The sequence below is a fragment of the Stenotrophomonas sp. C9D9 genome, from assembly GCF_056491205.1.
This window is the reverse complement of record NZ_JBSZIF010000007.1, coordinates 111,930-168,184: the sequence shown is the minus strand read 5'-3', so window position 1 is coordinate 168,184 and position 56,255 is coordinate 111,930. Positions and strand designations below refer to the sequence as shown.

Here is a 56,255-nt window from a genome sequence, read left to right as displayed (position 1 = left end):
CCCCCAAAGGGGGCCGACACGTTCTAAAATCACAGGCTTGTCCCCCAGCCACAGCCCCATGACCCTGCGCCTGCACAACAACCTGACTCGCCAGCTCGAACCGTTCACCCCGCTCGATCCAGCCTGTCCGACCCTGTATGTGTGCGGCCCGACGGTCTACAACTACGTGCACATCGGCAACGCCCGTGGCCCGGTGGTGTTCGGGGTGCTGGCCGACCTGCTGCGACGCCGTTTCGGCGCGCTGCGCTACGCCCGCAACATCACCGACGTGGACGACAAGATCAACACCGCCGCGCGTGAGCAGGGCGTGCCGATCAGCACCATCACCAACAAGTTCGCCGCCGCCTACCGTGAAGACATGGCCGCGCTGGGCGTGGTGCCACCGGACATCGAGCCGGAAGTGACCGCGCACATTCCGCAGATCATCACCATGATCGAGCAGCTGATCGCCAGCAATCATGCTTACGCCGCCGAGGGCCACGTGCTGTTCGCGGTGGCCAGCTTCGACGGCTACGGCAAGCTCTCGCGCCGCGATCCGGACGAAATGCTGGCCGGTGCCCGCGTCGACGTCGCCCCGTACAAGCGTGACCCGGGTGATTTCGTGCTGTGGAAGCCGTCGAGTGACGACCTGCCCGGCTGGGAATCGCCGTGGGGCCGGGGCCGGCCTGGCTGGCACATCGAGTGCTCGGCGATGGCTGCCGCCCACCTGGGCGAGACCATCGACATCCACGCCGGCGGCGTCGACCTGCAGTTCCCGCACCACGAGAACGAGCTGGCGCAGAGCGAATGCGCCCATGGCGGCAAGATCTTCGCCCGTTTCTGGCTGCACAACGGCATGCTCAATTTCGGCGGCGCCAAGATGAGCAAGTCGCTGGGCAACATCGAGCGCGTGCACGATCTGGTCCGCCAACACCCGCCGGAAGCGCTGCGCCTGGCCCTGCTGTCGGCCCACTACCGGCAGCCGCTGGACTGGTCCGATGGCCTGATCGAACAGTCGGTGCGCACCTTGGACCGCCTGTACGGCACTCTGCGCGAGCTGGCATCGGTCGAGGCCACTGCAGTGATTCCGGCCACGGTCGAAGCGACCCTGGACGACGATCTCAACACCCCGCAGGCGCTGGCTGAAGTGGCCCGCATCGCCGCCGATGCGCGTCGTGCCACCGACCCGGCCGAGCAGGCGCGCCTGAAGGGTGAACTGCTCGGCGCCGGCCTGGCACTGGGCCTGCTGCAGGCCGATCCGGCGCAGTGGTTCGGCACCGCGGCCAGCGAAGACGGCGACGATGCCCGCATCCAGGGCCTGATCGATGAGCGTGCCGCTGCCAAGAAGGCGCGCGACTTCGCCCGTTCCGACGCCATCCGCGACCAGCTGGCCGCCGAAGGCATCGTGCTGGAAGACACCCCGCAGGGCGTGCGCTGGTCGCGCAAGCGCGGCTGACCCGCCCTGCCCCGTGGCCGGCACGCCGGCCACGCCCCCACCGTAGAGACTGTTGTGACCGACTCCCCGTTCCCGCTTGAACCCACCGCCGCCGAGGCCCAGACCGCCATCGCCGAGGAATTCGGCTTCTTCGGCGACTGGTCCGAGCGCTACCAGTACCTGATCGACCTTGGCCGCAAGCTGCCGGCCTTCCCGGAAGAGTGGAAGACCGAAGAGCATCGCCTGCTCGGCTGCCAGTCGATGGTCTGGATCGTGCCCGAAGGCAACGCGCAGTCGCTGCGCTTCCACGCCATCAGTGATTCGGCCATCGTCTCCGGACTGATCTTCCTGGCCCTGCGCGTGTACTCCGGGCGCTCGGCGCAGGAGATCCTGGCCACCGAACCGAGCTACATCCAGGACATCGGCCTGGCCCGCCACCTCTCGCCGACCCGCAGCAACGGCGTGGCGGCCATGCTGGCCTTCATCCGCGAGACCGCGCAGGCGCAGCTGCAGCGCGACCCGTCGTGAGCGAACCTGCCACAGCCGAAGACAGCGCGCTGGGCCTGCTGTCCCGGCCCGGATTCGCCAGGCTGCTGGCGTACCGCATCTTCGCGATGCTGTCCTACCAGGTGGTCGCGGTCACCGTCGGCTGGCACATCTACGAAGTCACCCGCAATCCGTTCTCGCTGGGCCTGATCGGCCTGGCCGAGGTCGTGCCGTTCTTCTGCGTGGCGCCGTTTGCCGGTTACCTGGTGGACCATCTGCCGCGCCGCCGGCTCGGCATGGTCGCCTGTTGCGGACTGGTCGCCACCGCACTGGTATTGACCAGCGTGGCCATGGGCTGGCTGCCGATCGACGGCGTGTGGCCGATCTATGCAGCCATCGCGCTGACCGGCATGGTCCGCGCCTTCCTGTCGCCGATCTACAACGCCCTGTTCGCCCGCGTACTGGCCCGTGACCAGTTCGCGCGGGGCGCCGGCCTGGGCGCGGTGGTATTCCAGGCCGGCATGATCGCCGGCCCGGCACTGGGCGGTGTGCTGGTGGGTTTCGGCGGCAAGGGCCTGTCCTACGCGGTGGCCACCGTCTTCGCACTGGTGGCGATGGCCTGCCTGGCCACGCTGAAGGTGGAAGAACCGGTGCATACCGGCCCGGCCGCCCCGATCTTCAAGAGCATCGCTGAAGGCGCGCGCTTCGTGGTCGGCAACCGGATCATGGTCGGGGCGATGGCGCTGGACATGTTCTCGGTGCTGCTGGGCGGCGTGGTGGCGATGCTGCCGGCGTTCCTGCACGAGATCCTGCACCACGGGCCGGAAGGCCTGGGCATCCTGCGCGCAATGCCGGCGCTGGGCTCGGTCTGCGTGGGCCTGTGGCTGGCCCGCCACCCGCTGCACCGCAATGCCGGCCGCGTGCTGCTGTTCGCGGTGGCCGGGTTCGGCCTGTGCGTGATCAGCTTCGGGCTGTCGCAGCACTTCTGGCTGTCGGCGCTGATCCTGCTGTTCTACGGGGCCTTCGATGGCGTCTCGGTGGTGATCCGCTCGACCATCCTGCAGCTGGCCACGCCTGAGGAAATGCGCGGCCGGGTGTCGTCGATCAACGGCATCTTCATCAGTTCGTCCAACGAACTGGGCGCGTTCTATGCCGGCACGATGGCGAAGCTGCTCGGCCTGGTGCCGGCAGTAGTGCTGGGTGGGTTCGCGGTGCTGAGCGTGGCCGGGATCACCGCGTGGAAGAACCCGACGTTGCGGAAACTGAATCTGCGTGATCTGCAGTGACCCCGCGGAGAGCGCGTTCGGCGGCGCCGGGCGTTTGACTGGCCACGTCACTTTCCCTCGATGAATGGGTTTGTCACTTTCTTTGCGCGCGCAAAGAAAGTAACCAAAGAAACGCGCCGCCATCCGCGAGCCGGCGCTGCGCGCCGGTGCCCTGTGCTCCTCGGTGAATCAGGGGGCGGCGCCGAACTCGCTGCGCTCAAACAGCGGCGCCTCTTCGCCCCTGATTCCCCTGCGGTGCTCGGCTCGCTACAAGGCGGACCCAACAGCCGCGAGCGCACGCATGACCGCCCTTGGTAGAGCCAAGCCATGCTTGGCTGCTTTTGCTTTTGCTCTTCCTTGCCCTCTGGCTTCGGCCTGAGCCGAGCATGGGCTCGGCTTTACAGCAACCGCGCACGCAGGAAACCGTCGAGAGCCTGCGGGTGGGTCCGATACCCGGAAGGCGCCGTTCTACCCAGCCAACCACCTCCCAACAAAAAACCCGGCCGAGGCCGGGTTTTTCGCATGACATCACAACGATCGGGAATCAGTCGCCCTGCTGCTTCTGCAGGTGCTCCCAACGCTCCTGGGCGTCGATGGTGCGCTCAGCGGTCAGGCGCGCTTCCAGGCGCTCCAGGCCGATTTCTTCGCCGGTGTCGACGCAGTAACCGTAGTCGCCGGCTTCCAGGCGCTTCAGGGTGCTGTCGATCTTGCCGATCAGCTTGCGGTAGCGGTCGCGGGTACGCAGTTCCAGCGAATTCTCGGTCTCGCGGGTCGCGCGCTCGGCTTCGTCGCCGATGTCACGCACTTCCTCGCGCAGGTTCTCGATGGTCTGCTTGGACTCTTCCACCAGGTCCGCGCGCCAGTTCTGCAGGCGCTGGCGGAAGTATTCCTGCTGCAGCGGGCTCATGTATTCCTCTTCCGAGGACGGCTTGTAGCCAGCCGGCAGGATCGGGCGGCCAGTGGCCTCGTCGGTCTTGTACTCGACCACCTTGTACTTGCTGCGCGGGGCCGGTGCCGCCGAACGGGCGGCGACGGCCACGGCAACCTTGCCGACAGGGCGCGACACGGTCTTCGGGGCGGAATCGGATTTCACGGCGGTTTTGGCAGGCGATTTCGAAACGGGCACGGGATTCTTGGATTGCGGGGCCTTCGAGGCGGCAGGAGCGGCGGCCGGGGCCGGCTTGGAGGCCGGTTGGGCTGCTGCCACTGCCACGGTCTTGGCCGGGACAGGCTTGGCCGGAGCCGGCTTGGCAGCAGGCTTCGGTGCGGACTTCACTACTGGGGCCGGGGTCGGCTTTACGGCCGGCGCGGCAACATTCTTGGCAACCTTCTTTACAGCGGCAGGCGTGGCGACCGGCTTGGCCGCAGCGACCTTCTTTGCCGCCGGTTTTGCGACCGGCTTGGCTGCAGCCTTCTTCACCACCGCCTTCGGCGCTGGCTTGGCTGCTGCCTTCTTCGCTACCGGCTTGGCGGCGGCCTTTTTCACCGGCGCAGCCTTGCTGGCAGCCTTCTTCACCACCGGCGCCTTCTTGCTGGCGGCGGCTGGCTTGGCCTTGGCGGGCGCAGCGGCCTTCTTCGCTACCGGCTTGGTCGCCTTGACCGGCGTTTTCTTTGCGGTGGCCTTCCTGGCCGCCGGTTGCGAGGACGCTGCCTTGGTCGCCGGCTTGCTGGCCGGCTTCCTGGCAACGGGCTTTGCCGCCAACTTCTTCACAACAGGCTTGGCGGTTTTCTTGGCGGCCGTTGCGGCCTTCTTTGCAGTTTTTTTAGCAGCCACGAAACGCTCTTCCTTGGATTCCCCGGGGCCCGGGAAAGCGGGCCTTTATAGCCTACCCGACCCGCAGCAGCAACCTCGGCACCCTGCTCCATTCAGTCCTGGAGTCAAGGCGCCCAAGGGGCAGTCCGACGAACACGGACCGCCTTGCGCGGTACGGAACCTGGCCAGCACCCGAAGGTGCTGGTACCGGTCGCAGGCCATCGGCGACATGCGACCAACGGCCCATCCTGCACAAATGCGGCCTTCATGCCAACTGGCATAAGATGACTGGGTGATCTCGCGCCTGCTCATCGCCCTGCTGCGCTTCTACAAGCGCTTCATCAGCCCCCTGCTGGGGCCACGCTGCCGTTTCGTGCCGAGCTGTTCTGAATACGCGATGGAGGCCATCTCGCGGCACGGCCCGCTGCGCGGCAGCTGGCTGGCTGCGCGCAGGCTGGGCCGCTGCCACCCGTTCCATCCCGGCGGCTTCGACCCCGTGCCCGAGTCCCCCAACGCCCCCTCTTGCCGTTGCACAGGAAAACACTGACATGTCCTCCACTCTCATCACCAACGCCCGCATGGTCAACGAAGGCCGCACCTTCGACGGCGACCTGCGCATCGAGAACGGCCGCATCGCGCAGATCGGCAGCGGGCTGGCGCCGCGCGACGGCGAGCAGGTGGTGGACGCAGCCGGGCGCTGGCTGCTGCCCGGCATGATCGACGACCAGGTGCACTTCCGCGAGCCGGGCCTGACCCACAAGGGCGACATCGCCAGCGAATCGGCCGCGGCCGTGGCCGGTGGCCTGACCAGCTTCATGGACATGCCCAACACCAACCCGCCGACGCTGGATTCGACCATCCTGGAAGCCAAGTACGAGCTCGCGCGCGGCCGCGCCTGGGCCAACTACGGCTTCTACCACGGCGCCAGCAATGACAACCTGGACGCGATCCGTGCGCTGGACCCGAAGAAGGCGCCCGGCGTGAAGGTGTTCATGGGTGCTTCGACCGGCAACATGCTGGTCGACAACCCGGAAACGCTGGACGCGATCTTCCGCGAATGCCCGACCCCGATCATCACGCACTGCGAAGACACGCCGATGATCGATGCCAACCTGAAGGCCTTCCAGGAGAAGTACGGCGACGCGCTGACCCCGGACATGCACCCGGACATCCGCTCGCGCGAGGCCTGCATCAAGTCGACCCGCCTGGCGATGTCGCTGGCGCGCAAGCACGGCACCCGCCTGCACGTGCTGCACATTTCCACAGCCGACGAACTGGCGCTGTTCGAGAAGGGCCCGCTGATCCGCGCCGACGGCAGCCGCAAGCAGATCACCGCCGAAACCTGCGTGCACTTCCTGCACTTCGCGCGCCCGGACTATGCGACCAAGGGCAACCTGATCAAGTGCAACCCAGCGATCAAGGAAGTGTCCGACCGCGAGGCGATCACCGCCGCGCTGGCCGATGACGTGCTGGACGTGCTGGCCACCGACCACGCACCGCACACCTGGGAAGAGAAACAGAAGCCCTACGCGCAGGCGCCGTCGGGCCTGCCGCTGGTGCAGTACGCGCTGGTGGCCGCGCTGGAGCGCGTGCACGAAGGCAAGCTGACCCGCGAGCAGGTGGTGCAGAAGTTCGCCCACGCCCCGGCGCAGCTGTTCGACGTGGAAGAGCGCGGCTTCCTGCGCGAGGGTTACTTCGCCGATCTGGTCCTGGTCGAGGACGTGCCGTTCACGGTCAAGCGCGAGGATGTGCTGTCCAAGTGCGGCTGGTCGCCGTTCGAAGGCACCACCTTCCGTTCGCGCATCGCCTCCACCTGGGTCAACGGCCAGCAGGTGTGGGACGGCAGCAAGCTGGTGGGCGAACCCGCCGGCCAGCGCATGACCTACGACCGCTGATGCGCTCCGCACTTCTGATCGGGGCGCTGCTGGCCGCGCCCCTGTTTTCCTCATCCCCGGCGCAGGCGCAGGATGGCATCGGCAGCCTGATCGACAGCCGCGTGGTGTTCCCGGCCAGCGCGTCGCAGGGCGCGCTGGTGATCGGCAAGGTACCCGCCGGCAGCCGCGTGCAGTACGCCGGCCGCCAGCTGCGGGTGAGCGGCTACGGCAGCGTGGTGTTCGGCATCGGCCGTGACGAGAAGGGCCCGCTGCGCGTGCAGGTGCAGCGCCCCGATGGTGGCAGCGAGACCGCGACCATTGCGGTGACGCCGCGCGACTGGCCGACCGAGCGGGTCAACGGCGTGCCGCCGAAGACGGTCAATCCGCCGTCGGCGATTGCCGAGCGGATCAAGCGCGAACAGGCGCAGGTGACCGCCGCACGCGCCCGCGATGACGACCGCACCGACTTCACCCAGACCTTCATCTGGCCGGTGCAGGGCCGCATCAGCGGCCGCTTCGGCAATGCGCGCGTGTACAACGGGCAGCCCGGCGCCGGTCATTCCGGCATGGATATCGCGGTGCCGACCGGCACGCCGGTGAAAGCACCGGCTGCCGGCATCGTCACCTTCGCCGGCCCGGACCTGTACCTGACCGGCGGCACGCTGCTGCTCGACCACGGTTTCGGGGTCAGCTCCAACTTCCTGCACCTGTCGCGCATCGACGTAAAGGTCGGCGACCGAGTGGAACAGGGCCAGGTGATCGCCGCGGTCGGCGCCACCGGCCGTGCCACCGGCCCGCACCTGCACTGGGGCATGAACTGGTTCGATACCCGTATCGACCCGCTGCTGGTGCTGGAACGCAAATAACGCGCGTAATGCGCTTTGGTGGGTGCCGACCTTGGTCGGCACAATCCCTCAGAGCGTGCGGACCAAGGTCCGCACCCACCAGAAGCAGTCAGCAGGGCCGATCGATCAACCGCGCGCGGCCCACCATACGCGCAGCAGGGTGCGCACCGGCGTGGCTTCGATCGGCTTGCCTGCGGCCTGCGCTGCAACGCGCGCACGCGCCAGACTGGACCACACGCGGCGCGGGCGCGGGCCGGGCACGCGGGTGCCCCACACCTTCAACAGATGCTGCGCCCAGCGCTGTGCGGCATTGCTGGCGTCTTCGTCCAGCAGGCTGCGCGGCACACCGGCCACGCCCGCATCCTGCAGGCGCTGGGCCAGGGTCTGCAGCTGCACCGCACGGCCGGCGCCGGTACGCGGCTTGTCGGCGAACAAGGCCGCCTCCACCGCGGCCACGGCCTCGGCGTAATTCGCCAGCGCGCGCTCGGCACCGGCCGCATCCAGCGCGACCGTGCGCGCTTCAACCAGGTCCGGAAGTGCTTCAGCCAACTGTGCCCACGGCGCACGCACCGGCTCCAGCAGGCGACCCAGCGGATGGCGCGAACGATGTGCGGCCCAGCTGCGCAGCTCCTCGCCCCACCATGCCAGCTTGGCGTCGGCCGGCAACGGGTCGCCGCTGGTGTTGAGCATGTCGTCGAATTCCTGCAGCAGCGCGAACCACGCCACTGCAAGCTCGCGTTGCGATTCGGCCACGAACGGGGCGGCCACCGACCATTCCGGCCAACGGCTGCGCCACTTGTCGAGGAAACTGTCCAGCGCGGTACTGCTCACTACGTGATTCCTTACGGCTGGGCCGGGGCTGCCGGCCGGGTCGGCCACAGACTGGCCAGTTGCAGAAGTTCGGCGTTCTCGACCAGCACGTCAGCCTGCCAGGCCAGCGGGTCGTCGCTGTGCAGGCGGTAGCCCCACAGCGCCGCCACCGACGGCATCGCCGCGGCGCGCGCAGCAATGATGTCGCGCTCGTCGTCGCCCACGTACACGCAGTCTTCGGCGGCAACGGCAATCGCCTGCGCGGCGTGCAGCAGCGGCAGCGGGTGCGGCTTGCGCTCGGCCAGGCTGTCACCGCCAACCAGTACCGCGCAGCGCTGCTGCCAGCCGTGCTGCGGCAGGATCAAGCGCGCCAGGTACTCAGGCTTGTTGGTGACGATGCCCCACACGGTGCCGGCATCATCCAGCGCGGCAAGCATGCCGGCCACGCCATCGAACAGTACCGCGTGCTGGCCGATCAACGCTTCGTAGCGCTGCAGGAACTCCGGAATCAGCGCATCGCGTGCGGCAACATCCAGTTCCGGGAAGGCGGCGCTCACCATTGCACGCGAACCCTTGGAGACCACCGGCCGCAACATTGCCGGATCGATCGGCGCGCGACCGCGCTCGGCCAGCATCGCGTCGCAGGTGGCGACGAAGTCCGGTGCGCTGTCCAGCAGCGTGCCATCCAGGTCGAACAGCACCGCGCGCGGAAAGCGGGCCGCGGTCATGCCGGCTTGACCGCGTAGGCCAGGTAGTTGATGTCGGTACGGCTGCTCAGGCGGGCATGGTTGCGCCACGGCTCGTAGGCCATGCCGCTGACATCCACCAGCTGCATGTCGGCCTCGCGCAGCCAGCGCGCCAGCTCGGCCGGCTTGATGAATTCCTGGTAGTGATGGGTGCCCTTGGGCAGCAGCCGCGCCACGTACTCGGCGCCGACAATCGCCACCGCGAAGGCGGCAGCGGTGCGGTTGATGGTCGACAGGAACAGGTGGCCGCCCGGCTTCAGCAGGCGCTTGCAGGCCTCGATGATCGCGCCCGGGTCCGGCACGTGTTCGAGCATTTCCATGCAGGTGACCACGTCGAAGCTGCCCGGCTGCTCGGCGGCCAGGTCCTCGGCGGCCTGCACCCGGTAGTCGACCTTGGCACCGCTTTCCAGCGCATGCAGGCGCGCGACCTTGACCAGTTCCGGGGCCAGGTCGATGGCGGTCACGTCGGCACCGGCCTGCGCCAGCGCTTCGCTCAACAGGCCGCCACCGCAGCCGATGTCGAGCACGCGTGCGCCGCGCAGCGGCACGCGGTCGGCCACGTACTGCAGGCGTACCGGGTTCAGCGCATGCAGCGGCTTCTGCGGGCCGTCAGCGTCCCACCAGCGGTTGGCCAGCGCGGCGAACTTGTCCAGCTCGGCCTGATCGAAATTGGAGGAAGCGTGGGGGGCAGTCATGAGGGAGTCCTTGCGGCGCCGGGGTTCAGGCGCGGATATGACGGATGCGCTCGCGCCACTGGCGCGCGTTGGCGATGATGCCCGGCAGGTCCATGCCGACCAGCTCGCGCTGCACCAGCTTCGGCTTGCCGGCGATCCAGACGTCGCTGACCTGCTGGCGGCCGGTGGCGTACACCAGCTGCGACAGTACGTTGTGCAGCGGCTGGGTTTCCAGCGCGGACAGGTCGACGCAGACCAGGTCGGCCTGCTTGCCGACTTCGATCGAGCCGATGCGGTCGCCGAAGCCCAGCGCGCGCGCGCCACCCAGCGTGGACGCACGCAACGTGGTCGCCGCGTCCAGTGCAGTGGCATCGTCGGCCACGGCCTTGGCCAGGATCGCCGCGGTGCGGTTCTCGCTGAACATGTCCAGGTCGTTGTTGCTGGCGCAGCCATCGGTACCGATCGCCAGGTTCACGCCGGCACGCTGCAGGGCGCAGGCCGGGCAGAAACCGGAGGCCAGCTTCAGGTTCGATTCCGGGCAATGCACCACGCTGACGCCACGTTCGGCGCACAGGTGGATTTCCGCATCGGTCAGCTGGGTCATGTGCACCGCGATCAGGCGGTCATTGACCAGGCCGAGCCGGTCCAGCCGCGCCAGCGGGCGCTGGCCGTGCAGCTTGATCGAATCGTTGATCTCCTGCGCGGTCTCGTGGGTATGCAGGTGCACCTGCATGTCGAGCTGGTCGGACAGCATCCGCACCCGCTCGAAGTTGGCATCGTTGACCGTGTACGGCGCATGCGGCGCGAACGCGGTGCCGATCAGCGGATCAGTGCGCCACTGGTCGTGCAGTTCACCGGCCTTGGCGAAGTACTCGTCGTCGGTCTTGGCCCAGGCGGTGGGGAAATCGATGATGACCGCGCCGACCAGCGCGCGGAAACCATGCTTCTTGTAGACCGCGGCCTGCACGTCGCCGAAGAAGTAGTTCTCGTTGGCGCAGGTGGTGCCGCCGCGCAGCATCTCGGCGATGGCCAAGGTGGTGCCGTCGGCAACGAATTCGGGGCCGATCACCGCCGCTTCCACCGGCCAGATGTGCTGCTGCAGCCAGGTCATCAGCGGCAGGTCGTCGGCAACGCCGCGCAGCAGGGTCATCGGGTTGTGCGTGTGCGCGTTGACCAGGCCCGGCATCAGCGCAGCCTCGGGGCGGCTCACCACCTGGGTGGCGCGGAACCGTGCGCGCGCCTCGGCACGCGGCAGGATGGCCACGATCTCGCTGCCACGCACGGCAACGGCATGGTCTTCCAGCACCACCGCGTGCGGCTCGATCGGAACGACGTAACCGGCTTCGATGAGCAGGTCGCAGGCTTCGGGGAGGTGCGGGCTATCGCTCATGCGGGCTCACTGGCTGGGGGGCGGCGAGATACTTCTGGGGGACACGCCCCTGAGTCAGGGGCTGCCGCGAAGCGGCGGGGTCTGGGGACCCGTGAAGCGGGGCCCATGATCTGCCGAAGCAGATCATGGGAGCGCCAGCGCGAATGCGATGGCGCGTACCCGGCCAACGGCCGGCACTACCATGATCCGGCTGCGCCGGATTACTTGACGCGTGCGGAGTATTCGCCCGAACGGGTGTCGACGCGGATCACTTCTTCCTGGTTGACGAACAGCGGCACCCGGACCACGGCGCCGGTTTCCAGGGTGGCCGGCTTGCCGCCGCCGCCCGAGGTGTCGCCACGGACGCCCGGATCGGTTTCGGTGATCTTCAGTTCGACGAAGTTCGGCGGCTGCACGAAGATCGGCTCACCGTTCCACAGGGTGACCACGCAGGACTCTTCGCCCTTCAGCCACTTTTCGGCGCCGCCCATGCCGGCCTTGGTGGCCTGGACCTGCTCGAAGGACTCCGGGTCCATGAAGTGCCAGTACTCGCCGTCGCTGTACATGAAGTTCATGTCGGTATCGACGACGTCGGCTGCATCCAGCGAGTCGGTCGACTTCATGGTGACTTCCTGGGTACGGCCGTCCTTGATCAGGCGGTACTTCACGCGGGTGAAGGCCTGGCCCTTGCCCGGCTTGACGTATTCGGTGTCGATGATGACGGCCGGTTGGTTGTTGACCAGGATCTTCATCCCGTTCTTGACGTCGTTCATGCCGTAGCTGGCCATGCGTAAACTCCTGAGTGGCAAAAACGCCGCGGGTGCGGCGAGCCGTTAGAATGGAAAGCCCACCGGATGCCGGTGGGCGACTGTTTTTCTGCCCCCATGATAACCGCAGGCCCCCTCTCCATGCAGCTTTCCGCCTTCCCCCGGCCCCAGTCGCCAGGCGCGCCCGCGCGCTGGCAGCAGCTCTGGCGCCAGGCGCTGCGCGACCCGCACGCCCTGCTGGCCCGGCTGCAGCTGGACCCGGCCGCGCTGGGCGTCTCGGAGACGGCTATCGCCCAGTTCGCGCTGCGCGTGCCCGAGGGCTTCGTGGCGCGCATGCGCGTGGGCGATGCGGCCGACCCGCTGCTGCGTCAGGTGCTGCCGATCGACGAGGAAATGCGCCCGGCACCCGGGTTCAGCTTCGATGCGGTGGGCGATGGCGCCGCCAGGAAGGCCACCGGGGTCATCCAGAAATACCGCGGTCGCGCCCTGCTGGTCGCCACCGGCAGCTGCGCGATCAACTGCCGCTACTGTTTCCGCCGCCACTTCGACTATGGCGCGGAAAACGCCGCCAAGGGCGGCTGGCAGGAGGCCGTAGCCGCCATCGCGGCCGATCCGGACATCGACGAGGTGATCCTGTCCGGCGGCGACCCGCTGTCGCTGGCCACCCACAAGCTGGTCGAGCTGACCGATGCCCTGCGCGCGATCCCGCATGTCCGCCGACTGCGCATCCATACCCGCCTGCCAATCGTGCTGCCGGAGCGCGTGGACGATGAACTGGTCTCCTGGCTGGACAGCCTGCCCTGGCCGCTGGCGATCGTGGTCCACGCAAATCACGCCAACGAATTCGACGCCAGCGTGGACGCAGCGATGGCTCGCCTGCGCGGCATCGGCGCCCAGCTACTGAACCAGGCCGTCCTGCTGCGCGGGGTCAACGACAGCGTGCAGGCCCTGCAGGACCTGAGCGAGCGCAGCTTCGCCGCCGGCGTGCTGCCCTACTACCTGCACCAGCTGGACCGGGTCGAGGGCGTGGCCCACTTCGAAGTGGAAGATAGCCAGGCCAAGGCACTGATTGCTGGCCTGACCGCACGCCTGTCCGGCTACCTGATCCCCAAGCTGGTGCGCGAACTGCCCGGCGACCCGAGCAAGCGCCCGGTGTAACGCGGCGCCGTGGTAGATCCACGCCATGCGTGGATGCTTCGGCTAGGAAAGCCCATCCACGCATGGCGTGGATCTACTGGACTTCCCATCCACGCATGGCGTGGATCTACTGGACTTCCCATCCACGCATGGCGTGGATCTACTGGACTTCCCATCCACGCATGGCGTGATCTACAGTCAGACGCCCGATTCGATCATCCGCACCACTTCGGTGGCGGTCACCGGATGGCTCAGCCAGTAGCCCTGGCCGAGGTCGCAACCACGCTGGGCCAGCAGCTCGAACTGTGCCTGCTGCTCGATGCCTTCGGCCACCACCGTGATGCCCAGCGCGTGGGCCATGGCGATGATCGCCGTGGTCAGTGCCAGATCATCGGGATCGCGCTGCATGTCGGCCACGAAGCTCTTGTCGATCTTCACCCCGTCCACCGGCACCTGGCGCAGGTGGCTGAGACCGGAGAAGCCGGTGCCGAAATCGTCCAGCCAGACCTTCACGCCGGTGCGGTGCAGCTTGTCCAGCAGCTGCGCGGCGACCATCTCGTCGCCGATCACCGCGGTTTCGGTCAGTTCCAGGTGCAGGCGCGAGGCCGGCAGCCCGGACTCGTGCAGGCACTGCGCAACCAGCGCCGGCAGCTCGCCGCCGCGCAGCTGCCGCGGCGATACGTTCACCGACACGAACAGATCGTCGCCGCCCGCACCCCGTGGCCACTGCGAGGCTTCCATGCAGGCCGCACGCAGCACCTTCGGGCCGATGATCTCGATCAGCCCACTCTGCTCGGCCACTTCGATGAATACCGACGGCGGAATCGTGCCCAGGGTCGGGTGCTGCCAGCGCAGCAGCACTTCGACGCCGACCATGCGGCGGTCGCGCATGCGGAAGATCGGCTGGTAGGCCAGGCGCAGCTCGCCGCGCTCCCACGCCCCGCGCAGCTCCTGCTCCATGTGCACGCGGCGCTCGACCGCATGGTCCATCGCCCGGCTGTAGTAGCGATAGCAGTTCTTGCCGGCCATCTTCGCCTGGTACATGGCGATGTCGCCGTTCTTCAGCAGCGTGGTCGCATCGGCGGCATCGTCCGGGAACAGGGTCACGCCGATCGAGGTCCCGAGGAACAGTTCCCTGCCCTGCACCACCAGCGGCTTGCCCAGTTCGCGCACCAGCACCTCGGCCAGCAGCCGCGCATTCGCGGCCACGTCGCCATCACCGACCAGGATCACGAACTCGTCGCCGCCGAATCGGGCCAGCAGCGCCTCATCGCCGCCCGCCTCGGTAACCGCGCGCCCGATGCGCTGCGCGAACTGCAACAGCGCCTCGTCACCGGCCTCATGACCGAGGGTGTCGTTGACGCGCTTGAAATCGTCGATATCGGCGAACAGCAGGCCCAGCCGATGATTGGATGCGCGCGCCGCCATCAGGCGATGGTCCAGCGCTTCCCGGAACGCCAGCCGGTTGGTCAACCCGGTCAGCGCATCGGTATAGGCCATGCGCCGTACCTCGCGGTCATGGCGGGCGATGGAATCGCGCATGCGGGCGAAGCCGCGCACCAGCTCGCCGACCTCGTCGTCACGGGTGTTCTCGGCCAGCGGCGCCTGGTAGTCACCGGCCTCGATGCGGCGCGCCGCGGCGGCCAGGTCACGGATCGGCGCCACCAGGGTGCGCTGCACGTACAGGATCACCACCACGCCGATCACCACCAGCAGGCCCAGCATCAGCAGCAGCCAGCCCAGGTGGCGGCTGCCGACCTGCTGCAGGCGCTCGCCGAGCGTAGCATTGGCGGCCTGTTCGCGCTGCTGCACCTCGTCCAGCGCCATGCCGACGCGGACGCCGCCGATGCGCTGGTTGCCGACCATGATCGGCATGGTGTTATCGAGCACCTTGGGCGATTCCTGCACCACCAGCGCCTGCGCCACGGCGGCCTTGGGCGCCAACGGATCGGCCATCGGCTGGCCGAAACCGGACACCTCGATCGAGCCGTCATGCACCAGCCGGCCACGTTCGTCGAACACCAGTACATAGCGCACGACCGGCTGCCGTGCGGTGCTGCGCACCAGCGCACCAACCTGGTCCAGGTCGCGGTAGTACAACGGGTTGGCCAGCGCGTCGGACAGCTCGCGCGCCATCGCTTCGCCGCGGCTGCGCACGCTGCGGTCGAACAGTTCATGGATGACGCCACCACTGAGGTTGCGCACTTCGCCCTGCATTGCCGCCTGACGCCCCAGCAACACCGCCAGGATCGCCACCACTACGACCATCGCCCCGCCCATCGCGAGCAGGAACCGGGCCTGCATTCCCGAGCCGAGCCACTTCATTCCACTTCCATCCGCACGCGCGTCAATCCTTGTTTCAATTCATCCAGCCGCTGCTGCGCATGCGCATCGACGCGGTGGAAACCGGAAGTGCCGAAAAACCGATGCAACGCCCCCTGCGCCTGCGGGTCACTGGCCGCCTGCAGCAGGACTTCCTGCAGCCGGTCACGCACCCGCGGGTCGAGGTCGGCGCGCACCATCTCCACCGCCCGCGGGTAGGGCTCGGTGCGCAGCAGCTCGCGGAAGTCGCGCCGGAATGCCGCCGGCACCCGTCGCTCGTCGTTCCAGTCCACGCTGCTCACCGCCCCCACCTCGACCACGCCCTTGTGCACGAACGTAGCGATGTTCAACTCGCTGCGCGCGAACACATACCCCACGCTGTCCCGGCCCGGCATGTCCCACGTACCCGCCAGGATCTGCGGCGACAACCCTTCCTGCAGCAGCGTCATCACCGGCACCAGGTAGGCACTGGTGGACGCCGTGTTCTGCAGGGCCAGGCGATGCCCGCGCAGGTCCTGGATCCGCTGGATTGGACTGTCGCGGCGCACGAAGAACACGGTCTGGTACTCGCGCACGCCGTTGCGCTCGGTCAGCAGCAGCGGCCGCGCGCCACTGCGCTGGCCCAGCGCCACCGCCGTGCCCGACGTTTCCGTGACCCAGTCGACCCGCCCCCGCCGCAGATAGCTGGCCATCTGCTGCGGGTCGCGCGCCATCAGGATCCGCCCCTCCTTGATGCCGACGTCATGCATGCGTGCCACCACATAGTCCAGCAACGGCTGCAGCTGCTCGTAATGGGCCTTGGGATCATCGCTGATCCGGCCCAGCACCAGCACCGGGTCCGGTGCTGCATGCACCGTCCCGGCCAGCAGGATCATGACCAGGCTCAGCAGTCCCCTCTGCACTGCCCTTCGCAGACCCGACACAGGCTTCATCCCCCCTGGGTATCCAGACAGACTACCCGAAAAAATGAGAACGTCGTCAGCTGTCCTTGTTGCCCGCTTGTGCCAGTCGCGCCATGCGCTGGGTGTCGGCCAGGATGCCGCGCAGCAGGCGCACTTCCTGCTCGCTCGGCTCGCTGCGCAGGAACAGGCGGCGCAGCTTGCGCATCGCCGATTCCGGCGCGCGGCCCTTGTGGAAATCGATCTCGTCCAACGTGTCGCCGAGCTGGGCGAAGAAGCTCTCCATCTGCTCGTGGCTGGCCGCCTGTTCGCGGAAACCCGGTTCGGCGTCGGCGGCCGGCTGCGCGCCCAGCAGCTGCATGCGCGTTTCATAGGCCAGCACCTGCACCGCGGCAGCCAGGTTGAGCGAGCTGAACTCCGGGTCGGACGGGATATGCACCGCCGCGTGGCAGAGCTGCAGTTCCTCGTTGGTCAGGCCGGTACGCTCACGGCCGAACACCAGCGCCACCTCGGCCCCTTCGCCGGCCTTGGCCACCGCACGGGCGGCGGCATCGGCCGGCAGGTACTCCTCCAGCTGGACGCGGCGGGCGCGGGCGGTGCAGCCCAGCACCAGACGGCAATCGGCCACGGCCTCGGCCAGGGTGGCCACCACCGGGGCGTCCCCCAGCACGTCTTCGGCACCGGCCGAGCGGCGGAAAGCCTCCTCGTCCAGCGGTTTTTCGGGGGCGACCAGCACCAGGCGGGCCAGGCCCATGGTCTTCAGGGCACGGGCGGCAGCGCCCATGTTGCCGGGGTGCTGGGTACCGACCAGGACGAATCGGAGGCGGGTGGCGGCGGGAAACTGGGACATGAACAGGGAAAAGGTCGAGCTGGACGATGACCAATGGTAAACTGTGCGGCCGGCCACTGCGCCGGACCCGCTCTTTTCCCCCGCCAGTCCATCTCTTCTGCCTTTCCGGGAGCCCACGCCATGCAGAAACCCGCCGTAACCGTCATGGTCAAGGCCGCCCGCCTCGCCGGCAACGTCCTGTTGCGCAACATCAACAAGCTCGAGGCACTGAACGTGGTGCAGAAGGGCCGGATGGACTACGCCAGCGAAGTGGATGCGGACGCGGAAAAGGTCATCGTCAAGGAACTCAAGCGCGCTTACCCGGACTACGGCATCTTCGGCGAAGAAGGTGGCGTGCAGGGCGAGCGCCGCCAGATGTGGGTCATCGACCCGCTGGACGGCACCAGCAATTACCTGCGCGGCGTGCCGCACTACTGCGTGTCGATCGCCTTGGTCGAGAATGGCGAGCCGACCGATGCGGTCATCTTCGACCCGCTGCGCAATGAACTGTTCACCGCCAGCCGTGGCGCCGGCGCCGTGCTGAACGACCGCCGCATCCGCGTGGCCGACCGCAAGGATCTGGAAGGCACGATGATCCACACCGGCTTCGCCCCGCGCGAGCGCAGCCGTGCCAGCGCCCAGCTGAAGGCGGTCGACGCCCTGCTGGTGCACGGCGAGGACATCCGCCGCACCGGTTCGGCAGCACTGGACCTGGCCTACGTGGCCTGCGGCCGCGCCGACGCCTACTTCGAAGCCGGCGTGAAGGCGTGGGACATCGCCGCCGGCCTGCTGCTGGTCCGCGAGGCCGGTGGCAAGGTCTGCGACTTCAAGGGCGCGACCCTGGGCCGCATGGACAACCGTGGCCCGGAGACCCACCAGATCGTGGCCGGCAACCTGAAGGTGGCCGAGTCGCTGCAGAAGGTGCTGGTGAACACCGGCTACGCTGCCGAGTTCGACGCGAAGTTCTGAGATCTCGTGTAAAGCGGTTCATGGAGACGGCACCTGCGAGGGTGCCGTTTTCGTTTGTGCGCACGGAGATTCGTTTCCGCGACCGCGGAGGGGTGTCACTTTCTTTGCTCGTGCACCGCGCTGCAGGAGCAGCGTGGAACGGCGTAGCCGGCCCGTAGGGTGGCGCACATGGATGTGCGCCATCAAGAAAGTAACCAAAGAAACACGCCGCCAGGGCGCGAGCCGTCGCTACGCGACGGTTCCCTGCGCTCCTCGGCCCGTCGAGGGACGGTACGGGAACTCGCTGCGCTCAGACACCCGCACCTCTTCGCCCTCGCCGGACCTGCGGTGCTCGGCTCGCTCAAGGCGGACTGGAAAATCAAGATCAAGGGCAACAGCATCCACGCATGGCGTGGATCTACTGGGTGCAGCTGTGGCAATTGACCTTGGGTCCGCCTTGAGCGAGCCGAGCATCGCAGGGGAATCAGGGGCGAAGAGGCGCCGATGTTTGAGCGAAGCGAGTTCGGCGCCGCCCCCTGATTCACCGAGAAGCGCAGGGAACCGTCGCGTAGCGACGGCTCGCGCCCTGGCGGCGTGTTTCTTTGGTTACTTTCTTTGCACGAGCAAAGAAAGTGACACCCCTCCGCGGTCGCGGAAATGACTCTCGCCGGGTCGTACCCGGCGCCACCCATGCGCGGGCACGCAAACAAAAACGCCCGGCGCGAGGCCAGGCGTTCCTGCACTACCGTGGAAGTACGGAGGCTTACGCCACCGTCGACGCCCGCAGCGCGGCGATGCGCTCTTCCAGCGGCGGGTGGCTCATGAACAGCTTCTTCGCCGTCGAACCGGCAATACCGAACGCCGCAATCTGGGTCGGCAGCGTGCTCTGGCCGTGGTTGAGCTGCAGGCGCTCCAGCGCGGCGATCATCTTCTGGCGGCCCGCCAGCGAGGCACCACCCGCATCGGCACGGAATTCGCGGTGGCGCGAGAACCACATCGAGATCATGGTGGCGAACAGGCCGAACACCATCTCCAGCACGAACACGATGATGTAGTAGGCGAAGCCGCGGCCGCCGCCTTCGCGGTTGCCCGACAGCGCGCTGTCGATGATGCCGCCGACCACACGGGCCAGCACGATCACGAAGGTGTTCAACACGCCCTGCAGCAGTGCCATGGTGATCATGTCACCGTTGGCGACGTGGGCGATCTCGTGGCCCAGCACCGCTTCGGCCTCGTCTTCGCTCATGTTGTGCAGCAGGCCGGTGGACACTGCCACCAGCGCGTTGTTGCGGTTGGCGCCGGTGGCGAAGGCATTGATTTCCGGGCCGTCATAGACCGCCACTTCGGGCATGCCGATGCCGGCCGCCTTGGCCTGGCGCTCGACCGTGGCCAGCAGCCAGCGCTCGGTCTGGTTGCGCGGCTCGGTGATCACCACCGCACCGGTGGAGCGCTTGGCCATCCACTTGGACAGCAGCAGCGAGATGAAGGAGCCACCGAAGCCGAAGATCGCAGCCATGACCAGCAGGCCGCTCATCTGGCTCGGATTGACCCCCAGCAACGACATCACGATGCTGGCGAGGATCAGGACCGCGAAGTTGGTCGCCAGGAACAGGGCAATGCGGGTAAACATGGGAAAATCCGGCTTGGAAGGGGTCGATACCGGTCAATTTGCGGTGTGGTCAGCTTGAATTCAAGCGCCAACCTGACCGACGATTCAGCCAGCATGACCTCCCCCATTCCCTGCGGCCGCTTCGCGCCCTCACCGACCGGCCTGCTCCACCCCGGATCCCTGCTTGCCGCCTTCGGCAGCTGGCTGCTCGCCCGCCATCATGGCGGCCTGTGGCGGCTGCGCGTTGAAGATGTCGATCCGCCGCGCACCGTGCCCGGCGCAGCGGATGCGCAACTTCAAGCACTGGCCGCGTTCGGCCTGGTCCACGACGGCCCGATCCTCTGGCAGAGTTCGCGCGGCGAGGCCTACCAGGCGGCCCTGGACGTGCTGCTGGCCAGCGACCTGGCCTTCGTCTGCCACTGCAGCCGCAGCGAACTGGCCGCCAGCGGCGGCATCCACCACCGCTGCGTTGCGCGACAGCCACGACCGGACCCTGCCGTCCGCTTCCGCGTGCCGCGCGGCAGCATCGTGCACTTCAATGATGGCCTGCGCGGGCCGCAGCACCAGGACGTGCATGCCGAGGTTGGCGACTTCGTGTTGCGCCGTGCGGATGGCTGCTGGGCCTACCAGTTGGCCGTGGTGGTCGATGACGCCGCACAGGGCGTGACTGAAGTGGTGCGCGGCGCCGACCTGCTCGATTCCACCGCGCGGCAGATCCTGCTGCAGCAGGCGCTGGGCCTGGCGGTGCCACGCTACTGGCATCTGCCGCTGCTGCTCGATGCCCCGGGCCACAAACTGTCCAAGTCGCTGGCGGCGCTGCCGGTGGACAGCTCGCGCCCGCTGCCCGTGCTGCGCCAGCTCTGGCAGCTGCTCGGCCAAGCCCCTGAGGCGCTGGCGCAGGCACACGATCTGGACGCGCTGCTGGCCGCCGCTCGACAGGCCTTCGACCCGGCGCGGCTGCCGCGTGCCGACATCCTGTTGCCAGCCGGCGCACTTTCCGCGCCGATGTTGCAGAATCCCCCTTCCCCCACCTGATACCCGGACAGCATTCCATGACATCTCGCGTCGCACTGGTCACCGGCGGAACCGGCGGCATCGGTACCGCCATCTGCCAACGCCTGGCCGACCAGGGCCACCGGGTCGCCACCAATTACCGCGACGAGGCCAAGGCCCGCGCCTGGCAGCAGGCGATGACCGAACGCGGCTACAGCGTGTCGATCTTCCCGGGCGATGTCTCCGATCCGGACAGCGCCGAAGCGCTGGTGCGCGCCGTCGAGGCCGAGCTGGGCCCGGTCGAGATCCTGGTCAACAACGCCGGCATCACCCGGGACACCACCTTCCACCGCATGCGCGCGGACCAGTGGCACGATGTGATCAACACCAACCTCAACTCGGTATTCAACGTCACCCGGCCGGTCATCGAAGGCATGCGCCGCCGCGGTTGGGGCCGGGTCATCCAGATCAGCTCCATCAACGGCCTGAAGGGCCAGTACGGCCAGGCCAACTACGCCGCGGCCAAGGCCGGCATGCACGGTTTCACCATCTCGCTGGCGCGCGAGAACGCAGGCTTCGGCATCACCGTGAACACCATTTCGCCCGGCTACGTCGCCACCGACATGGTGATGGCGGTTCCGGAGGACGTGCGCGCCAAGATCATCGCCGACATCCCCACCGGACGCCTCGGCAAACCGGAGGAAATCGCCTATGGCGTGTCCTTCCTGGTGGCCGAGGAAGCCTCGTGGATCACCGGCAGCAACCTGGACATCAACGGCGGCCACCACATGGGCTGGTGAGCCGCGCAGGGGGCGCTGCGGCGATCACCGCCGGCCCCTGCCAAGAGTCATGTTGCGCAGCACGCAAACCCTTGTTGCGCAACATGATCGCCCCTGAAAGCCAAGCCTGGCGGGGGCTGGGGCGGTTGCAACCGCTGCTGCACTGCGCCATGCTGCGCGTCTACTGTGACGAGTACCGCTTCATGGCTGCGACCCGCATCATCAAGAAGTATCCGAACCGCCGTCTCTACGACACCGAGATCTCCAGCTACATCACCATCGAGGACGTGCGCCAGCTGATCCTGGACGGTGAAGACTTCGAAGTCCGCGACGCCAAGAGCGGCGACGACCTCACTCGATCGGTCCTGCTGCAGATCATCGCCGACCAGGAACAGGACGGCGAACCGATGCTGTCCACCCAGCTGCTGAGCCAGCTGATCCGCTTCTACGGCGATTCCCTGCAGGGCTTCATGGGCAACTACCTGGAGCGCAGCATGCAGGTCTTCCTCGACCAGCAGCAGCAGTTCCGCCAGCAGATGGGCAACCTGCTGGGCCAGACCCCGTGGGCGATGATGAACCAGCTGACCGAGCGCAACCTGGAGCTGTGGCAGGAATTCCAGCGCAGCATGGGCAGCGGTTTCGGTGGCCCGCGCCCGGGCGGCACCGGAACGGGCACCGGCACCGGCAACAAGCCCGGCGAACCGGGCACCGGCACCGGCGGCAAGACCCGCCGCTGAGCGGCAGCTACGGCTGATACGAAAACGGCGCGCCCCTGGCGCGCCGTTTTGCTTGGCATCGCGCCAACGATGCGTCAGCGTTTCGCCTTGCACCCCGTGCACACGCGCTCGACCTTGTAGCCCTTGGCCTTCAACTTCTCGACCACGCCATCACTGCCCAGCAGGTGCAGCGTGCCGACCACCACCAGCGTACCGCCCTGCCCGGCCTGCAGGTACGGCTGCAGCTTCGGTACCCAGGCATCGTTGCGCCCGGTGTTGATGCGCTGATACAGCTGCGGATACTGCTGGCGCATCTCCGCCGCCATCTTGGTCCACAGCAGGCGTTCGTCGCCGCGGCGCCATGCATCATGCAGCAGCCGCGCCTGCTCATCGGCCTTGCCGGCCTGGTCCAGCGCTTCGGCCAGCATCTGCCGCTGTTCCTGCACCGTCATCCCGTCAAGCATGCCGATCTGGGTATCGATGTCCTCCAGGCCAGCGGTCTTGCGGCCGGTCTTCTGCGCGCGCTCCATGAAGTGGCGGTCCAGGCCCAGCGCCGGGTCCAGGCCCAGCTTCTGCATCTGCCCGACCGAAATGCTCAGGCCGACGAACCAGGCCTTCATGCCCTGCATCTGTGCCAGCGGCAGCTTGTTCTCGGTGGCAAAGGCCTGCAGCTTCTGCCAGGTCGCCGCATCGAGATCACGCTTGAGCTCGCTGCCATCGGTGCGGGTCGCGGCCTGCACCATGCGGCTGGCCAGCTGTGGCGACTGCATGTCTTCCGGCGAGAGTTCGAACACCACCCGCTGCGAGGCTTCGAACGCCTGTTCGACATCGGGCGACAGCGGGTAGTCCTGCGGTTTCAGCAGATGGAACGATCCCAGCAGGTACACGCGTGCATCGCCCGGGCCGGTGACTTTCCACAACAGCGGTACGGGCGGCTTGGCCGCCGCGGCGGTCGCGGCCGCAGCCGTGGTGCCCGGCGCGTCACGGGCAGTGGCCAGTGGCGCCATCGCGCACGCCGCCATCAGCAGCGCGGCGCGGAACAGATGTTTGATCGGCATGGTCAGCCTTCTCCTTCAGGCAGGTGGTAAGCCTTCTCGCCCGCTTCCACGCGCAGGTCCAGCCGGTTTTCCGGTGGCGCCAGCGGACAGGTGGCGTAGGCGGTGAACGCGCACGGCGGGTTGTAGGCATGGTTGAAATCGATGCGCACGGTGCCGTCTGCGGCGGGCGCATCGGTGTCCAGGTAGCGCCCGGCCGGATAGCTGCCGCGGCCGCTGGTGCGGTCGGCGAAGATCAGGAACAGCGGCTGCCCGGGCGCACCGATCGCTTCCAGCCGCCAGCTGCGGCCGTCGCGCTCGAACTCGACCGCGCCGGCATTGGGCATCTCGGTGGTCAGGCCGGTGATGTCGACGATCGGCAGGGTCTTGCCCGGCGGGTGCGCGATGAAGCGCGCCTGCACCTGCCAGTCCGCGCCGCCCGGCCAGTACTGCAGGCCAGCGAAATCACGCCGCGCAGGCGCATCGGCATGCTTGACCCGCAGCGCGTCACGCGGCCCCCGGCGGATGATGCTGAGCTGCCCCTTGCCGCCATCGAAGGCCAGCAGCGTCGGCTGCGCGTCCTTGTCGGTGTCGACGCGGATGCGGCCGCGCACCGGCTGGCCATCATGACTGACATCGACACCGGCTTCAGGCGTGAACCACCACTGCGTCCCTTCGCGACGCAGCAGGCCCAGCTTGTCCGGGCCAACCGTCAGGCGGATGCCGTTGGTGGCGCCGCTGCCAACGAAATGGGATCTGTTCTGCAGCCAGTGCAGGCCGACCAGGGCCGTCCAGCCATCGGGCCGGGTCAGGTCCTGGTAGCGCGCCACACGCCATTGCTGCTGCGCGGCCGCGTAGGCCGGATCTTCAGCGACCGTCGGTGCCGGCGGTGTTGCCGGGCTGCAGGCGGCCAACACCACGGCGGCCAGCAGGCCCGCCATTCCCCGATAACGCATCGATGCTCCCCTCAACGTCCGCGCAGGAACCAGCGGTCGATCTCCGCCAGCGAAAAACGGGCCCAGGTCGGTCGGCCGTGGTTGCACTGGCCGGACCGTTCGGTGATTTCCATGTCGCGCAGCAGCGCGTTCATTTCCGGCACGGTCAGGCGCCGGTTGGCACGCACCGCGCCATGGCAGGCCATGGTCGACAGCAGTTCGTCACGTGCACTGGCCACGCGGCGGCTCTGGCCATGCTCGCGCAGGTCGGTCAGCACGTCGCGCAGCAGCCCTTCCGGTTCGGCATGCGCCAGCAGTGCCGGAATGCTGCGCACGTGCAGCGAACCGGGGCCAGCACGGGTCACCTCGAAGCCGAGCGCCGCCAGGGTTTCGGCTTCGCTTTCGGCGGTATCGGCCTCGCGCTCGCCCACCGCCAGCGTGATCGGCACCAGCAGCGGCTGCGACTGCAGGCCGATGCCATCGTGCGCGTTCTTCAGGCGCTCGTAGCCGATGCGTTCGTGTGCCGCATGCATGTCGACCACGATCAGGCCTTCGGCATTCTCGGCCAGGATGTAGATGCCGTGCAGCTGCGCGATCGCGTAGCCCAGCGGTGGCACGCCCGCGTCGGCGCTGGTCACCGGCAGCCCGTTCTCGGTCGGCATCGGTGGCAGTGCCACCCCGCGTTCGGCACCGGCCGGCGCGGCATACAGCGCAGCGTAGGCTGCCGGTGCATCGGCTACCTGCAGGCCCAGTGGCTGCTGCGGTCGCCACCCGGAGAATCCACCACCACCGCCGGAGCCGGCACCGGGTGCCGGACCGCGCACCAGCCCGAAACCGGAGGCGCCCGCGCTCGATGCCGTGGCTGCAGCCACGGCATCCGCCGGATGCACCGGGCCAGCACCGATCTCCTGCGCCGACATGCCGGCACGGGTATCAGCCAGCGCATCCTTCAGCGTGCGGTAGACGAAATCATGGACCAGCCGCGAATCACGGAAGCGCACCTCGTGCTTGGCCGGATGCACGTTGACGTCGACGCGGGTCGGGTCCAGTTCGAGGAACAGCACATAGGCCGGCTGGCGGCCGTGGTACAGCACATCGCCGTAGGCCATCTTCACTGCGTGTGCAACGCTGCGGTCACGCACCGAACGTCCATTGACGTACAGGTACTGCTGGTCCGCGCTGGCACGCGAATAATGCGGCTGCGCGATCCAGCCATGCAGGCGCAGGCCGGCACCGCTGTGGTCCACGCGCACGGCCTGGTTGGCGAAATCCTCGCCCAGCGTTTCGGCAAGGCGCGCATCGGAGTACAGATCGCCCGGCTTGTAGCGGCGCGAGGCCTTGCCGTTGTGCGATACGCGCAGCTCGACATCCGGCCGTGCCAGCGCCAGCGAACGCAGCCACTCTTCGATATGGCCCAGTTCGGTACGCTCGGCGCGCAGGAACTTGCGCCGCGCCGGCACGTTGTAGAACAGCTCGCGCACTTCCACCGTGGTACCCGGCGCATGCGCGCGCGGGGTCACCTCGCCGATCTTGCCGCCTTCGATCTGCAGCGCCGAACCGTGCTCGTCGTGCGCGCGGCGCGAGGACAGGGTGAAGCGGCTGACCGACGCGATCGACGGCAGCGCCTCACCCCGGAAACCAAGGGTGGCCACCGATTCGAGATCGTCCAGATCGGCGATCTTGCTGGTCGCATGCCGCGACACCGCCAGGGGCAACTGTTCGGGCGCGATGCCACTGCCGTTGTCGCGGATGCGGATCAAGCGTACACCGCCTTCTTCCAGGTCGATGTCGACGCGGCTGGCGCCGGCATCGATCGCGTTCTCGACCAGTTCCTTGACCACCGACGCGGGCCGTTCGACCACTTCGCCAGCGGCGATCTGGTTGATCAGGATGTCCGGCAACGGCCGGATCGGACGCGGACCGGGCGCGCTCATGGGAGGTGATGGGCAGCAGACTTCATGGGTCGATGATAGCGGAGCAGCCCGTCGTCCGCCGGGCATGGATCATGCCGCGTGCCCAGCAGCAGGGTCCGCGCGCATGGCGATGCGTTCATCAGAAGGGCGCCCATCGGTCATGGGGCGCGGCTCGACTCTACAGAAAACGGCAATCCAGCTTGGGCGGGTTATTTGCTGCCGCCGGCCATGGTGCCGGCCGCGTCGATCTCGGCCTGGGCGCGGGCGGCATACAACGTACCCGGCGGCGGCTGGCGGCTGAAGAAGGTGTGCACGCCATCCAGCACGGCACCAGCGATCTTGCGCTGGTACGCCGGATCCATCAGGCGGCGCTCTTCATCCGGATTGGAGATGAACGCGGTTTCCACCAGCATCGCCGGCATGTCCGAGGTGCGCAGCACCGCGAAGTTGGCGCGCTCGATGTTCGGCTTGTGGTTGTTGCCGATCCGCTTCAGGCCGCCCAGCACGTGGCCGGCCGCGTCTTCAGACGCCTTCATGTAGCCACTCTGCGCCAGGTCCAGCAGCACGTTGGCCAGGGTGCCTTCGGTCTGCTGCAGGCGCACGCCACCCACCAGGTCGGCCGCGTTTTCCTTGTCCGCCAGCCAGCGGGCGCGCTGCGAAGAGGCACCCTTGGTCGACAGCACGTAGACCGACGAACCGGTGGCCGAACGGTTTTCGGCCGCGTCGGCATGGATCGAGATGAAGATGTCCGCCTTGTTCGCACGCGCCTTCTGCGCACGCATCGGCAGCGGAATGAACACGTCGCTGTCGCGCGTCAGGTAGGCCTTCAGGCCCGGCGTGGCGTTGACCTGGCGGGCCAGCTCGCGCGCCACTGCCAAGGTGACGTCCTTCTCGCGCTTGCCGGTCGGGCCGATCGCACCCGGATCCTGGCCGCCATGACCGGGATCGATCGCCACCACCAGGTGGCGCATGCCGGCCTGCATGCGGATACGCGACGCATCGCTGGGCATGGCCGGACGCGGCGGCTCCGCCGGCGTTGGTGCCGGTGTGGGCACGGTGGCCGGCGGCGTGGTCACCACCGCTGCGGTGCGCTGGCCGGCGAGGATCGCGGCCGGCGAGGACGAAGACGAGCTGGTGGCGGTGACGCCGGCCGCAGCAACCTGGGCCGGTGCGGTGGTCGGTGCCGGGGTTGGCGTGGCCGGTGCGGCGGCAGTGGCGCTGGCCTGCTGCTGTACCTGTGCGGTCAGCAAGGCCGTGGCACGCGCGGCATCGGTGCGCGACTGCGCGCTCTCGGCCGGCGTGGGCGCAGGCGAGGCACCCGCAGCGGGTGCCTGCGGCTGCGCGGCCGGCGGCGTCGCCGGGCGGCTGGCGGCCACGGCCGGGCCATCACCCGGCCATTCGATCACCAGCTTGGATTCATTGCCCTCGCGCTGCATCTGCGGGCGGAACGGCGCCACCGATTCCGCGAGGTCGAAAACGACACGGAACGTACCCGGGACCGGCTGTCCGGTACGCACCGCCGTGACCACGCCCTGCGCGGCCGGCATCTTCAGGTTGCGTATGGCGCTGGAGTCGGGGAAATCGACCACCAGCCGGTTCGGGCCGGCCAGCGACAAGGTCTTGTAGCCGCCACTGCCGACCAGCGAGATCTCGGCACGGGTGCCGGTCGCGCCGGTATTCAGCAGGACCTGGCGGACTTCACCCGCCCACGCACTGACGCTCGCCAGACCCAGTCCGACGGCGGCACAGATGGCGATGAGACGGTTCCCCGGGCGCATGGCTCAGGATTCAATCACCGCGCTGAACGGAATGCAACACCTTTTTCCTTAATAATCCGTAACCTGCCGGTGTTTGTTCTCGTCAGCCGACAGAAATGGCCTGCAAGTCGCCCCCTTGGGGCAGCCGTTCCAGCCATTCATGTCCTGCGTCGCTGGCCCCAGTGAGACGGACGCGACGCCCCTGCCCCTCGATCTCCAGCGCCACCACCAGGTCGGTGGGCGGCAGCGCGCCGGCGCCCCGTTCCGGCCATTCCACCAGCCACAGCACCGCACTGCCCTCGTCCAGACCGAGGAAATCCAGCTCGCCGGCCTGGCCGATGCGGTACAGGTCCAGGTGCCACGCCTCACCGCCACTGGCCAGCGGATAGCGCTCGACCAGGGTGTAGGTGGGGCTGCGGATCGCGCCCTGCACGCCCAGCGCACGCAGCAGCGCACGGGCCGTGGTGGACTTGCCGGCACCCAGGTCGCCGCGCAGTTCGATCAGCGCCTGCGGCGGCCGGGTGGCCGCCAGCCATTGCCCGAGCAGTTCGGTGGCGTCGCTGTCGGCAAGGAAGAATTCGGTCATGGGGAGAGGTCCGGGTTGGCCAGTCGCCGCAGCGGCACCAGCAGATCAGTAGGAAGCAGGCCGCGCGCGCCATCGGCGGCAGCCACGTCGCCGGCCAGCGCGTGCAGCAACGCACCCGCGGCCGCGGCATCGAAGGCCATCAGGCCCTGCGCGCGCAGGCTGGCGATGATGCCGGTGAGCAGGTCGCCCATGCCACCCACGGCCATCCCGGGATTGCCGGCGGCGATCAACCGCGGCGTTTGCCCAGGCGCCGCCACGATGCTGCCGGCGCCCTTCAGTACCACTACGGCGTGGAAACGTTCGGCCAGCCTCTGCGCGCAGGCATAGCGATCGGCCTGGATTTCAGCCGTGCTGCAGCCGAGCAGGCGTGCGGCCTCGCCCGGGTGCGGGGTGAGAATGGCATCGGGCAAGGCTCGCGGATCCTGCGCCAGCAGGTTCAGGGCATCGGCATCGACCACCAATGGTTTGGCGCTGGCCAGCACCCGCGCAAACAAGGCGCGTGCCCATTCGTCCTGGCCCAGCCCGGGTCCGATCGCCACCACCTTCGCCTTGTCCAGCAGCGCCGGCAGCACATCGCCGTCTTCCAGTGCATGGGTCATGGCCTCGGGCAACCGGGCCAGCAGTGGACCGACGTGGTCGCGGCGGGTGCCCAGGCTCAACAGCCCCGCACCTGCGCGCAAGGCGGCTTCGGCCGCCATCGCGATGGCACCGCCGCTGCCGTGGTTGCCGCCGACGCACAGCACGTGCCCGGATTCGCCCTTGTGGGTATTGGCGCGGCGTGGTGGCAACAGGGCCCGCAACCGCACCTGCGTCCAGTGCTCCGCAGCGGGTACCACGCCTTGCCAGGCCGTCGCGGGCAACTGCAGGGGCGCCAGGACCTTCCGCCCGCAATGATCCAGCGCATCGCCGGAATACAGCCCGCGATGCGCCACGATGAACTGCAGGGTCAGCGTGGCACGCACCGCCTCGCCCGGCACCGCCCCACGGTCGGCATCGACACCACTGGGAACATCCAGCGCCAGCACCGGCGCTGTCTGCGCGTTGAGCGCGGCAATCAGCGCCTGCGCCGTACCCTCCGGCGCGCGATCGAAGCCCAGCCCGAACAGGGCATCGACCCAGATGTCAGCCCCGGGCAGCGCGCCGTCGAACTCGGCGATGGCGCCGCCTGCGGACCTGAACTCCAGCGCCGCACGCTGTGCCAGCGCGGTCGAAGGCGGCCTGCCCGGCAGGGCGATCACCGTCACCTCGCACCCGGCCTGCAGCGCATGACGGGCCAGCACATGGCCGTCGCCCCCATTGTTGCCAGCGCCGACCACCACGCCGATCCGCCGCGCCTGCGGCCAATGCTGCAACAGGCACTGCCAGGCGGCCTGGCCGGCCTGCGCCATCAGGCCCCAGCCGCCGTCGGCGGCCAGCGCCGAAGCCTGCGCATCAAGCGCACGCGCGGCAGCGGAATCGAACAGATCGGCAAGGTTGGCCATGCAGGGATTTTATACTGGTGCACATGTCCCCCGCCCTCACCCCTGTCGATCCAGCCCAGGCCGTGCAGCGCATCCGCGAACTGGCGCGTGCGCATGGCTTCCAGCGCTGCGGCATCGCCGGTATCGAACTGGGCGAGGATGAAGCGCACCTGGCCGACTGGCTGGGCCAGGGCCTGTACGGCACGATGGACTGGATGGCGCGCCACGGCACGCTGCGCGCGCGCCCGGCCGAGCTGCTGCCCGGCACCGTGCGCGTGATTTCAGTGGGCATGGACTACAGTCACAAGGACGATACCGAAGCCTGGGCGACCCTGGCCGATCCGGGCCGCGCTTACGTGGCCCGCTACGCGTTGGGCCGCGACTATCACAAGCTGATGCGCAACCGCCTGCAGAAGCTGGCCACGCAGATCAATGATGAAGTGGCACCGCTGGGCTATCGCGTGTTCGTCGATTCCGCCCCCGTGCTGGAACGTGCACTGGCACGCAATGCCGGCCTCGGATGGATCGGCAAGCACACCTGCCTGATCGACCGCCATGGTGGTTCCTGGTTCTTCATCGGCGAGATCTACATCGATATCCCGCTGCCGATCGATACGCCAGCCACGGCGCACTGCGGCACCTGCACGCGCTGCATCGATGTCTGCCCGACCCAGGCCATCATCGGCCCGCAGCGGCTGGATGCGCGGCGCTGCATTTCCTACCTGACCATCGAGCACGACGGCGCCATTCCCGAAGACATGCGGCCACTGATGGGCAACCGCATCTACGGCTGCGACGACTGCCAGCTGGTCTGCCCCTGGAACAAATTCGCCAAGCGCACCGACGAAGCCGATTTCCGCGCCCGCAACAATCTGGATACGGCGCGCCTGGACCAGCTGTTCGCCTGGAACGAGGCCGAATTCCTGCGCCGCACCGAGGGCAGCCCGATCCGCCGCAGCGGGCATGAGCGCTGGCTGCGCAACATCGCCGTGGCGCTGGGCAATGCACCGTCCTCGGCCGAAGCACTGGCCGCCCTGCACAGCCGCGTCGACGATCCCTCGCCGCTGGTGCGTGAACACGTGCAATGGGCGCTGGGCCAGCACACGGCGCGCTGACGTGCGATCCTGAGCTCCCGTTCCGCCCGCCGCACGCTGTTCCATGCAACCACGCAACAACGACATCCTGACCCCCAGCCAGCTCAATACCCTGGCCCGCGACCTGCTGGAAGGCAGCTTCCCGGCGATCTGGGTCGAGGCCGAGCTGGGCAGCGTGGCGCGCCCTGCCTCCGGGCACCTCTACTTCACCCTGAAGGACGCGCGCGCGCAGCTGCGTGCGGCCATGTTCCGGATGAAGGCGCAGTACCTGAAATTCGTGCCGCGCGAAGGCATGCGCGTACTGGTGCGCGGCAAGGTGACCCTGTACGACGCCCGTGGTGAGTACCAGATGGTGCTGGACCACATGGAGGAAGCCGGCGAAGGCGCACTGCGCCGCGCCTTCGAGGAATTGAAGGCACGGCTGGAGGCCGAGGGCCTGTTCGACCCGGCGCGCAAACGGCCACTGCCGGCGCACGTACAGCGCCTGGCAGTGATCACCTCGCCAACCGGCGCCGCCGTGCGCGACGTGCTGAGCGTGCTCGGCCGCCGCTTCCCGCTGCTGGAAGTGGACCTGCTGCCGACCCTGGTACAGGGCAGCAGCGCCGCCGCGCAGATCACCCGCCTGCTGCAGGCGGCCGATGCCAGTGGCCGCTACGACGTGATCCTGCTGACCCGCGGTGGCGGTTCGCTGGAGGACCTGTGGGCCTTCAACGACGAAGCCCTGGCCCGTGCGATCGCCGCCAGCCGCACCCCGGTGGTTTCGGCGGTCGGCCATGAAACCGACTTCAGCCTCAGCGATTTCGCCGCCGACCTGCGCGCGCCGACGCCTTCGGTGGCCGCTGAACTGCTGGTACCCGACCAGCGCGAACTGGCGCTGCGCCTGCGCCGCACGGCCGCGCGCATGGTGCAGCTGCAACGACATGCGATGCAGCAGGCCATGCAGCGCGCCGACCGCGCCCTGCTGCGCCTGAACGCCCAGAGCCCGCAGGCACGGCTGGACCTGCTGCGCCGACGCCAGCTGGATCTGGGCCGGCGCCTGCATGCCGCCTTCAACCAGCAGCAGGAACGCCGTGCCGCGCGCCTGCGCCATGCCGCGGCGGTGCTGCGCGGGCACCATCCGCAGCGCCAGCTCGATGCGATGCAGCGTCGTCTGGCTGCCCTGCGCGGGCGGCCGCAGGCAGCGATGCAGCGTCTGCTGGAGCGCGATGGACTGCGCCTGCGCGGGCTGGCGCGTTCACTTGAAGCAGTCAGCCCGCTGGCGACCGTGGCCCGTGGCTACAGCATCCTGACCCGCAGCGATGACGGTACCCTGGTGCGGAAGGTCGACCAGGTACAGCCCGGTGACGCCCTGCAGGCCCGCGTCGGCGACGGCGTGATCGACGTGCAGGTCAAGTAAAAGGGGGGGTCGGCAGGGCGGCGCCCTGCACCTGCAGAGGCTTCAAGCCAAGGCAAAGTCAACGTCAAAAGCATGCATTCCGTGGGATGGCGGGGCGGTGTCGGAGTGCGGGGACGCCGTTAACCCGTCCCTGGGGGCTTGGCAGCCGCTTGCTCGTGTGCGCAGTCCTGCGCACACGGCAAGACCGGGGTTGGGCGTCCTGCCCAACCCGCCCGAGGCATGCCTCGGGCCCATGCGGCTGACACCCCGCACTCCGACACCGCCCCACCTCTGACAGATTCCGGAGGCTGTTGGTAGGTGTCGACCTTGGTCGACACGGTAGATCTACGCCATGCGTGGATGAATCTCTGTCAGATATCGAATCAATTCGGGGTCAGATCCGTTTTCCTACGGAAAACGGATCTGACCCCGCTCCATTCCGACAGATCGCAGAAATCTGTCGAAGGCGGGGTGGGTCCGGTTGCGGGGGCGTGAGCCGCATGGATGCGGCGACCGAGCTTACATGGACGTACTTGCAGCGCCCCCCGAACCGGACCCACCCCGCCATCCCGCGGAATGCACGCTGTTGCTGTTGCTGTTGCTCTGGCTTCGGCAGGTGCAGGGCGCAGCCCTGCCGCCCCCCCCCCCCCCTACTTTGCCTGCTCGCAGAATTTCTGCCGGTACTCGAGCGCCTTCGGCATCAGCGCCTGCAGGTTCTGGATGCGGGTACCCGGATTCGGGTGGGTGGAGGCGAACTCCGGCGGCGACTGCCCCCCACTGGCCTGGCCCATCCGCTGCCACAGCGGCACCGCCTCGCGGGGATCGAAGCACGCCGCTGCGGCCAGCATCAGTCCCACTTCATCCGCCTGCGTCTCGTGGCTGCGCGCGTAGGGCAGCAGGTAGCCGTAACCCATCGCCGACATCATCATCTGTTGCTGCTGCGCGTCCATGCCGCTGGCGGCGCCGGCCATCTGCCCGATCTGGGTCAGCTTCTGCTGCGCCATCCGCTGTGCACCATGGCGCAGCAGTGCATGGGCGATCTCGTGGCCCATCACCACCGCCATCGCATCACGCGTACGCGCCACCGGCACCAGGCCGGTGTAGACGGCCATCTTGCCCCCCGGCAGGCAGAACGCATTGGCCTGTTCGGACGGGATCACGTTCACTTCCCACTGGAAATCCCGTGCGAAATGCGCCGGCTGCACGCCGTGCTCCTGCGCCAGCGCGGTCTCCATCACGTCGACCTTGGCAATCAGCCGCTGGGCGATGTCGCGTACATCGCGCGCGATCGGTGCATTCGGATCCATCGGCCGTTCCTGCGACAGGATCTGCTGGTAGGCCTGCAGCCCCAGCGCGGTTTCCTGGCGCGCATCCAGGCTGCTGTCGATCATCACCTTCTCGCCGGTATACGGATCGACCGTGCGGTTGGAAAACCAGTAGAACACCGCATAGCCGGCCGCCAGCAGCAGCACCCACCAACGGATGTTGCCGAACAGGCCGCGCCGTTGCGGGCCTTGCGGCGAGCGGGAGAAGGGATCGTTGCGCATCAGGCGGTCTTCCGGCAGGTCCCGCCGGCTGGCGGGCACGGCGCAATCTTAGTGCGCCGATGCCCGCAGCGGGTGAAGCCGGGGCCGCTCAGATGCCGCGCACCAGGCGGAAGCCGATGCGCGCGTTGGTGGTATCCGAATCCTGCGATTGCCGCCAGGCCGCACGGGTCTGCTCGGGCGCGTTGGCCCAGTTGCCACCCCGGATCACCCGTGACCGGCAGCCCGGGTTGAACCAGGCGACACCATCGGAGGGCGCACGCCGGTAGCTGGCATGCCAGCAGTCGGCCACCCATTCACTGAGATTGCCGGCCATGTCGTGCAGGCCGAAGGCATTTGCCTGGAAACTGGCCACCGGTGCCGGTCCCCACCAGCCATCGCCATAGCCGATGAAGGCGTTGTGCCAGTGCCGTCCCGAAGGCGAAACATCCTTGCTGCCGGTGAAGTTGCCGGTGCCGGGCGGCGGCGTGCCGGCGTCGCCCCATGGATAGCGGCCGCTGCTGCCAGCGCGCAGCGCATATTCGAATTCGGCCTCGCTGGGCAGCCGGTAGCTGCGTCCTGTCTGCTCGGACAGCCACGCCGCGTAGTTTTCGGCATCACGCACGCTCACATGCATCACCGGCGAATTGCCCAGTGCGCGCGCGCCATCGTAGTCGGAACGCCAGTCCACACCGCTGCGGCGGATGAAATTGCCGCTGCGCTCGTCATACACCACCGAGTGGCCGCGCCGGGTTGCCCGCGGCCGCGCATTGGTCGACTTCACATAGCGCTCGAAATCGCCGACGGTGACCTCGGTGATCGCCATCGCAAACCCGCGGTCGAAGCGCACGTAATGCGAGGGCCGCTCGGCGTCGGTGGCACCGGGCTCGGCATCACCCGCGCCCATCTGGAAGCCGCCATGCGGCACCACCACCATCTGCGGACCGCGCCCACCATCGCGCATCGCGTCGCTGAACACCTGCCCGGGACGGAAGCTGCCGTAATGCGTGGCCAGGTCGATGCGTTCGCGCAACTGGGCCACCACCGCGTCCCCGGGCAAGGCGATGCGCAGGGCCTCGGCCAGCTTTTCACGCGCCGGCTTCAGGCCCTGCGGCGTCGCCAGCTCGCGCAGGCCATCGTCGCGCAGCTGCAGCAGTGCCGCCGCGCGGATCTGTTCGATGCGCTCGAAGGCATCGGCAATGGTCGGTGACGAGTCGCGGACCTTGCTGGCTTCGGCCAGCCAGGTGCCCGCGCTGGCGAAGTCGCGCACCCGCGCCGCATCCTCGGCACGGCGGATCAGGCCACTCTCAGCCGCCGCCAGGCCCTGCCGTGCCCGGCTGTTGTGTTCATCCAGGGCCAGCGCTTCACGGAAGTTGCCGATCGCACCGTCACCGTCCTCACCGATCCGCCCCGAACGCAGGTCTTCCTCACCGGCACGGTTGTAGGCCACCACGCGCTGGGCGAGCTCCACCCGGCCCTGCAGCGCGCGCACCTTCTCATCCTTCGGCGCCAGGGTCAGCAGCACCAGTGCCTGGCGGCTGGCCTCGGCCAGCGCCTCGCGCTGCTGCAGCGGCCGGACCAGCAGGGCATCGGCCTGCTGCTGCAGGCGCTGGCGTGCACGCTGCAGGCCGTTGCGGGCCTGGCGGTCATCCGGGTCTTCCTCCTGCACCGCCAGCCACAGCGGAACCGCCGCGTCGGCGTCTTCGTACAGGTGCCCTTCGCTGAACGCCTTCTCGGCCGCGCGACGCAGCTGGGCCAGGCTGCGCCCCTGCCGATCGACCCGCGGTGGCGTCCACCGCTGCACATCCTCGGCGGCATCCTCACCGGCGATGGTGACGCTGCCCTGCCCTGCCTCCGGCGTCGCGTCCGCCTGCGAACCCTGCTGCGGCCGTGCGTCTTCGCCAGCAGCCGATCCCGGCTCCGGCGTCGCCGAGGGCGACGGCGTGCAGCCGGCCAGGGCCACGGCCAGGGCGGTGCACAGCGCGGACGACAGCGGAAAACGCAAGCAGGATCTCCTTCAGCACGGATGCGGACCGACGTTAGGCTATTCTCCCCTGCCTGAGCAAACCCGAGTAGTAGGCCCTGACCCGTGGCAACCTGGATCACCACCCCCGCCGAGCTGGATGCATACTTCCAGCAGCGCCCGGCCCGCATTGGCCTGGACACCGAATTCATCCGTGAACGCACCTTCTGGCCGCAGCTGGCCCTGGTGCAGATGGCGGTCGGGCAGGACATCCTGCTGATCGACCCGCTGATTCCCGGCATGACCGAGGCCCTGGCGCCCTGGCTGGCCGATGAATCGATCATCAAGGTGATGCACAGCGCCAGCGAAGACCTGGTCGCCTTCAAGTGGGCCTGCGGCGTGTTGCCGCGACCGCTGTTCGACACCCAGATCGGCGCCTCGCTGGCCGGCATCGGTGGCGGCATGGGCTACCAGAAGCTGGTTGCGGAAATCACCGGCGTGGCACTGGCCAAGGGCGAAACCCGCTCGGACTGGATGCGCCGTCCACTCTCGGAGTCGCAGCTGCAGTACGCCGCCGACGACGTCGAGCACCTGTTCGCGCTGCACGACGCCATCGATGCCAGGCTGCAGGCGTTGGGCCGCCAGCAGTGGCTGCACGACGACGGCGAGCGCCTGCTGGCCAGCGTCGCCAACGACGAAGACCGTTGGCCGCACCTGGCGATGCGCTCGGCGCAGTTCCTCGATGCCGCCGCACAGCACCGCCTGCTGCGCCTGCTGCGTTGGCGCGATGTGCAGGCGCGCAGCAGCGACCGCCCGCGCAGCTGGATCCTGGACAACGAACTGGCCGCCACGCTGGCACGCACGCCACCGGCCGATGCCGCCGCACTGGGCAAGCTGTTCGAACAGTTCCCGAAGGCTCCGCGAAAGCTCGCGGGCGCTGTGTGGCAGGCGCTGGATACGCCGCTGGCCGATGAGGCCGAGGCACCGCTGGCGCTGCCGGCCAACGACAGCAACAAGAAGGCACTGAAGAAGCTGCAGGACGCCGTCGCCGAGCGCAGCCGCGAACTGGGCCTGCCGGATGGCGTGCTGGCCTCGCGCAAGCATCTGGAAAGTTATCTGGAACGCCGCCAGTGGCCGGCCGCACTGGCCGGCTGGCGCCAGCAGGAGCTGGAATCTCGGTTGCAGGCTCTGCTGCCCGCGGCCTGATATCACCGGGCGCCGGGGCATTGCCTCGGCCGCCGCGGCGTCGGAATGAGCATCTGCCACGCTTGCCGACACGGGCGCGGGCCTGTCCAATAGCGGCCCCGCAACTGTTGGATGGCTTCAGATGACAAATGGAATTGCGAAGGACGGTCTCTCCGTCGAAGACCTGGCCTGGCGCACGCAGGCGCGCACCGCGCTGCAGGAACACGACCATGCAGCGCTGGATGCACTGCTGGCGCCCCACGAACAAGCGTGGCTGGACGGGGCGCGGGCGCTGCCCGGCATCCGCTGGCGCCTGCGCAACGTGCAGGACAAGGCCCTGACCCTGGATGAGCGCCTGCAGCAGGCACAGCGCTGGGTCGCCGCCGCACCACGCAGCTACTACGCCTGGCTGCGCCTGGGTGCGTGCTGGCAGGACGCTGCCAGCGAACTGCGCAGCGCCGACGTGGCCGCGCTGGTGGAGGACAGCCAATGGCTGGCCGCGCAGCTGGCCAGCGACCACGCCGTGTACGCCTACCTGCAGGCGATCCCGCTGTCGTCGCGGCCGGCACTGGCGCTGGATGGCATCAAGCGCATCACCAGCTACCTGCGCGAGCCGAACTGGTTGCGCGCGCTGCAGGCCGGGCAGCCAGCGCAGTCCGACGAGGCCGCATTGGCTGAACACTATCCGCAGGCGTGGCCGCAGGCACTGCAGCTTCTGTCGCGCTTCGGAACACCGCTGCAGGAACTGCCCGACAGCCTGCCGCCGCTGCTGCGCGGCCGCAGCCAGGACGACTTCGATGCGCCGCTGGCGTACTGGATGCGCCTGGTGCTGGAACAGCGCCCCGACGACCTGAGCACGCTGGAAGACACCCTGTACTTCCTGTACCCGCGCTGGGGCGGCAGCCACGAGGCGATGGAAGACTTCATCGAAGGCAGCTGGTGCCGCGGCCTCGATCTGGCGCAGAGCAATGCGCTGCGCTGGCGCAAGGCACAGGACTGGCTGGCCGAGTCGCCACAGCGCGATGACAGCGAAACCGTAGCCGCGCACGAGCGCGCATACGCACAGATTCTCGACTGGCACCTGGACCGCAACCTGCGCGCGGAGGTGCTGACCCAGCGTGCTGGACTGCGCTATCGGCTCGGCCGCATCGAAGAGGTCGAAGACGATGTGCAGTGGGATGCGCAGCACATGCTGGCGGTGTTCGAGGACCTGCAGCAGGCCTGGGCACTGGACCGCGACATGGTCCTGCACGAAGGCCTCAGCAATCTCGAGGCCTGCACCTGGTTTGCCCGCGTCGATGGTGCCGAAGCGCTGTTCGCCCAGGTGGTGGACTACGCCGCGCGCGAAGGTGATTCAGCGATCGGCCTGCTCTGGGCCGCGACGGCCATCGAGCATGGGCTGCTTGGCCAGAACGCCGATCCGGTACGCGCTGCGCCCCTGCTGCAGCGCGCATTGAAACTGGCACCACAGGAGAACACGTCGGCAGTCACGTTCGCGGCCAACCTGTTCTGTGATGTCTCGCAGGCTGCCGGCCTGTCGCTGCTGCAGCGCATGGCTGAAGCGGGCGATGCAGGTGCAATGTCTGCATTGTGCGACCTGTACAAGGGCCGCCTCGGCGGCCGTGACCAACCGCAGTTCGTTGATGCAGGGAAGGCCGCGTACTGGCAGGAGCGTGCGGTGGAAGGCGGCGACCTGATCGCCACCTACAATCTCGGCGTACGCCTGGTCGCTGCGGGCGGCGCAGAGAATGAAGCACGTGCGCGCGAGCTGTACCTGCGCTGCCTGGCTGAAGCCGAGGCCGGTGAGCGCGTATGGGGTCCGACCTGCCGCAACCTGGCCTGCCTGGCACTGGATGGCCAGAACGATGCGCACAAGCGCGAAGCGGTCGAACGCGCACTGATTCCACTGTGGTGGCGCGGCGACGACGACGACAAGCTGTGGGCCGCCGGCTACCTGGCCGACATCTACCACGTCGGCAACGGCGTGCCGGCCAATGCATTCCTCGCCCTGACCTGGCTGCAGCGTGCCAGCGAGATCGATCCGGAGTACGTGGACGTGGTGCGCATGGCGCCGCTGATCAACGGCGAGGGTCGCTGGTTCGGTGCCAGTCGCGCACGCAAGCAGCAGGAACAGGACCGCCAGCAGGTGGACAGCGCGACCTGGGCCCTGACCTTCGGCCAGCGCAGCCAGGACAGCGACCTCACCGCGGTCTGAAGCAACGAAAAGGGCGGCCCGGTAATCCGGGCCGCCCTTTGCATTCCAGCAGCGCGATGGCGGGACGACCCGCCACCGCGACAGCGCATTACCAGTTCATGTTCAGCGAGACACCCACGGTGCGCGGCTCGTTGTAGACCGCGGCCATGTAGTTCTCGATCACACCCTTGAGGTTCTTCTCGTTGGTGATGTTGCGCGCGAACAGCGCCACTTCGTAGGCACCGTAGTTGCCCGAGTAGCCGATCTTCAGGCCGCCCTCGAAGTCACCCTTGGAGTTGAACTCCTTGCTGTCGTACAGAACGAAGCTGGTGTAGCCCTGCTTGTTCCAGTCGGTGGAGACGAACATGGTGCCGGCGTCGCTGACCGGGAAGTCGTAGCGTGCTGCGAGGTTGACGTTGTACTTCGGCGCGTTCGGCAGCGGGTTGCCGTCGATCTGCGCGAAGGTGTTGGCACCGACCTTGATGGTCGGGTCATTCACGGTGCACACCACCTGGCCGTTGAGGCCGCAGACCTGCGCGTAGACGCGCTTGTCCTTGATCTCGCTGTGCAGCAGGCTCAGGCCGGCGCTCAGGGTCAGGTTCGGGATCGGGCGCAGTTCCATGTCCGCTTCGAAACCGTAGGCCTTGGCCTTGTCAGCGTTGAACAGCACGCCGTTGCCGTCCGAATCGTTGCCGTTGAGCTGGATGTCATTGACGGTGTAGGTGAACGCGGTGGCGTTCAGGCGCAGGCGGTTGTCCCACAGGCTGCTCTTCACGCCCGCTTCCCAGGACAGGATCGTCTCGGAATCGGCGGTGGTGAAGTCGGCATTGAACACGGCCGAACGGCCCTGGATGGTCGGGCCGCGGAAGCCGCGGGCGACCTTGGCGTAGACGCTCACGTCCGGCGTGATCTGATACATCGCGCTCAGATCCCAGCTCGGGGTGGTGTCGGACATCTTGACGTCGGTGCGGCCCTTGTAGGTGACCACGCCAGCGGCAGTGTCAGCCGTCTTCAGCAGGCGGGTGTGCTTCTCGTCCTTGGTCTGGCGCAGGCCGGCAGTGACGGTGAACTTGTCGGTGAAGGCGTAGCTCAGCTGGCCGAAACCGGCCCACGAGGTGTTCTTGTTGCGCAGGCGCACCCAGTTGTTCGGGTTGCGGGCCGCGCCCTGCAGGAACCATGCGCGCTGGTAGAAGTCGGTGGTGTCGCTGCCGTTGAAGTAGAACGCACCGGCCTGCCACTGCAGCGCGCTGTCGTCATGGCTGGCCAGGCGGAATTCCTGGGTCCACTGGTCCAGATCACGGATGCGGCCCATCGACTGGCCGTAGCCATTCGGCACGCCGTTCACTGGGAAGTTCACCGCGGCGCCGCCGTCGGTGTCGCCACGGCTGTAGCCGGAGGTGGTTTCGTAGGCGGTGATCGAGGTGAAGTCGATCGCACCGAAGTCGTAACGCGCCTTCACCGAACCGCCGTAGGTCTTGTAGGCCTGCGGGTTGTTGTCGGCTTCGTCGTAGGCGACCTTGTCGCGCGGCACGTCGGTCTTGTTCGAGCCCTTGGTCAGCGCACCGCGCAGGAACAGGGTCGAGGTGCCTTCGTAGTCACGGGCATGGGCCGAGGCAAGGATCGAGAACTGGTCGCTCGGGGTCAGCAGCAGCTGCGCGCGCACGTTGCGGTCATCGAAGCCGCCCATGGCGTTCTTCTTCGGGCTGACCGTGCCGTCGGCACTCGGGCCCTTGTAGGTGTTGTCGACATAGTCGTCGCGGTGCTGGTACAGGGCCGACACGCGGAACGAGGCGATGTCGTTGATCGGGCCACCGAAGCCGCCGTCGATCGACACGCTGTTGTAGGTCGCGTAGCTGGCGCTGACGCGGCCGGTGTAGTCCTGGGTCGGCTTCAGGGTGTCGAACTTGATGATGCCGGCGGTGGTGTTGCGGCCGAACAGCGAGCCCTGCGGGCCGCGCAGCACTTCCACCTGGTCCACGTCATAGACCGGGTTGGACTTCAGCACCACGTGTTCCAGCACCACGTCGTCCTGGATGATCGACACCGGCTGCGAGGCACCGAGGTAGAAGTCGATGTTGCCCAGGCCGCGGATGTAGAAGCGCGGGAAGATGCGGCCGGTGGTGGTTTCCGCATACAGGCTCGGCACGCGGCCGGACAGCGCCAGCAGGGTGTCGTCGCCGCCGGCGGTGAAGTCGCGCATGCGCTCGCCCTGCACCACGCCGACCGAGACCGGCACTTCCTGCAGGTTCTGCTCGCGGTGCTCGGCGGTCACGGTGATGGTGTCCAGCCCGGTCGGGGTCGGCGCGCTGTCCTGCGCGGCGGCGCCGAAGCTGCCGACCAGGGCCAGGCCAGCACAGGCCAGGGCCAGCGGGTGGCGGCGGAAGGAAACGAAGGAAGACGACATACCCGACAGGCGGCGGGAATCGGAATGGGAGGGCATGGAATGCTCTGAGGAGGCGTCCGTGCGGCCTGCGCGAGCCGGGCGGCAAATAGGAGGAATACTGCGCAAGCCGCCATTATCCCCCAAATTGTTACGATTTCGTTGCGCGGCGCTCACGCCCGGTGAAACAGGCGGTTTCGGCACAGTTGTGCACTAACGCGCCACGTCTTCCGGCACGAAATCCTGGATCGGCTTGGCAAGGAGCAGCTGCTTGGCTAAACTGAAGCCCTGCCGTGGGGCCATAGCTCAGCTGGGAGAGCGCGTCGTTCGCAATGACGAGGTCAGGAGTTCGATCCTCCTTGGCTCCACCACTATTCAGAAGAACCCGTAGATCTCCGCGATCTGCGGGTTTTTTCTTTTCCGGGTTCCGCCTCAGGCCGGCTCCTCGCCGCCGTCCTTGCGCCGCGGGCTGCGCGAATGCGCATCACGCACCTGTTGATCGCGCTGACCTGGCCGCTGCCTGGCCACGTCGTCCTGCTTCCTGTCCTGGCGGCTTTCCTGCACGCCCTGCTTCGGATTGCCCTGGTCGTTGTCTCGCTCACTCATCGAACACTCCTTCGCCGGTGGAGTCCGACGCTGACGCCACGCTAGAACGCAACGGGTAAGCCGCAGGTCAGTCCGGCGCGAACACGGTGTGCAGCCAGCGGCTTGCAGCCATCGATGAGGTACATCCAGAATCCGATGCAAACCGCATATCGGTACGCCATGCCCTCAACGTCCAAGCGCGTCGCATCATTCGTGCCGATGAACTTCAATCCGACCGACGGCAGCATCCAGCTTGGCAACCTGCCGGCACTGATCTGCCCCACCCTCTCGCAGGACGAGGCGCGCATCGCCTTCGCCACGCTGATGCATGGCGAGCGCGATGTCGGCACCGGCTACCACTGGCTCAGCCTGCACCGGCTCAGCTGGGCGGTGCGCCTGCCGGCATCAGCGTGTGCTTCCACGGGCAACGGCTCGACATGGTGACGATGAGCGTCGATCTACCCGGTGCAACACTGGAAGACGGCTGGCCGACCCAGGCCGCGATCGATGCCGAAGTCGCCTTCATGCGCCGCACGCTGGGTGCGGCGCTGGGTTACAGGCTGGCCGGTGGCCACGCCCGCTTCGGCTGGGGCGAGGCCTGGGCCCGGTTCGACCCGAAAGGCTTCATGGCCAGCAGCGGCATCCGCTACGCGCCACGCACGTGACCGCGCTCAGGTACGGGTGATCGACACCCCACCCTCCACGCGCATCGCGCTGCCGGTAACGAAACTGCTCTCATCGCTGGCCAGGAACAACGCCGCACTGGCGATCTCTTCCGGCTCGGCGAGGCGCTTGAGCGCATGCAGCGAGCGCACGAAGTCGCGGGCATCGCCGGACGGTGCAGCCTGCCGGCCCATTTCGGTATCGGTGCCCCCGGGCAGCAGCACGTTGCTGCGCACGCCACGCACCCCGTACTCGGCAGCGATCACCTGGCTCAGGCCGATCAGCCCGGCCTTGCTCGACGCATAGGCCGCCATGCCCGGGAAGCCCACGGTATGGCCGACGAAGGTGCCGACGAACACCAGCGAGCCACCGCCGCGTGCCAGCAATGCCGGCAACTGCGCGCGTGCGGCATGGAAGGCGGCATCCAGATTGGTGGCCATCACCTCGCGCCAGGCATCCACCGGGAACTCCGCTGCCGGTACACCGGGGCCGAGCAGGCCGGCGTTGTTGAGCGCGATGTCCAGGCCACCGAAGGACTGCTGGGCCAGATCGACCAGCGCCTGCGCCGTGCCCGGGGCGGCCACGTCGGCGGCATGCACCACCACCTCGCCACCGGCGGCGCGGATCTGCTCGGCCAGCGCCTGCAGCGGCTCCAGCCGCCGCGCGTTGAGCACCAGCTTTGCGCCTTCGGCAGCGAAGCGCAGCGCGCTGGCGCGGCCAATGCCAGCGCTGGCGCCGGTGATGAGAGCGATCTTGTTGTTCAGGCGCATGGTGGCGGTATCGGTTGTGAAGTCGCTGCCACGATGCCGCGCCTTCGGCCCGCCAACACTCCGTTTCCGGGCCTCACAGATGGGTGCAGGAAACGGAGTTTCCGCAGCACCGGCACGTGCCAGAATCCGGCCATGGACAGTACCGCCACCACCGCCCTCGATGCCCGCGTCGAACGCGTCTGCCGCCACCTTCAGGCCAGCCTCGACGAACCCTCGCTGCAGGAGCTGGCCGACATCGCCGGCTGCAGCCCGACGCGCCTGCATCGCCTGTTCAAGCAGGCGACCGGGCTGACCCCCAAGCAGTACGCCGCTGCGCTGCGCGCCGACCGCCTGCGCACCGGGCTTCAGCAGCAGGAACGCATCACCGATGCCTTCCACGACGCCGGCTTCGGTTCCAGCGGGCGCTTCTACGAGAACGCACCGAAGTTGCTGGGTATGACGCCCAAGCAATGGCGCGCAGGTGGCCGCGGCGAAGTCATCCACTTCGCCATCGCCGAAAGTTCACTGGGCAGCGTGCTGGTGGCCAGCAGCGGTACCGGTGTGGTTGCGATCCTGCTCGGCGATGATCCGGAGACGCTGTTGCAGTCGCTGCAGCAGCGCTTCCGCCAGGCCGAACTGGTCGGCGCCGACCAGGGTTATGAACAACTGGTGGCACAGGTGGTGGGCCTGGTCGAGGATCCCTCGCGAGGCGCCAGCCTGCCGCTGGATATCCGAGGCACCGCCTTCCAGCAACGGGTATGGCAGGCGCTGCAGCAGATCCCGCGCGGCCAGACCGCCTCGTATGCCGATATCGCCGCACGTATCGGCGCGCCGCGATCAAGCCGCGCGGTGGCACGCGCCTGTGCAAGCAATCCGCTGGCGGTGGCCGTGCCCTGCCACCGGGTGGTGCGCCGCGATGGCGACCTGTCCGGTTACGCCTGGGGCGTGGCACGCAAGCGCGAACTGCTGCGCCGGGAAAAGGCCTCGACTGCCTGACGTAGGTACCGACCTTGGTCGGCACGCCCAGCTTCCAGTAGGTGCCGACCTTGGTCGGCACACCGCCAGGCCCTCAATCCAGCTTCACCACCAGCTTGCCGAAGTTGTGCCCCTTCAGCAGCCCGAAGAACGCCTCCGGCGCCTTCTCCAGCCCTTCCACCACATCCTCGCGGTACTGGATGCGGCCTTCGCGCAGCCACTGCGGCATCTCGCGTTCGAAGTCCGGCCACAGGTGGTTGAAGTCGTGCACGATGAAACCACGCACGGTCAGGCGCTGGCGCAGGATCTGGCTGAACAGTGCGGGTAAGCGGTCCGGGCCGGGCTGCTCGACGCCCCGCTCGTTGTAGGTGGCGATGGTGCCGCACACCGGAATGCGGGCGAAGTCGTTGAGCAGCGGCAGCACTGCATCCAGCACGTGCCCGCCCACGTTCTCGAAATACACGTCGATACCCGTGGGCACCGCCGCGCGCAGCTGGGCGGCAAAATCAGCCGCGCGATGGTCCAGCGCCACGTCCACGCCCAGCGTCTGCAGATAGGCGCGCTTGGTCTCGCCACCGGCGATGGCGACCACGCGCGCGCCCTGCAGCTTGGCCAGCTGCGCCACGGTCGCGCCCACCGGCCCGGTCGCGGCAGCCACCACCAGCGTCTCGCCCGGCTTCAGGCGTGCGATTTCATGCAGGCTGGAATAGGCGGTGAAACCCGGCATGCCATACACACCCAGCGCCGTACTCAGCGGCAGTCCGGCCGGATCCAGACGACGCCCCAGCGCCCTGGCCGGCAGCACCGCGTGGGTCTGCCAGCCACCCGGCGCCAGCACCAGCTCACCTGCGGTTACGCCCTCGGCCTTGGATTGCAGCACCTCGGCCACGGTCTGCCCTTCCATCACCGCGCCCACCGCCACCGGGGCAGCGTACGACGGGCCCTCGTCCATGCGTCCACGCATGTACGGGTCCAACGACAGGTAGCGGTTGCGCAGCAGCACTTCGCCATCCGCCAATGCCGGCAACGCAACCTTTTCCAGGCGGAAGTTGGCCGCACTCGGCGCCCCCTGCGGACGCGACGCCAGCACGATGCGGGAGGTGGTAGAGGAATCGGACATGGTCGGGTCTCTGCTGTTGCCAGCGTCGGGAAAGGACTGCCGACACTACGCCGCAGCCATCCTCGATGGCGGCCACGAAAACAGCGTTCCATTGCCCGGACCGGCGCGGGTCCAGCGCAGCCCTTGCCCTTGCAGCTTTGGCGATCGCGGCGACCTGCTGATTTCCACCGCAGACGATGATCGACTGGTCACGCCCCGCCCACGACGGAGGATCAAGCACTTGCGAGCGCGCAGACGGCAATGTGAAGAAATCTTGGCAAAACGCTTGCCGAAGGCAGCCGACCTCCGTAATATACGCGTCCTTGGCAGCGACCTCGCTGCAACGAAACATGTGGCCGAGTAGCTCAGTTGGTAGAGCAGGGGATTGAAAATCCCCGTGTCGGCGGTTCGATTCCGTCTTCGGCCACCACTTTCGAAGGCCTGCAGAAATGCGGGTCTTTTTTTTCCGGAAACCGCATTCACCGCGGTCGCCACACAATTTGGCCGAGTAGCTCAGTTGGTAGAGCAGGGGATTGAAAATCCCCGTGTCGGCGGTTCGATTCCGTCTTCGGCCACCATCTTCAGAGACCTGCAGAAATGCAGGTCTTTTTTTGTTCGCGCTTCGCGCAAGCGGCGGCCACCGCCGCCCGGTTGACGAAACATTTACACCGGCATGCGCGGCGGCACCTACGCTCCAGACTCCTGCCTGGAGCCTGCCGATGCCTCTGCGCCCCGCCCTGCTCGCCTGCCTGCTGCTGGCCGCCTTCCCGGTGATCGCCGCCGAACCGGTGCGCGCGGTCGAAACGCTGGACATCGACCGCTACGCAGGCCAATGGCACGAAATCGCGCACCTGCCGGTGTCGTTCCAGAAGCAGTGCGTGGGCGAGATCACTGCCAACTACGGGCTGCGCCGCGACGGCCGCATCAGCGTCACCAATGCCTGCCGCAATGGCGAGGGCGAACGCGTGGTCGCCGAAGGCGTGGCACGCCTGGTGGCCGGACACCCCGGCCAACTGCAGGTGCGCTTCGTGCCCGACTGGCTGAGCTGGGTCCCCCTGGTCTGGGCCGACTACTGGGTGCTGGCGCTGGACCCGGACTATCAGTGGGCGCTGGTTGGTGAACCGGACCGCAAGTACCTGTGGATCCTCTCGCGGCTGCCGGAAATGGATCGCGCCCGGTTCGAACAGTTGAAAGCCAAGGCCGAGGCCATGGGCTACGACCTCGGCCCGCTGCGGCTGATGGCACCGTTGCGCGATACGCCCGCCGACTGAACCGCCCCGCATCGGGCGCATTCCGCGCGCCCGATCCAGCGTTGCGCACGCCCGGCCGCCATCTTCACGCGCTACCCTCTGCGACGGGTCGCCACAGGCGATCCACAAAACCATACGCCGTAGTATGCTTACCCCAACGCACCCCCTCCAGAGGACTTGCGCCCATGCTCCACCGTTTCCGTACCGCCTTGATCGTCCTGTGCACCCTCGCCCTTGTTGCCTGCAACAACGGCATCGTCAAGCGTGTTTCGGAACCGGCAGCCAGCCTGCAGCAGCTGACCGTGCGTGCCGACGGCAACTGGACCGTGGCCCTGCGCCTGCAGAACTTCAGCTCGATGCCGATGACCTTCGATGACGTCGCGCTGGCGCTGACCGTCGGCGACAACGACGCTGGCACCCTGCAGGTCAAGCCCGGCATCTCCATCGGCGGCACCTCCGCCGACGTCATCAATGTCGAACTCGTGCCCAGCTCGGCCGCGCGCCTGGTGGTGGCCGACGCGCTGGCCAGCAACCGCACCCTGGCCTATGGCCTGAAGGGAACGGTGGCGGCCACACCGCAGGAAAAGAAGCAGCGCAGCTTCGACATCAGCAGCCGCAGCACCCTCAACCAGGCCCCCGGCCTGCCCGGCGTGCTGCGCTGAACCCGCCTTTCGTCGCGGCGCCCGGCGCCGCTCTCCCCCTGCCCTGATCAAATCGAGACGTACCGATGAGCAGCTACACCGCCCCGCTTTCCGACCTCCGTTTCGCCCTGCACGACGTGCTCAAGGTCGAACCCCTGTTCGCCCGCCTGGGCTTCACCGACGCCACCGCCGACGTGGTCGATGCCGTGCTGGAAGAAGCCGGCCGCTTCAGCGCCACCGTGCTGGCCCCGCTCAACAGCGTCGGCGACGAGATCGGCTGCGTGCTCGACCAGGCCACCGGTGAAGTGACCACCCCGCCCGGCTTCAAGCAGGCCTACGACCAGTTCGTCGATGGCGGCTGGACCGGCCTGACCGCCTCGCCGGAGCTGGGCGGCCAGGGCCTGCCGCACACCCTGGGCGTGCCGCTCAACGAAATGATCAACGCCGCCAACCTGGCGTGGGGCAACTTCCCGCTGCTCTCGCATGGCGCCATCGAAGCGCTGAAGCAGCACGGCGAGGCCTGGCAGCACGAGGCCTTCCTCAAGCCGCTGATCGAAGGCCGCTGGACCGGCACCATGTGCCTGACCGAACCGCACTGCGGCACCGACCTGGGCCTGCTCAAGACCAAGGCCGAGCCGAACGCCGATGGCAGCTATTCGATCACCGGCACCAAGATCTTCATCACTGCCGGCGAGCATGACCTGACCGGCAACATCGTGCACCTGGTGCTGGCCAAGCTGCCCGACGCCCCTCCGGGCGCCAAGGGCATCTCGCTGTTCGTCACCCCGAAGTTCAAGGTCGACCGCGAGGGCAACGTCGGTGAGCGCAACGCACTGCGCTGTGGCTCGATCGAGCACAAGATGGGCATCAAGGGGTCGGTCACCTGCGTGATGAACTTCGATGGTGCGCAGGGCTACCTCGTCGGCCAGCCGCACAAGGGCCTGCAGGCGATGTTCACCATGATGAACACCGCGCGCCTGGGCGTCGGCCTGCAGGGCATCGGCCTGTCCGAGCGCGCCTACCAGAACGCATTGAAGTACAGCCGTGAGCGCCTGCAGTCGCGCGCCCTGAGCGGCGCCAAGTTCCCGGACAAGCCGGCCGACCCGATCCTGGTCCACCCGGATGTGCGGCGCATGCTGCTGACGGTGAAGTCGCTGGTCGAAGGCAGCCGCCTGCTGGCGCTGCACGCCGCCACCCTGATCGACGTCGCCCACCACGCCGAGGATGCCGCCGAGCGCGAGCGCGCCGACACCCTGGTGAGCTTCCTGACCCCGATCTCCAAGGCCTGCCAGACCGAATGGGGCATCGAGAACACCTACAACGCCCTGCAGTGCTTCGGTGGCCACGGCTACATCCGCGAACACGGCATGGAGCAGCTGGCCCGCGATGCACGCATCACCACGCTGTATGAAGGCACCACCGGCATCCAGGCGCTGGACCTGATCGGCCGCAAGACCGCGTCCAGCCAGGGCGCCGGCCTGAAGCTGATGCTGGCCGAGATCGAAGCCTTCGCCAAGGAACACGAGGGCAACGAAGCGCTGGCCGAGTTCATCGGCCCGCTGCGCGCCAAGGCCGCCGAATGGGGCAAGCTGACCCTGGACGTGCTGCAGCGCGCGGCCGCCAACCCCGACGAACTGGGTGCGGCCAGCTACGACTACCTGTTCTATTCGGGTTACGTGGTACTGGCCTACTGGTGGGCCCGCAGCGTCGCCGCCGCCGACGCCAGCGCGCACGGCGCCGCCTTCGCCCAGGGCAAGCGCGAAACCGCTCGCTTCTACTTCGCCCGCGTGCTGCCTCGCACACTCAGCCACGCCGCCGCGATCCAGGCCGGCGCCGCCCCGCTGATGGCCATGGACGACGAGCGCTTCGGCGCCTGAGCCGGGCTGCGCCCGGCACCCGCGGTAGTGCCGGCCGCTGGCCGGCAACCGCAACAGCAACAGCTGCATCCCGATGAATGGCTGGGCGGCGTGGGCTGGCAGGACACGCCGTAAACCCATCCATGGGGGCTCGATGGCGCCATCCATGGCGCCAACGGTCCTGCCACCCCACACCGCCCGGGCCTCTGACAGGTTCACTCGGCTGATGGCAGGTGTCGACCTTGGTCGACACGGCAGATCCACGCCACGCGTGGATGGAAACCACCGGGATCTCTCTGGAGAAGAGCCCCCCTTTGTTAAGGGGGGCGCGCCAACGGCGCGGGGGCTAGGAGGGATGCGTGGGCATCCCAACCCGCCGACGGCGGGCTGGGATGCCGAATGCGCGGACCTGAATCGTTGCGATTTGCGTATCGCCGACAGGCGATACACAAATCGTCAACATTCAGGTATAAGCTGTTCTCCCGATGGAGACAGACACTACACGCTTGGGTCTGATCGAAGCCGGAGCTCCGTTTTCTGCTCCGGGCGCCGAAGCATCGCCCAACGCCACGACGCTGCATCGCCCCGGTTCGGTCCGGCTGCTCTCGCTTGATGCCCACGGACGCGTACTGGACTGGATCACCTGGCAGGATGCGGCGTGCCTCTACGCACGCGAAGCGGTGGCCTGGACGCTCGGCGACCCCTGCCTGCACATCCATGGCGGCACCAACCGCTTCAGCGGACTGCAGAGCGGCATGGACCTGCACCCGATCATCGCCGCCCGCGGCCACGCTCGCTCGCGCGCAATCGACCCGACGCCGAACCTGACCAACCAGGCCCTGTTCGCCCGCGACGCCCATCTGTGCATGTACTGCGGCCAGCAGTTCAGCCGCCCCACGCTCACCCGCGACCACGTCATGCCGCTGTCCAAGGGCGGCCTGGACTGCTGGGAAAACGTGGTCACCGCCTGCTTCCACTGCAATTCGCGCAAGAGCGACCGTACCCCGCAGCAGGCCGGCATGCCCCTGCTGGCGGTGCCCTACCGGCCCAGCTGGATCGAGCACCTGATCCTGTCCAACCGCAACATCCTGGCCGACCAGATGGCCTTCCTGAAGGCGCAATTGCCCAAGCGGTCGAAACTGAGCACCTGAACGCCCGAAAATGCAACCCTCACCGTCCTGTCACGGGCGGCGGCGTTTGCTTGCCCCACCCCCGTTTGAGGGCGAAAATGGGCGTTCAGAAAAAGTGCGAACATGATGATCGACTCTGCCCGCTATCCCCGCCTCGCGCGCATCCAGACGCCGGATGACCTGCGCACGTTCGACGAATCCGAATTGAGGGCGGTTGCTGACGAACTGCGCGCCTACCTCATCGAATCGGTGGGCAAGAGCGGCGGCCACTTCGCCGCCGGCCTGGGCGTGATCGAGCTCACCGTGGCCCTTCACTACCTGTACCAGACGCCGCACGACCAGCTGGTCTGGGACGTCGGCCATCAGACCTACCCGCACAAGATCCTCACCGGCCGCCGCGACGAGATCCACACCGTCAAGCAGAAGGACGGCGTCGCGCCGTTCCCGAAGCGCGAGGAAAGTGAGTACGACACCTTCGGCGTCGGCCACTCCTCGACCTCGATCTCGGCCGCACTCGGCATGGCCATCGCCCGCCAGTCCGAAGGCGACGACCGCAAGGTCGTGGCGGTGATCGGCGACGGCGCGATGACCGCCGGCATGGCGTTCGAAGCGCTGATGCATGCCGGCGGCATGGAGCCGGAACCGAACCTGCTGGTGATCCTCAACGACAACAACATGTCGATCTCCGAGGCCGTGGGCGGCCTGACCAAGATGCTGGGACGCGCCACCGGCAGCCGCACGCTCAACGCACTGCGCGAAGGCGGCAAGAAGATCCTCGGTGACAAGAAGAACAACCCGGCGCGCTTCGTGAAGCGCTGGGAAGAACACTGGAAGGGCATGTTCGTGCCCTCCACGATGTTCGAGGAAATGGGCTTCCACTACACCGGCCCGATCGACGGCCACGACATGCCTGCCCTGCTGTCCACGCTGAAGACGCTGCGCGCCTCCAAGGGCCCGAAGCTGCTGCATGTGATGACCACCAAGGGCAAGGGCTACGAGCCGGCCGAAGGCGACCAGATCGGTTACCACGCCGTGGGCCCGTTCGATCCGGACAAGGGCCTGGTGGCCAAAGCCGGGGCCAAGAAGCCGACCTATACCGATGTATTCAGCGACTGGCTGTGTGATGCCGCCGCCGCCGAGCCGCGCCTGTACGGCATCACCCCGGCAATGCGCGAAGGCTCAGGCCTGGTGCGCTTCAGCAAGGAATACCCGCAGCGCTACTTCGACGTGGCGATCGCCGAGCAGCACGCGGTCACCCTCGCCGCCGGCATGGCCACCCAGGGTGGCAAGCCGGTGGTGGCGATCTATTCCACCTTCCTGCAGCGCGCGTACGACCAGCTGGTGCACGACGTGGCGATCCAGGACCTGGACGTGCTGTTTGCGATCGATCGCGCCGGCGTGGTCGGCCCGGACGGCGCAACCCACGCCGGCAACCTCGACCTGAGCTTCCTGCGCTGCGTGCCGAACCTGGTGGTGATGGCACCGTCCAATGAAGCCGAGTGCCGGCAGATGCTCAGCACCGGCCTGCAGCACCCGGGCCCGGCCGCCGTACGCTACCCGCGTGGCACCGGCACCGGCGTTGCGGCCGGTACCGACCTGTCGACCCTGCCGATCGGAAAGGGCGAGCTGCGCCTGCAGGGCAGCCGCATCGCCCTGCTCGCCTTCGGCAGCACCGTGGCCGCCGCTGAGCAGGTCGGCCGCGAACTGGGCCTGAGCGTGGTCAACATGCGCTTCATCAAGCCACTGGATCGCGAGCTGGTGCTGGCCATGGCCGCCCAGCACGAGGGCTTGGTCACGATCGAAGACAACGTGGTGGCCGGTGGCGCCGGTTCCGGCGTCGGTGAACTGCTCAATGCCGAAGGCGTGCTGCGTCCGATCCTGCACCTGGGCCTGCCCGACAGCTATCAGCACCACGCCAGCCGCGAGGACCTGCTGGCCGAAGCCGGCATCGACGCGGCCGGCATCCGCGCTGCTGTGCTCAAGCGCTGGCCGCAGCTGGCCGCAGGTATCCCGCCGCTCAGCGCGGCAGGCTGAGGCCGATCGCCACCCGGTAGATTCACACAGGGCGCAATGGGCGCGGACAGAGTCCGCACCCTTCAGGCTCGAAACGCGTAGATCCACGCCATGCGTGGATGGCGGAACTCCGCAGGCCTGCCTCGGCAGGCACCCGCCTTCAGCCGTAACTGACCGCTTCGACGAATGCGCCGCTGGCTTCCACGCGCACGGCCGCACGCTGACCGGTGTCGACAAAGTGCAGGCGGGCCAGGGTCTCGGCGAAGTCATAGGCACGGGCGCCATCGCGGAACTCGATCGGCTCCGGCCGGTCCGGATGCAGCACGCGCCACTGGCGCTGTTCGCATTGCAGGCGGATCAACATGCAGCTCACTCCTTGAGGCAGCGTATCGATGGCGGCGCGATGCCCATGCCGGCTACGGCACACGGCATCGCTGGGATTCAGGGCACGCAACGTGCCCTGATCGCAGACAATACGGCGTTCAAAATGTGAGCTGTATCAGATTATTCTGATTTTCACGGGACAGAGCGCGGAATGCTCAGTTCACCTGGAACTGCGCCCGGCAGCCATCGCTGACCCAGATGCCACGGCGATCCCAGCCCCAGCTCTGGCCTTCGATACAGGCGCTGCGCGAGTCCTGGCGGATCAGGCGTACACCCCGGCGGATGCGGGCATCGCAGTACTCCTGGCGATGACCATTGGAGTGGCAGGTGACGACATCGCCGCCGCCCCACCCATTGCCATTACCCCAGCCACCGCCATTGCCGCCCCAGCCGCCACCGCGGCGGTACTCACCCACGAATTCGGCACGGCACCCCTGTGTGACCCAGACGCCATTGCGCGACTGGCCCCAGGTTTCGCCTTCCACACAGGGCGAACCGGACAGCTGGCGGATCAACCGCGCGCGGCCGTCCAGGCGGCACTCATTGCTGCGGTTCTTGAACGACTCGCAGCGCACGATGCCACTGCCATCGCGGCCGCCATAGCGGTCGTCGTCATAGCCGTAGCCATAGCTCTGCGCCTGGGCGCCACCGGCAGCCGCCAGCATCGGCAACAGGGTGCAGGCCAGGGTGCGCCAGGTGAGTGCCTTGCCCATCGAGATCTCCAGATGAATACGATGGCGCAAGCATCCGGGATTCACGGCCCGCCGCACAGAGGGGGGCGCAACGGCAGTTTTTCCCCATTCAAACAACGCAACCGGACCTGACTGGACCGCTGTGAGCTCATGGGCTCCCGTTTGCTGCCCCACTGGCCATGCCACCGGCATTGCCCAGGCGTTCCTCGAACGCATAGGCGAACAGCTCGGCATCATTGCTGATGCCCAGTTTCCTCATCGCCGAAATGCGTTGCCGGCTGATGGTACTGACGGTGCGCCGCAGCTGCCCGGCGATCTCTGTGATCGAAGGCCCCGACACATACAGCCGCAGAACTTCCAGCTCCTTGGGCGACAACACCGAAAGCGATCGCTCGCGCCCACCCTCCTGCAGGCAGTGCGCCAACTGGGGGTCCAGGTAGATCCCCCCGCTCAACACGGTATCGACCGCCTTGCGGGTGCCATCCACGCAACTGCACTTCCACACCAGTCCGCGCACACCGGTACGCATGGCCATGTTCAAGGTGGTGGCATTGGTGACCATCGTGACCAGGATCACCGGCACCTTGGGGTAATTGCGACTCAACGCCTGCAGCATCGCCTGGCCGTCCGAGCGGCCGACATCCGGCATCGAAAAATCAGTCACCACCAGATTCACCGGCTCTTCGGCCAGGATGGCCAGCAGTCTTTCTGCACATCGCGCCTCCGCCACCACGCGATGGTGCCCACCGGCCTCGATCACGATGCGCGTGCCAAGCAGGACCAGTGGATGATCATCCGCGATGGCAATTCGAGTGAGCATGCTGATTACCCGTCAATAGTCACGCCGCAGTGCGCAGTGGAGACGCTAGTAATCATTCCAGGTTACGTCAACTTAATAATCGCTCGCTGCAATTGATTTCATCGAAGCATAAACATCCGGCCAATTCCATTTGTTGCAGAGAGCATCAAAAACACGAATGGCACTGCAGCTTTCCCAATAGTTTCATTCCAGAAAGCCAGGAGGACCGCTTACAAAGTCACCTCCGATCACTCGCTGCCCTGGACATCCCATGGTCCGTTTCCGTCGTCAACCGTTTGAGGATCTGCAAGAGCCCTTTGAAGCAGAGCCACTGGCGCCGGCCGCATTGCCAACTGCCGCATTGCCGTTCGTACAGCAGTTGCGCCTGCACCTGGCAAGCGATGGCGCGCTGCCACGGCGTTCGGCCCATGCCGCGATCATTCATGACGGGGCCACCGTGTGCTGGCTGGACGCCAGGAACGACCGGATGATGACCACCGCACCCGCGCCGATCACGCTGACACTGCTGCAGAGACTACTGGGCGACGCAGACCCTCGGCTGAGCCTGGTACCGGTGACACAGGAGGTCTTCGTGCAGCGTGCAACGGTGTGCAGCAATGTTCCGCTGCGCTTGACGCTATGGAACGTTGCCCTGGTCACGGACGGCCGCGGCGTGCCGATCCCGCCCCTGCAGGACGGCACGAAGTTGCGCCTCCGGCGTTGGCCAGACTTCCGCATCCTCGCCCATCGTCCCGACCACTTCCGACTGTGCGCGCTGCTGATCAAGCAGGGCGCGTCCGTGCGGGCATGCTGCGACATCCTCGATCTGCCACGCCAAATCGTGCAGTCGTTCTTCAACGCAGCGTTCCTCACCGCCTATGCCTTTCCCGTTGTGGGCGAGGACGCACCCGTGCGCTCCTCGCCCGCCGACGGCCTCGTCAATCTGTGGCGACAACTTCGCATCCGCTGGAGTGCATGACCGTGCGTGAGCACAAGATCGTAGTGATGGGCCCACTCGGCGCGGGCAAGTCCACCCTCGTGCAGACCCTGACCCGGGGCACGGCCGTGGTGACGGAAGCCCGCAATACCGACCCTACCGTGGGCAAGCAATACACCACCGTGGCGATGGACTATGGCGACATCGACCTGCCAGGCGGCGACCGCCTGCGCCTGTACGGATCGCCGGGGCAGGAACGCTTCTCCTACATCTGGCCGATCCTGCTGGCCGGTGCAGAAGGTGCCATCGTCCTGATCGATGGCAGCGCCAGCGTGGGCGCCACGCTGGCCGGGCGGCATCTGAGAGCCATCGCCGACAGCGCACCGGGCCTGCCCGTGGTCATCGGCTTCACCCGATGCGGCAGCACCGATGATCCGGTACAGCCGCACTGGCAGGACTGGTTGCAGGACCATGCGCCACACCTGCCGGCATTGCCGCTGGACCCACGCGACATGGCACAGGCCGTCATTGCGATGGACCTGCTGATGAGCCAGATCGAATGCAACGCCATGGCGGCCACCCATGAATGACATCGGCCACACTTCGGCACTCGACGCGCTGGTACACGATGTCACCGGTATCCAGGCGCTCGTCGTTGCCAGCACTGATGGTTTCGCACTGGCCCAGGCCGGCCCGAAGAGTCATGTCGCCGATCGCCTGGCCGCGATGACCAGCTCGATGCTCGGCCTGGCCAGTGCGCTGGGTCGCGAACTGCACTTCGGCGAACTCGACACACTCATCCTCGATGCCGCCAACGGCAAGGTACTGATGCTCGCCATTCCAGGAAA

General features: G+C 67.6%; 49 protein-coding genes, 3 tRNA genes and 1 pseudogene (1 of these 53 only partly in view). 28 read left to right on the top strand and 25 right to left on the bottom strand.

All coding sequences use genetic code 11. From position 1 onward, the window contains the following. Positions 1-58: 58 nt before the first annotated feature. Genes cysS through ACXI0D_RS21715 form a run of 3 tightly spaced genes read left to right on the top strand, consistent with a single transcriptional unit; the run spans position 59 to position 3,186 of the window. A complete protein-coding gene (gene cysS, locus ACXI0D_RS21725; RefSeq protein WP_049442776.1) occupies positions 59-1,435 on the top strand; it encodes a cysteine--tRNA ligase in 1,377 nt (458 codons plus the stop codon). A gap of 54 nt (positions 1,436-1,489) precedes the next feature. Next, positions 1,490-1,942, top strand: a complete 453-nt coding sequence (locus tag ACXI0D_RS21720; RefSeq protein ID WP_010486631.1) for a SufE family protein — start codon at positions 1,490-1,492, stop codon at positions 1,940-1,942. Continuing rightward, entirely contained in the window at positions 1,939-3,186 is a 1,248-nt protein-coding gene (locus ACXI0D_RS21715) for an MFS transporter (RefSeq protein WP_101765814.1), read from the top strand. Before ACXI0D_RS21720 ends, ACXI0D_RS21715 begins: the two co-directional genes overlap by 4 nt. Before the next feature lie 523 nt (positions 3,187-3,709). On the opposite strand, the gene dksA is transcribed toward ACXI0D_RS21715, so the two are convergent. Beyond that, positions 3,710-4,939: an RNA polymerase-binding protein DksA gene (gene dksA, locus ACXI0D_RS21710; RefSeq protein WP_049442774.1), complete on the bottom strand. Its 1,230-nt coding sequence runs from the start codon at positions 4,937-4,939 to the stop codon at positions 3,710-3,712. 271 nt (positions 4,940-5,210) lie between these two features. On the opposite strand from dksA, the gene yidD reads away from it, so the two are divergent. From yidD to ACXI0D_RS21695, 3 genes are read left to right on the top strand one after another with little or no spacing between them, the layout of a single operon-like run. Next, positions 5,211-5,465 (top strand): membrane protein insertion efficiency factor YidD, encoded by a 255-nt coding sequence (gene yidD, locus ACXI0D_RS21705; protein ID WP_005414016.1) that lies wholly within the window; start codon positions 5,211-5,213, stop codon positions 5,463-5,465. 1 nt (position 5,466) lies between these two features. Continuing rightward, complete coding sequence (locus tag ACXI0D_RS21700; RefSeq protein ID WP_049442773.1) at positions 5,467-6,813, top strand: dihydroorotase; 1,347 nt, start codon at positions 5,467-5,469, stop codon at positions 6,811-6,813. Beyond that, positions 6,813-7,658 carry a M23 family metallopeptidase gene (locus ACXI0D_RS21695; RefSeq protein ID WP_182474387.1) on the top strand — a complete coding sequence of 282 codons (846 nt, stop codon included), beginning with the start codon at positions 6,813-6,815 and terminating at the stop codon, positions 7,656-7,658. Before ACXI0D_RS21700 ends, ACXI0D_RS21695 begins: the two co-directional genes overlap by 1 nt. A gap of 105 nt (positions 7,659-7,763) precedes the next feature. Here ACXI0D_RS21695 and ACXI0D_RS21690 read toward each other — a convergent pair whose 3' ends face one another. The 5 genes from ACXI0D_RS21690 to efp all read right to left on the bottom strand — a co-directional run bounded on the left by ACXI0D_RS21690 (position 7,764) and on the right by efp (position 12,024). Beyond that, complete coding sequence (locus ACXI0D_RS21690) at positions 7,764-8,468, bottom strand: squalene/phytoene synthase family protein (RefSeq protein WP_479643146.1); 705 nt, start codon at positions 8,466-8,468, stop codon at positions 7,764-7,766. An 11-nt stretch (positions 8,469-8,479) separates the two neighbouring features. Next, positions 8,480-9,175, bottom strand: coding sequence for a phosphoglycolate phosphatase (locus tag ACXI0D_RS21685; protein WP_014037871.1), 696 nt, complete (start codon positions 9,173-9,175; stop codon positions 8,480-8,482). Continuing rightward, a complete protein-coding gene (gene ubiG, locus ACXI0D_RS21680) occupies positions 9,172-9,888 on the bottom strand; it encodes a bifunctional 2-polyprenyl-6-hydroxyphenol methylase/3-demethylubiquinol 3-O-methyltransferase UbiG (protein WP_014037872.1) in 717 nt (238 codons plus the stop codon). Before ubiG ends, ACXI0D_RS21685 begins: the two co-directional genes overlap by 4 nt. Positions 9,889-9,913: 25 nt before the next feature. Next, on the bottom strand, positions 9,914-11,257 hold the full coding sequence (locus ACXI0D_RS21675; RefSeq protein WP_014037873.1) for a TRZ/ATZ family hydrolase: 1,344 nt from the start codon (positions 11,255-11,257) through the stop codon (positions 9,914-9,916). A 200-nt stretch (positions 11,258-11,457) separates the two neighbouring features. After that, positions 11,458-12,024 carry an elongation factor P gene (efp, locus tag ACXI0D_RS21670; RefSeq protein ID WP_014037874.1) on the bottom strand — a complete coding sequence of 189 codons (567 nt, stop codon included), beginning with the start codon at positions 12,022-12,024 and terminating at the stop codon, positions 11,458-11,460. Positions 12,025-12,144: 120 nt separating this feature from the next. On the opposite strand from efp, the gene epmB reads away from it, so the two are divergent. Continuing rightward, positions 12,145-13,161 carry an EF-P beta-lysylation protein EpmB gene (gene epmB / locus ACXI0D_RS21665; RefSeq protein WP_182474388.1) on the top strand — a complete coding sequence of 339 codons (1,017 nt, stop codon included), beginning with the start codon at positions 12,145-12,147 and terminating at the stop codon, positions 13,159-13,161. 177 nt (positions 13,162-13,338) lie between these two features. Here the strand turns inward: epmB and ACXI0D_RS21660 are convergent, their stop codons facing one another. The 3 genes from ACXI0D_RS21660 to ACXI0D_RS21650 all read right to left on the bottom strand — a co-directional run bounded on the left by ACXI0D_RS21660 (position 13,339) and on the right by ACXI0D_RS21650 (position 17,211). Next, on the bottom strand, positions 13,339-15,465 hold the full coding sequence (locus ACXI0D_RS21660; protein WP_014037876.1) for a putative bifunctional diguanylate cyclase/phosphodiesterase: 2,127 nt from the start codon (positions 15,463-15,465) through the stop codon (positions 13,339-13,341). After that, positions 15,462-16,337, bottom strand: a complete 876-nt coding sequence (locus tag ACXI0D_RS21655) for a phosphate/phosphite/phosphonate ABC transporter substrate-binding protein (protein ID WP_424143769.1) — start codon at positions 16,335-16,337, stop codon at positions 15,462-15,464. The genes ACXI0D_RS21660 and ACXI0D_RS21655 overlap by 4 nt, the downstream gene beginning before the upstream one ends. A gap of 103 nt (positions 16,338-16,440) precedes the next feature. Next, entirely contained in the window at positions 16,441-17,211 is a 771-nt protein-coding gene (locus ACXI0D_RS21650) for an RNA methyltransferase (protein ID WP_010486603.1), read from the bottom strand. A 120-nt stretch (positions 17,212-17,331) separates the two neighbouring features. On the opposite strand from ACXI0D_RS21650, the gene ACXI0D_RS21645 reads away from it, so the two are divergent. Then, positions 17,332-18,159, top strand: a complete 828-nt coding sequence (locus tag ACXI0D_RS21645) for an inositol monophosphatase family protein (RefSeq protein WP_005417749.1) — start codon at positions 17,332-17,334, stop codon at positions 18,157-18,159. A 742-nt stretch (positions 18,160-18,901) separates the two neighbouring features. On the opposite strand, the gene htpX is transcribed toward ACXI0D_RS21645, so the two are convergent. Further along, entirely contained in the window at positions 18,902-19,768 is an 867-nt protein-coding gene (gene htpX / locus ACXI0D_RS21640; RefSeq protein WP_049442768.1) for a protease HtpX, read from the bottom strand. 93 nt (positions 19,769-19,861) lie between these two features. On the opposite strand from htpX, the gene gluQRS reads away from it, so the two are divergent. The 3 genes from gluQRS (at position 19,862) to phaR (ending at position 22,256) form a co-directional block, all read left to right on the top strand. Beyond that, complete coding sequence (gene gluQRS / locus ACXI0D_RS21635) at positions 19,862-20,782, top strand: tRNA glutamyl-Q(34) synthetase GluQRS (RefSeq protein WP_119006539.1); 921 nt, start codon at positions 19,862-19,864, stop codon at positions 20,780-20,782. 17 nt (positions 20,783-20,799) lie between these two features. Beyond that, positions 20,800-21,540, top strand: a complete 741-nt coding sequence (phbB, locus tag ACXI0D_RS21630) for a beta-ketoacyl-ACP reductase (RefSeq protein ID WP_014037880.1) — start codon at positions 20,800-20,802, stop codon at positions 21,538-21,540. A gap of 182 nt (positions 21,541-21,722) precedes the next feature. Next, entirely contained in the window at positions 21,723-22,256 is a 534-nt protein-coding gene (gene phaR, locus ACXI0D_RS21625) for a polyhydroxyalkanoate synthesis repressor PhaR (RefSeq protein ID WP_041864232.1), read from the top strand. Between the two features lie 74 nt (positions 22,257-22,330). Here the strand turns inward: phaR and ACXI0D_RS21620 are convergent, their stop codons facing one another. From ACXI0D_RS21620 to ACXI0D_RS21595, 6 genes are all read right to left on the bottom strand, one after another. Further along, positions 22,331-23,293 carry a TraB/GumN family protein gene (locus ACXI0D_RS21620; RefSeq protein ID WP_101765819.1) on the bottom strand — a complete coding sequence of 321 codons (963 nt, stop codon included), beginning with the start codon at positions 23,291-23,293 and terminating at the stop codon, positions 22,331-22,333. Positions 23,294-23,295: 2 nt separating this feature from the next. After that, entirely contained in the window at positions 23,296-24,225 is a 930-nt protein-coding gene (locus ACXI0D_RS21615) for a DUF1684 domain-containing protein (RefSeq protein ID WP_119006540.1), read from the bottom strand. An 11-nt stretch (positions 24,226-24,236) separates the two neighbouring features. After that, positions 24,237-26,138 carry a DNA mismatch repair endonuclease MutL gene (gene mutL / locus ACXI0D_RS21610; RefSeq protein WP_479643145.1) on the bottom strand — a complete coding sequence of 634 codons (1,902 nt, stop codon included), beginning with the start codon at positions 26,136-26,138 and terminating at the stop codon, positions 24,237-24,239. A 188-nt stretch (positions 26,139-26,326) separates the two neighbouring features. Next, complete coding sequence (locus ACXI0D_RS21605; RefSeq protein ID WP_119006542.1) at positions 26,327-27,895, bottom strand: N-acetylmuramoyl-L-alanine amidase; 1,569 nt, start codon at positions 27,893-27,895, stop codon at positions 26,327-26,329. 82 nt (positions 27,896-27,977) lie between these two features. Next, a complete protein-coding gene (gene tsaE / locus ACXI0D_RS21600) occupies positions 27,978-28,460 on the bottom strand; it encodes a tRNA (adenosine(37)-N6)-threonylcarbamoyltransferase complex ATPase subunit type 1 TsaE (RefSeq protein WP_101765823.1) in 483 nt (160 codons plus the stop codon). Continuing rightward, complete coding sequence (locus ACXI0D_RS21595) at positions 28,457-29,941, bottom strand: NAD(P)H-hydrate dehydratase (RefSeq protein ID WP_119006543.1); 1,485 nt, start codon at positions 29,939-29,941, stop codon at positions 28,457-28,459. The genes tsaE and ACXI0D_RS21595 overlap by 4 nt, the downstream gene beginning before the upstream one ends. Positions 29,942-29,964: 23 nt before the next feature. Here ACXI0D_RS21595 and queG point away from each other — a divergent pair, with 23 nt between their 5' ends. Both queG and xseA read left to right on the top strand, forming a co-directional pair. Next, on the top strand, positions 29,965-31,035 hold the full coding sequence (gene queG / locus ACXI0D_RS21590) for a tRNA epoxyqueuosine(34) reductase QueG (RefSeq protein ID WP_119006544.1): 1,071 nt from the start codon (positions 29,965-29,967) through the stop codon (positions 31,033-31,035). 43 nt (positions 31,036-31,078) lie between these two features. Next, complete coding sequence (gene xseA / locus ACXI0D_RS21585) at positions 31,079-32,410, top strand: exodeoxyribonuclease VII large subunit (RefSeq protein ID WP_479643144.1); 1,332 nt, start codon at positions 31,079-31,081, stop codon at positions 32,408-32,410. A 629-nt stretch (positions 32,411-33,039) separates the two neighbouring features. Here the strand turns inward: xseA and ACXI0D_RS21580 are convergent. Together ACXI0D_RS21580 and ACXI0D_RS21575 are read right to left on the bottom strand one after the other, a co-directional pair. Beyond that, positions 33,040-33,936, bottom strand: a complete 897-nt coding sequence (locus ACXI0D_RS21580; protein ID WP_479643143.1) for a M48 family metallopeptidase — start codon at positions 33,934-33,936, stop codon at positions 33,040-33,042. A gap of 88 nt (positions 33,937-34,024) precedes the next feature. Continuing rightward, complete coding sequence (locus ACXI0D_RS21575; RefSeq protein WP_119006546.1) at positions 34,025-35,917, bottom strand: formylglycine-generating enzyme family protein; 1,893 nt, start codon at positions 35,915-35,917, stop codon at positions 34,025-34,027. An 84-nt stretch (positions 35,918-36,001) separates the two neighbouring features. On the opposite strand from ACXI0D_RS21575, the gene rnd reads away from it, so the two are divergent. Further along, complete coding sequence (gene rnd, locus ACXI0D_RS21570; protein ID WP_101765828.1) at positions 36,002-37,081, top strand: ribonuclease D; 1,080 nt, start codon at positions 36,002-36,004, stop codon at positions 37,079-37,081. 121 nt (positions 37,082-37,202) lie between these two features. After that, positions 37,203-39,275, top strand: coding sequence for a DUF4034 domain-containing protein (locus ACXI0D_RS21565; RefSeq protein WP_119006548.1), 2,073 nt, complete (start codon positions 37,203-37,205; stop codon positions 39,273-39,275). Positions 39,276-39,363: 88 nt separating this feature from the next. Here the strand turns inward: ACXI0D_RS21565 and ACXI0D_RS21560 are convergent, their stop codons facing one another. Beyond that, positions 39,364-41,694, bottom strand: coding sequence for a TonB-dependent receptor (locus ACXI0D_RS21560; protein ID WP_119006549.1), 2,331 nt, complete (start codon positions 41,692-41,694; stop codon positions 39,364-39,366). Positions 41,695-41,929: 235 nt separating this feature from the next. On the opposite strand from ACXI0D_RS21560, the gene ACXI0D_RS21555 reads away from it, so the two are divergent. Further along, positions 41,930-42,005: transfer RNA gene (locus tag ACXI0D_RS21555), tRNA-Ala, on the top strand. Between the two features lie 61 nt (positions 42,006-42,066). On the opposite strand, the gene ACXI0D_RS21550 is transcribed toward ACXI0D_RS21555, so the two are convergent. Further along, positions 42,067-42,240: a hypothetical protein gene (locus ACXI0D_RS21550; RefSeq protein ID WP_479643142.1), complete on the bottom strand. Its 174-nt coding sequence runs from the start codon at positions 42,238-42,240 to the stop codon at positions 42,067-42,069. Between the two features lie 159 nt (positions 42,241-42,399). Between ACXI0D_RS21550 and ACXI0D_RS21545 the strand changes: the two are divergent. After that, positions 42,400-42,884: pseudogene (locus tag ACXI0D_RS21545) on the top strand (hypothetical protein). A 6-nt stretch (positions 42,885-42,890) separates the two neighbouring features. Here ACXI0D_RS21545 and ACXI0D_RS21540 read toward each other — a convergent pair. Next, positions 42,891-43,652, bottom strand: coding sequence for an SDR family oxidoreductase (locus tag ACXI0D_RS21540; RefSeq protein WP_479643141.1), 762 nt, complete (start codon positions 43,650-43,652; stop codon positions 42,891-42,893). Positions 43,653-43,784: 132 nt separating this feature from the next. Between ACXI0D_RS21540 and ACXI0D_RS21535 the strand changes: the two genes are divergently transcribed. Beyond that, complete coding sequence (locus tag ACXI0D_RS21535) at positions 43,785-44,627, top strand: bifunctional transcriptional activator/DNA repair enzyme AdaA (protein ID WP_479643140.1); 843 nt, start codon at positions 43,785-43,787, stop codon at positions 44,625-44,627. Positions 44,628-44,700: 73 nt separating this feature from the next. On the opposite strand, the gene ACXI0D_RS21530 is transcribed toward ACXI0D_RS21535, so the two are convergent. Then, complete coding sequence (locus ACXI0D_RS21530) at positions 44,701-45,726, bottom strand: NADP-dependent oxidoreductase (RefSeq protein ID WP_119006552.1); 1,026 nt, start codon at positions 45,724-45,726, stop codon at positions 44,701-44,703. A 333-nt stretch (positions 45,727-46,059) separates the two neighbouring features. On the opposite strand from ACXI0D_RS21530, the gene ACXI0D_RS21525 reads away from it, so the two are divergent. The 7 genes from ACXI0D_RS21525 (at position 46,060) to dxs (ending at position 52,616) form a co-directional block, all read left to right on the top strand. Further along, positions 46,060-46,135 (top strand) — tRNA-Phe (locus tag ACXI0D_RS21525). Positions 46,136-46,207: 72 nt separating this feature from the next. Then, positions 46,208-46,283: transfer RNA gene (locus ACXI0D_RS21520), tRNA-Phe, on the top strand. Between the two features lie 141 nt (positions 46,284-46,424). Next, positions 46,425-46,976, top strand: coding sequence for a lipocalin family protein (locus ACXI0D_RS21515; RefSeq protein WP_101765834.1), 552 nt, complete (start codon positions 46,425-46,427; stop codon positions 46,974-46,976). Positions 46,977-47,140: 164 nt separating this feature from the next. Further along, positions 47,141-47,617, top strand: a complete 477-nt coding sequence (locus ACXI0D_RS21510; protein ID WP_119006553.1) for an LEA/WHy family protein — start codon at positions 47,141-47,143, stop codon at positions 47,615-47,617. Positions 47,618-47,682: 65 nt separating this feature from the next. Then, positions 47,683-49,473, top strand: a complete 1,791-nt coding sequence (locus tag ACXI0D_RS21505; protein ID WP_099551910.1) for an acyl-CoA dehydrogenase C-terminal domain-containing protein — start codon at positions 47,683-47,685, stop codon at positions 49,471-49,473. Between the two features lie 464 nt (positions 49,474-49,937). Next, positions 49,938-50,603, top strand: coding sequence for an HNH endonuclease (locus ACXI0D_RS21500; RefSeq protein WP_032956174.1), 666 nt, complete (start codon positions 49,938-49,940; stop codon positions 50,601-50,603). Positions 50,604-50,708: 105 nt separating this feature from the next. Further along, complete coding sequence (dxs, locus tag ACXI0D_RS21495; RefSeq protein WP_101766429.1) at positions 50,709-52,616, top strand: 1-deoxy-D-xylulose-5-phosphate synthase; 1,908 nt, start codon at positions 50,709-50,711, stop codon at positions 52,614-52,616. A 139-nt stretch (positions 52,617-52,755) separates the two neighbouring features. On the opposite strand, the gene ACXI0D_RS21490 is transcribed toward dxs, so the two are convergent. The 3 genes from ACXI0D_RS21490 to ACXI0D_RS21480 all read right to left on the bottom strand — a co-directional run bounded on the left by ACXI0D_RS21490 (position 52,756) and on the right by ACXI0D_RS21480 (position 54,491). Further along, the gene (locus tag ACXI0D_RS21490) at positions 52,756-52,959 is read right to left on the bottom strand and encodes a hypothetical protein (protein ID WP_005417823.1); all 204 of its coding nucleotides are present in this window, start codon (positions 52,957-52,959) and stop codon (positions 52,756-52,758) included. Positions 52,960-53,134: 175 nt separating this feature from the next. Further along, positions 53,135-53,692 (bottom strand): DUF3011 domain-containing protein, encoded by a 558-nt coding sequence (locus ACXI0D_RS21485; protein WP_119006554.1) that lies wholly within the window; start codon positions 53,690-53,692, stop codon positions 53,135-53,137. A gap of 127 nt (positions 53,693-53,819) precedes the next feature. Continuing rightward, entirely contained in the window at positions 53,820-54,491 is a 672-nt protein-coding gene (locus tag ACXI0D_RS21480; RefSeq protein ID WP_479643139.1) for a response regulator, read from the bottom strand. 250 nt (positions 54,492-54,741) lie between these two features. Between ACXI0D_RS21480 and ACXI0D_RS21475 the strand changes: the two genes are divergently transcribed. The 3 genes in view from ACXI0D_RS21475 to ACXI0D_RS21465 are tightly spaced (each overlapping or abutting the next) and all read left to right on the top strand, a layout consistent with a single transcriptional unit that may run on beyond the window. Then, positions 54,742-55,449, top strand: a complete 708-nt coding sequence (locus ACXI0D_RS21475) for a hypothetical protein (protein ID WP_101765837.1) — start codon at positions 54,742-54,744, stop codon at positions 55,447-55,449. After that, entirely contained in the window at positions 55,446-55,997 is a 552-nt protein-coding gene (locus tag ACXI0D_RS21470; RefSeq protein WP_101765838.1) for a GTP-binding protein, read from the top strand. Before ACXI0D_RS21475 ends, ACXI0D_RS21470 begins: the two co-directional genes overlap by 4 nt. After that, positions 55,990-56,255, top strand: partial view of a roadblock/LC7 domain-containing protein gene (locus tag ACXI0D_RS21465; protein ID WP_101765839.1) — the 5' portion only. It continues 106 nt past the right edge of the window; only the first 266 of its 372 coding nucleotides appear in the window; its start codon is at positions 55,990-55,992; its stop codon lies beyond the right edge, outside the window. Before ACXI0D_RS21470 ends, ACXI0D_RS21465 begins: the two co-directional genes overlap by 8 nt.

Coding starts and splice junctions, on each gene's coding strand:
- ACXI0D_RS21700 (WP_049442773.1), top strand. CDS start 5,467: ATGTCCTCCACTCTCATCACCAACGCCCGCATGGTCAACGAAGGCCGC.
- ACXI0D_RS21595 (WP_119006543.1), bottom strand. CDS start 29,941: ATGGCCAACCTTGCCGATCTGTTCGATTCCGCTGCCGCGCGTGCGCTT.
- ACXI0D_RS21620 (WP_101765819.1), bottom strand. CDS start 23,293: ATGCCGATCAAACATCTGTTCCGCGCCGCGCTGCTGATGGCGGCGTGC.
- ACXI0D_RS21685 (WP_014037871.1), bottom strand. CDS start 9,175: ATGACCGCGGCCCGCTTTCCGCGCGCGGTGCTGTTCGACCTGGATGGC.
- ACXI0D_RS21550 (WP_479643142.1), bottom strand. CDS start 42,240: ATGAGTGAGCGAGACAACGACCAGGGCAATCCGAAGCAGGGCGTGCAG.
- ACXI0D_RS21475 (WP_101765837.1), top strand. CDS start 54,742: ATGGTCCGTTTCCGTCGTCAACCGTTTGAGGATCTGCAAGAGCCCTTT.
- ACXI0D_RS21540 (WP_479643141.1), bottom strand. CDS start 43,652: ATGCGCCTGAACAACAAGATCGCTCTCATCACCGGCGCCAGCGCTGGC.
- epmB (WP_182474388.1), top strand. CDS start 12,145: ATGCAGCTTTCCGCCTTCCCCCGGCCCCAGTCGCCAGGCGCGCCCGCG.
- ACXI0D_RS21480 (WP_479643139.1), bottom strand. CDS start 54,491: ATGCTCACTCGAATTGCCATCGCGGATGATCATCCACTGGTCCTGCTT.
- cysS (WP_049442776.1), top strand. CDS start 59: ATGACCCTGCGCCTGCACAACAACCTGACTCGCCAGCTCGAACCGTTC.
- mutL (WP_479643145.1), bottom strand. CDS start 26,138: ATGAGCGCGCCCGGTCCGCGTCCGATCCGGCCGTTGCCGGACATCCTG.
- ACXI0D_RS21560 (WP_119006549.1), bottom strand. CDS start 41,694: ATGCCCTCCCATTCCGATTCCCGCCGCCTGTCGGGTATGTCGTCTTCC.
- ACXI0D_RS21655 (WP_424143769.1), bottom strand. CDS start 16,337: ATGATCCTGCTGGCCGGGACGGTGCATGCAGCACCGGACCCGGTGCTG.
- ACXI0D_RS21470 (WP_101765838.1), top strand. CDS start 55,446: ATGACCGTGCGTGAGCACAAGATCGTAGTGATGGGCCCACTCGGCGCG.
- tsaE (WP_101765823.1), bottom strand. CDS start 28,460: ATGACCGAATTCTTCCTTGCCGACAGCGACGCCACCGAACTGCTCGGG.
- ACXI0D_RS21510 (WP_119006553.1), top strand. CDS start 47,141: ATGCTCCACCGTTTCCGTACCGCCTTGATCGTCCTGTGCACCCTCGCC.
- ACXI0D_RS21675 (WP_014037873.1), bottom strand. CDS start 11,257: ATGAGCGATAGCCCGCACCTCCCCGAAGCCTGCGACCTGCTCATCGAA.
- ACXI0D_RS21530 (WP_119006552.1), bottom strand. CDS start 45,726: ATGTCCGATTCCTCTACCACCTCCCGCATCGTGCTGGCGTCGCGTCCG.
- gluQRS (WP_119006539.1), top strand. CDS start 19,862: ATGACCTCCCCCATTCCCTGCGGCCGCTTCGCGCCCTCACCGACCGGC.
- ACXI0D_RS21565 (WP_119006548.1), top strand. CDS start 37,203: ATGACAAATGGAATTGCGAAGGACGGTCTCTCCGTCGAAGACCTGGCC.
- ACXI0D_RS21490 (WP_005417823.1), bottom strand. CDS start 52,959: ATGTTGATCCGCCTGCAATGCGAACAGCGCCAGTGGCGCGTGCTGCAT.
- ACXI0D_RS21650 (WP_010486603.1), bottom strand. CDS start 17,211: ATGTCCCAGTTTCCCGCCGCCACCCGCCTCCGATTCGTCCTGGTCGGT.
- ACXI0D_RS21505 (WP_099551910.1), top strand. CDS start 47,683: ATGAGCAGCTACACCGCCCCGCTTTCCGACCTCCGTTTCGCCCTGCAC.
- phbB (WP_014037880.1), top strand. CDS start 20,800: ATGACATCTCGCGTCGCACTGGTCACCGGCGGAACCGGCGGCATCGGT.
- xseA (WP_479643144.1), top strand. CDS start 31,079: ATGCAACCACGCAACAACGACATCCTGACCCCCAGCCAGCTCAATACC.
- ubiG (WP_014037872.1), bottom strand. CDS start 9,888: ATGACTGCCCCCCACGCTTCCTCCAATTTCGATCAGGCCGAGCTGGAC.
- ACXI0D_RS21660 (WP_014037876.1), bottom strand. CDS start 15,465: ATGAAGTGGCTCGGCTCGGGAATGCAGGCCCGGTTCCTGCTCGCGATG.
- dxs (WP_101766429.1), top strand. CDS start 50,709: ATGATCGACTCTGCCCGCTATCCCCGCCTCGCGCGCATCCAGACGCCG.
- efp (WP_014037874.1), bottom strand. CDS start 12,024: ATGGCCAGCTACGGCATGAACGACGTCAAGAACGGGATGAAGATCCTG.
- ACXI0D_RS21695 (WP_182474387.1), top strand. CDS start 6,813: ATGCGCTCCGCACTTCTGATCGGGGCGCTGCTGGCCGCGCCCCTGTTT.
- htpX (WP_049442768.1), bottom strand. CDS start 19,768: ATGTTTACCCGCATTGCCCTGTTCCTGGCGACCAACTTCGCGGTCCTG.
- ACXI0D_RS21645 (WP_005417749.1), top strand. CDS start 17,332: ATGCAGAAACCCGCCGTAACCGTCATGGTCAAGGCCGCCCGCCTCGCC.
- ACXI0D_RS21605 (WP_119006542.1), bottom strand. CDS start 27,895: ATGCGCCCGGGGAACCGTCTCATCGCCATCTGTGCCGCCGTCGGACTG.
- phaR (WP_041864232.1), top strand. CDS start 21,723: ATGGCTGCGACCCGCATCATCAAGAAGTATCCGAACCGCCGTCTCTAC.
- ACXI0D_RS21515 (WP_101765834.1), top strand. CDS start 46,425: ATGCCTCTGCGCCCCGCCCTGCTCGCCTGCCTGCTGCTGGCCGCCTTC.
- queG (WP_119006544.1), top strand. CDS start 29,965: ATGTCCCCCGCCCTCACCCCTGTCGATCCAGCCCAGGCCGTGCAGCGC.
- ACXI0D_RS21500 (WP_032956174.1), top strand. CDS start 49,938: ATGGAGACAGACACTACACGCTTGGGTCTGATCGAAGCCGGAGCTCCG.
- ACXI0D_RS21535 (WP_479643140.1), top strand. CDS start 43,785: ATGGACAGTACCGCCACCACCGCCCTCGATGCCCGCGTCGAACGCGTC.
- ACXI0D_RS21615 (WP_119006540.1), bottom strand. CDS start 24,225: ATGCGTTATCGGGGAATGGCGGGCCTGCTGGCCGCCGTGGTGTTGGCC.
- ACXI0D_RS21580 (WP_479643143.1), bottom strand. CDS start 33,936: ATGCGCAACGATCCCTTCTCCCGCTCGCCGCAAGGCCCGCAACGGCGC.
- ACXI0D_RS21485 (WP_119006554.1), bottom strand. CDS start 53,692: ATGGGCAAGGCACTCACCTGGCGCACCCTGGCCTGCACCCTGTTGCCG.